This window comes from Bradyrhizobium rifense (assembly GCF_008123425.1).
Taxonomy (GTDB): domain Bacteria; phylum Pseudomonadota; class Alphaproteobacteria; order Rhizobiales; family Xanthobacteraceae; genus Bradyrhizobium; species Bradyrhizobium rifense.
The window spans coordinates 1-57,671 of record NZ_VSSS01000029.1 but is presented as its reverse complement, the minus strand read 5'-3'; the positions used below and the strand labels follow the sequence as shown (position 1 = coordinate 57,671).

Here is a 57,671-nt window from a genome sequence, read left to right as displayed (position 1 = left end):
CGAGATATATCTGACGCTGGAGGACTATCACTGGATTACCAATCCGGAAGTTCACGAGGCGCTATCGTTTTTCCTCAAACATGCCCCGTCAAATTGCCACGTCGTTCTCACGACCCGAACAGCGTCGCCGTTGTCCCTGGCCTCATTGCGTGCTCGGAACAGACTGCTGGAAATCGATGCCCCGGCCTTGCGATTTGATCTGCTGGAAATGCGACATTTTATTGAGGTCGAGAGACCCGGCACCCTCAGCCCCTCCGATGTGAGGCTTTTGCATGAGAAGACGGAAGGCTGGCCGGCTGCACTGAGGATTGTGACGTCCACGTCGATACAATTGGGCCAGGATTTCGGGCAATACGTGCACAACCTTTCCGGCGTGCAGCGGCCAATTGGCGCTTATTTCGAAGAAATGCTCGATGGCCTTCCGCGCGACATGGTTCAGTTCATGCTCCGCACCGCCGTACTGGACCGGCTTTGTGCCCCGTTGTGTGAGGTTGTCACTGGAGCGAGCTCAGGCCAGGAGTTACTTCGCTCAATCGAGCAACGTCAATTGCTGCTTATGCCCCTCGATCAGGAAGGTCAGTGGTATCGCTACCACTCGCTCCTCGCCGAGTATTTGAGCCAGAGGCTCGAATCGGAGCTTGGCAACGAGATACTTGGTCTGCATCAGCGAGCATCGCTCTGGTATGCAGCGCAGGAATTATGGACGGAAGCCGTGCAACATGCGTTCGCGGCGGGTGATGCAGTGCGAGCGCTTGGCTGGATCAAGAATTGCGCGATGCCCCTGGTAAAAAGAGGTGATCTCTTTACCTTGCTTGGCTGGCAACGTCTTTTTCCTGCCGGGCTCCTCATGCGTGGCCAGCCGGAGGTCGGGCTTGCGATCGCCTGGGGCATGGCGCTCGCGGTACGATATGACGAGTCACTCGCGCTGCTCAGCGAAGTGGAGCGGGACATCAGCGCAGATCGTTCGCACGACCCGGAAGCTTTCCGCTGCGAATACGATACGATACGTTCGGTGGCATTCGCATTGAAGGACGACAGTGAAGCAGCGCTGTCCATCGCGCAGGATTGTCTCGGTCGGTCGGCGGATCCATGGACTGCCAATGTTGCTTCGAATGTTGTCCGTTTCGGTCGCCTGAAACGCGGCGATCTAAGGGAATTCTACGCGACACCCTGGATTTCCTACTCGATCGAGGAGGACAGGAGGAACGTCTTTGCGTCAGTCTATTACCGCTGCTTGCAGGGGATGTCAGAAGTCCAACTGCTGCGTTTTGGCTCTGCCGATCGCTATTATCTCGACGCAATGCGACTTGCCGAACAGCACGTTGGCCCGAACTCAGCCGCGGCGGCGTTACCCGCCAGCTTGATCGCTCGCGTTCGATACGAACAGGGGCGGCTGGACGAAGCGGAATCCCTGCTGATCGACCGCATGCCGCTCATCAACGGCGGTGCGCTGCTGGACTGCGTATTGAGCGCCTATTCCGTCATGGCGAGGATAGCCGCACACAGGATGAATGTGGAGTGGGCCCACACCTTGCTGGAACTCGCGGAGAACCAGGGCAATGCGCGTGGTTGGGGACGTTTGAGTGCAGCGGCTGTCTTGGAGCGGGCGCGGCTGTTCTTCAATGAGGGCCGAATCGATGAAGGCGCGGGGTGCATCAAGAGACTGGAGCGCCTTGCCGCAGAATATCCGGCCCCGACCAATTGCGCCTGGTCGGATATCCATTGGTACGCAGCGTTTGGGCGCGCTTATCTCGCCTCTGCAGAGGAGCGGTTTGACGACGCTATTTCGATTTTGAGCGGGCTGCGGGACGAATTCGAAAGCGCCGGCAATCGCCACCTGGCTTTCCGGGCCCAGGCACACCTGGCGACCGTGAGGTTCCGGGCGAAGCAAGTCGCAGAGGCGCTGGACAGCTTCGGCGATATCGTCAAGGTATTCGCGCGCGCGAGCATATATCAACCCATTCTGGATGAAGGGAAGGAGGTCGGACCTTTGCTTGCGGCCTTTCAGGACAAGGCGGAGAGAACCGGCGGCTCCCGCGAACTCATGTCGTATGTGTCCAACCTGAGCGCGACCTGGAAGTCGCCTTATGAAGCCGAGCCGCGGGACGCGTCGGCGTCTGCGGCTGCCGAGTCCCTGAGCCCGCGGGAAAGCGACATACTCGGATTGATTGCTGCGGGCCTGTCCAACAAGGAAATCGCCAAGGATCTGGCCATCGCTCCCGAAACGGTGAAGTCGCATATCAAGAACATCTTCATCAAGCTGAAGGTGGAAAAGCGGGCGCAGGCCGTATCGCGTGCTCAAATACTAGGTTTGGCCGGTACTCGGACCTGACGCTGAAAAGCACCGCATGAAAATACGGAACTAGTGACGGGGAATGACGGTGCACCTGATCGAGGGCGTTGAGGGCCGCTGTCGCCGCCGCGGGCTTTTTCTTCGCCCTCCTGGCTTGGGGCGTGGGCAACCCAGAGTCGGGGTTCGGCGCGTGGATGAGAAATAACGTCAGTTTCGACGAATGGCCTTTGGCCGAACCGGCGCGAGGCCACCGGCCGCCGCTGGATCAACCGCGATCTGTCCGATTCCACCGGCGCTATGTGTCAACTCCGAGAGCGTCTTGCGCGCCTCATCAAGCAGAGTCTGGATCTGCCTCCGCTCGGCGATTGCATCCCTTGTGAACCGCCCATGGGTCCGCGCATTCTGATTTCCCCAGGGCGCACCCGATCCCGCGGCGCCGCCGTGCATGCGGCATCGCGCCTTGCCGCGCAGTGCCGGCGCGCGGCAGGTTCCACCGTTGCGCGTCTGCGCGCCGCAACGCGGGCTCGCCAGCATCGGGCCGGTGCTGCGGGCGTGGCTCATGCGGGGACGGCGTCCACAAGGCCCGGCTGCGCAGCGATCAGGCTCGCGTGTTGTGTGAAATGGCCGACGACGGCTTTGCCGCCGTCCTGCACCGACAAATTCTGCACCGTGATCGCACACGCGCCATTGCTGCGATGGCGGCTCAGGGCCTCCATCTGGGCGGCGTAGGTGCGGGCCAGCCGGGTCAGCGCGCGCGTGAGGCTTTCCTGCTGCGGCACGTCGTCGGTCAGGGCGAGACGGCAGGCGCAGCGCATCGACGCGACGTGAATGCCAACCATCTGCGCCGCCAGCATCGCCTCGAGCGAATCCTTCGGCGCGATGCTTTTGAGCATCGAGACCATGAAGGAGAGATTGCCCTGGTCGGGCTTCCGCGCAACCGCGCTGGCTTTCACCAACTGGCTCAACAGGCCATGCAGCGCATCGCGGTCGACGGCGCCGATCGCCTCGGCCAGCAGCTTTTCGCCGCTGCGCGGATCGGGATGGTCGATCAAAATGCGCCTGCGGCGGAGTTTTACTTTTGGGCTTGCGATGATCGGGGCAAGATCGTTCGCCGCGATCGGCATCGTCTCGGGTGGTGTCGGTAATGTCGTCATGGATGTGTCCTTTGCCGGCGCAGGCGCAAGGGTTCGCTGCGAGCGAAGCCGGTCGCGCGCCCGCTGAGCGGCGGTTGAGATTTTCAGATGTCGATGAGGCGTTTTCGCGCGGGCAGGTCGAGCGCGCCCAGGAGCGGGCGGGGCTTGGACACGGGCGATTGTCGCGATGATGCCATCGTGCGCCTGTTTTGCCCGACGTGTCAAACGGAATTTCGGTGATTCCGCAATCGCCCCCGCGCAAGTCGTTGGTCTGGCTGGCGTCGGCTACTGTGCATGGGGTTGTTTTCGCGTTTTTGTTGGGATAGCGGCGCTTACCTGCCGTGCGACGGAATGCCTGACGGAAACGCGATTGCGAAATCCAAGGTGGCCGCTATTCATGATCGGCGAACGCGCCGCACCAACAACAAGCACAGGCGCCGGGGTCCGGGGAGAGAACCAATGCGACGAACGGCCCGCCTGCTGGCGCTCATTGCCGGCCTTTGCGCGTCCGCGCTGTCGACGCAGGCCGTCGCGCAAAAATATCCGGTACGGCCGGTCAAGATCATGGTCGGCTTCAGCGCCGGCGGTCCGGTCGACGTGGTCGCGCGCATCATCGGCGACAGGCTCGGCGCAAAACTCGGGCAGCCCTTCGTGGTCGAGAACCGCGCCGGCGCCAACGGCATGATCGCCGCCGAAGGCGTCGCACATGCGGAGGCCGACGGCTACACCGTGCTCGCCTGCAACTCGTCCACGATCACGCTGAACAAGACGCTCTTCAAGGACATCCGCTACGATCCGGTAAGCGACTTCGCGCCGCTGACCACTGTCGTCTCGGCGCCGCTGGTGCTGGTGGTCAATCCGGAGAATCCCAAGACGGCGAATATCAACACCGTCGCCGATCTCGTCGCGGCGGCGAAGGCGGCGCCCGGCGCGCTGGCCTACGGCTCGGGCGGCAACGGCAACCTCGCCCATCTTGCGATGGAGCTGCTCAGCCAGCGCGCCGGCATCAAGATGATCCACGTGCCCTATCGCGGTGGTGCCGCGTCCGAAGTCGGCATCCTCGCGCAGGAGGTGCTGGCGGTGTTCGATCCGCTCTCCGCGGTGCCGCTGGTGAAGGCCGGCAAGCTGCGCGCGCTCGCGGTGTCCTCGGCCGAGCGGCTGCCGTCGCTGCCGGACGTGCCGACGGTCGCGGAAGCCGGCTATCCCGGTTTTGATCTCTCGTTCTGGGTCGGCTTCTTCATGCCGAAGGCAACGCCGGCGCCGATCCTCGAAACGCTGCACCGGGAGATCGTCGCAGCCGCCAAGGATCCGACGGTCGAGGAACGGCTCGGCTCGCAGGGCGTGGTGAGCGTGCTCAGCCCCGCCGACTACGCTGCCAAGATCGCGAAGGAGACGAGGGAACTCGCCGAGGTCGTCGCCGCCGCGAACATCAAGGCGGAGTAGGCGGCGCGCCCTTCCTTAACCTCTCCCGCTTGCGGGAGAGGTCGCGCCGAAGGCGCGGGTGAGGGCTCTATCCTCTAGGGGATTGTCCCATCGCGGAGACACCCTCTCCCCAACCCTCTCCCGCAAGCGGGAGAGGGAGAGGGGGCGCACCTGTTTCCATCACAGCCAGAGGATCTGCTTGCGATAGCCGAGATCGTTCAGCAGCGGCGCCGCCGGACCCTGGTGGAACACGGCGCCGCGCTCCAGCGCGAAGACGCGGTCGGCGAGCGCGAGCACGAGGTCGAGATTGTGCTCGACGATCACGATCGACATGTCGCGGCGGAGCGCATCGAACACTTTGAACAGTTCCAGCGTCACGGCCGGCGCGAGTCCCTCGAACGGCTCATCGAGCAGCAGCAGGCGCACATTGCCCGACATCGCACGCGCGACCGCGACCATCTGCTGCTCACCGCCGGAGAGATAGTCGGCCGCGACGTTCATCCGCTCCTTCAGGCGCGGGAAGTATTGCAGGATCTGTTCCTCGTCCCAGACCACGCCATCGCTGCCGTCGGTCTTGCGCGCCAGACGCCCGAGCGCGAGGTTTTCACGCACTGTCATGCCAGCGAACAGCCCGCGGCCCTGCGGCACATAGCCGATGCCGCGGCGCGCGATGTCAGGAGCGGCGAGGCTTGCGATATCATCGCCGCGATAGGCGATGCTGCCGGACGCCGCCGGCACGAGACCCGCGATGGTTTTCAGCAGCGTCGACTTGCCTGCGCCGTTGCGGCCCAGCAGCGCGACGATCTCGCCCTCGCGCACATCGAGCGCGGCATTGTCGAGGATGTGGCTCTTGCCATAGAACGTGTTGACACCGTCGAGCCGCAGCACGGTCTCGTGCGTGCCGGCGTCCGCGTCGCTGCGGCGGTGCTCGACGGGGGGGATGCCCTTGCCGGTGTAGATCTCCTGCACCCGCGGGTCGGCCCGCACGGCGGCGGGGCAGTCGGACATCAGCACCTCGCCCTGGTTCATCACGGTGACGACTTGAGAGAAGCCGAGCACGCGGTCGATGTCGTGCTCGACGATCAGCACGGGAATGTTCGCCGCGATGTTCTTGACCAGATTGGAGACGCGCTCACGCTCGGCTGCGGCAAGGCCGGCAAGCGGCTCGTCGAGCAGCAGCACCTGTGGTTTTGATCCGAGCGCGATGCCGAGATCGACCAGCCGCTGCCCGCCATAGGAGAGCTCGCCGCCCTCGATCTCCTCGATGCCTTCGAGCCCGAGGAACTTTGTGAGCGCGGCGGTCTCGGCGTGGATGTCCTCGTAGGCGTCGATGTCGTTCCAGATGTTGAAGCGCATCGGCCGCCGCGCCTGCAGCGACAGGCGCAGATTCTCGTAGATCGAGAGCCCGCGAAACAGATTGGTGATCTGGAACGAGCGCGCCAGCCCCTGATGGCAGATCGCATTCGTTGGCACGCCCGCGATGTCGCGCCCCTGCAGACGGATCGTGCCCTGGTCCGGCGCGTAGAGGCCGGAGACCAGATTGAACAGCGTGGTCTTGCCGGCGCCGTTCGGCCCGATCAGCGCGTGGATCTCGCCGGCGGCGACCATGAGGCTCGCATTCTCGACTGCGCGAATGCCGCCGAACTTTCGGGAGACGTGGCTGACTTCCAGCACCGTGCCCTTCAACGCCTCCGGCCGCAAGAAGTCCGGCAGCGGCAGGCCGTCATAGATCTTGCGCCGGCTCATCGCGGCCGTCTCTTCCGCGGGCGGACGGAAGCGACGCAGGACCAGCGAACCGATGCCGACGAGGCCGCCGGGCGAGTACATCACGAAGGCCACGAAGGTGAGGCCGAACCAGAACAGCCAGTCCGACGTCCAGATCGAGAACAGCTCGCGGAACAGGATGAAGAACACCGCGCCGAGCGCGGGGCCGAGCAGGCTGCGCATGCCGCCGATCACGACCATGGCCAGCAGCTCGCCCGCGAACGGCACCGAGACGGCTTCGGCCGAGACGAGATAATTCAGGAACGCGATCAGCGCGCCGGCTAGTCCCGTGACGACGGCCGAGATCACGAACACCGCGAGCTTGTAGCGCTCGACCGGATAGCCCTGAAAGCTCGCGCGCAGCTGGTTCTCGCGAATTGCCACCAGCACATGCCCGAACGGCGAGCGCACCAGGCGCATCAGCACATAGAGCACGACAAGCCCGATCGCCGCGACCACGATGTAAAAGTTGAGCGCGCTGTCGAAGCTGAAGGCGCCGATGCCGCCGCGCTTCAGTCCGCCGAGCCCGTCCTCGCCGCCGGTGAGGCTCGTCCAGCGGAAGGCGGTCGTGTAGACGAGGGCTGCCAGCGCCAGCGTCAGCAGCGAGAAATACACGCCGCGCCGGCGCAGGATCAGCATCCCGATCACGGCTGACGCGATCGCGACGACGACCATCGATCCCAGCAGCGGCAGCCAGATCTCACCGGGGAAGACGCGGAGCTGGATCAGCCCGGCGGCATAGGCGCCGATGCCGAACCAGGTGCTGTGGCCGAACGAGACAAGGCCGGTAGTGCCGATGCAGAGATTGAGCCCCATCGCCGCGATGGCTAGCCCAAGCATCCAGGTGCCGGTGTTGAGCGACAGGCCGAGCGACCGAAGCAGGAACGGCAACGCGATGACTGCGATTGTCGCGATCAGCAGCGGCCTCAACCGTTCCATGGTCGAGGCGTTCCTCATTCGAACTTCTCGATGCGTTCGCCGAGCAGGCCGCGCGGGCGCACCAGCAGCACCACGAACATGAGGATGTAGATCGAGGCCTCGCCGGCCGCCGGCTCGAAATGAATGGCGATGCCGCGCACCACGCCGACAAGGAGGGCGGCGATGATCACGCCCCAGAAGCTGCCGAGCCCGCCGATCACGACCACGACGAAGGCGATGGTCATGATATCGGCGCCCATCGCCGGATGCACGGTCGTGATCGGCGCGAAGAACGCGCCGCCGAGCGCAGCGAGACCGACGCCGAGCATGACGATCGCGGTCATATAGGGCTGCAGGCGAATGCCGAGTGCAGCCACCATGTCCGGCCGCTGGATGCCGGCGCGGACCACGCGTCCGAATGAGGTCTTGTGCAGCAGCAGCCAGACACCAACCATGATCGCAGCGACCACGCCGAGGATCAGCAGGCGATAGCGCGAGAACAGGAAGTCGCCGACGATGACCGAGCCGCGAAAACTTTGCGGGATCTCGGTCGAGACCGGTGCAGCGCCCCAGATCATGCGGATTGCCTGCTCCGCGACCATCGCGAGCCCGAAGGTCACGAGCAGGCTGAGGATCGGATCGGCCGTGTAGAAGCGGCGCAGGATGAAGCGCTCGAACAGGATGCCGAGCAGCGCGACCGCAAGCGGCGAGATCACGACGGAAACGCCGAAGCCGAGGCGCTTCGTCAGCTCGACGCAGATGTAGGCACCGAGCGCATAGAATGCACCGTGCGCGAGATTGACGATGCCGCCGACGGAAAAGATCAACGACAGTCCGAGCGCGATGAGCAGGTAATAGCCTCCGAGTACGAGGCCATTCACCACCTGTTCCAGCAAGAACTCGAACTGCATGTTGCGTGTGCCATCTTTGATGAAGAACGGCGCCGGTTAGGCCGGCGCCGTTAACGCCTATCGGCTCTGCCGGGTGCGGGCGTCAGGCCTTCATCTCGCAGGGGTTCTGCTCTTTGGTCGGGTAGATCGTCTCCAGCGGATCGTTCGCCGCCGGTACCGCATCGCCCAGCACCAGCATGTCCCACTGGTCCTTCATCTGGTCCTTTGGCTTGACGGTGAACGGATAGGCTTCCTGCACCAGCTGGTGATCCCAGGAGCGGAAATAGGCCTTGCGCGCCTTGCCGATGTCGAACTGCGCCTGCTTCTCGAAATAGGCGATGAGCTCGCCGCTGTCGGTCGACTTGGTCGTGTTGATCGCTTCCGCCAGGAGCTTCAGCGTGACGTAGTCGATCCAGGCGTGATTCTCCGGCGGCTTGCCGTATTTCTTGCTGAAGGCGGCGACGAAGGCCTTTGATGTCGGATTGTCCAGCGTGTGATACCAGACCGTCGGCCAGGTGCCGCTGAGATTGCCCGCGCCCGCAGCCCAGGCATCGCCGGTGTTGAGATTGAAGCCGACCAGCGGATAGGGGAAGCCGAACTCGGCATATTGCTTGACGAGATTTGTCACCTGGTTGCCGGCGAGGTTGCAGCAGACCACGTCGGGCTTTGCCTGCCGCACTTTCAGCAGATACGGGCTGAAGTCGGTGACATCTGTTGCGATCAGCTCGTCGCCGATCAGGTTCGCATCATGCGCGCCGAAGAACGTCTTGGCGGCCTTGAGCAGATCGTGACCGAAAATGTAGTCGGCCGTCAGCGTGAAGAACTTCTTGCCCTTCACCATGCCCTGCTGCGACAGCGCGGTGCCAACCGCGTTCACCATCACGGTGTTCGGGATGTCGCAGTGGAACGAGTATTTGTTGCAGCTCTTGCCGCGCAGCGCGTCCGACCGCGCGCCGGTGGAGAAGAACACCTTCTTGTTTCGTTCGGCGACCTGCATGATGGTGAGCGAGGACGCCGACGAGATCTCGCCGAGCAGCACCACCGCGCCGTCCTGCTCCAGCATGCGCTGCGCCTTGGTCGCGGCGGTCGCCGGGTTGATCGAATCTTCCGAGAGCAGGTCGATCGGCCTGCCCAAAATGCCACCGGAGGCGTTGATCTCCTCCGCGGCGAGTTTTGCACCGAGCTGCGCGTAGCTGCCGATCACGCCGAGGAAGCCGGTGAGCGGCGTCAGGTGCCCGATCCGGATCTTCTCGGCCTGGGCTCTTGCGATCGCGGGAAACCCGAGGGCGGCTGCGCCTGCAAAGGCTGCGCCCGCCCGTAACAACGTCCGTCGTGGGTAGCGGATCATCTCTGTCTCCTCCCGGGTGCATCGCGTGCCTCCCTTCAAAACCGGATATCCGGTATTGTGAGAGAGCTTTTTCTAATGCTGGAGGATAATCCCGAACGCCATTGCCGGTGTCAACCGGCAAAATCGTCGCCTGGGTTGCGGCTCAGGCTTTTTGCGTGAACGCCTTTTGCGCCCGGTCCTTGGCGCCGAACTCCACCGACAGGCGGTCGGCGGCGGCCTGCACGACCTGAGCGCCGGCGTGCAGCGCCTGGTTGGAGAGGCGCCAGATCGGACCTGAAATGCCGAGCGCGCCGATCACCTGCCCGGTGAAATCGGTGACGGGCACGGCAACGCAGCGCACTTCCGGATTGAACTCGCCGTCGTCGAAGGCAACCCCGGTACGCTGCACCTCGGCGATCTCGCGCATCAGCGCACCGACATCGCTGATGGATCTGGGCGTCGACGGTTTCAGCTCGACGCGATCGATGAAGCGCTTGAGCTGCTCGGGGCGCAGCGAAGCCAGAATGATCTTGCCGAGCGCGGTGCAATGGGCGGGCCGCACCACGCCGACGCGATCGGTGAGCTGAAACGCGCCGGGGCCGCTGGTGCGGGCGATCACGACCACCGCATCGCCCATCCGCACGGCAAAATGGCCGCTTTCACCGGTCTGGCGCGATAGTTCCTCCAGCACAGGCGTTGCGACACTGACCATCTCGATCTCGTCGAGCGCTGACGCGGCAAGCGCAAACAGCGGCCGGCCGATGCGATAGCGCTTGTTGTCCTTCTCCTGGCGGAGGTAGCCGAGCGAGACCAGCGTCTTGGCCAGATGAAATGTCGTCGAGTTGTGCAGGCCGACCAGCTTGCTCAGCTCCGCAAGTCCAATTCCTTCGCGATGGCGCGCCACCTCTTCGAGGATCGAGAAGGCGCGCCCGAGCGATTGAACGCCGCCGCCGCGTTGCTTGTCCTCGGCGTCGTCGTCGCCATCCGCCTTGGGTGCTGGGACCAGTTTGGCAATCGCGGCCTTGCGCGGGCTTGCAGGCTTCTCGCCGGTGGTCGGCTTGGTACGCGATCTCAAGGACTGGGCTCCCTCTGGTGAATCGACATGGCTCCGTTCTTGCGACAGTAGCACGCAACCGGCGCAGCCGTCGGCGCGGAGCTTCGCGTTTCCTCAAGGAGAAAGCCTACCACAATATAAATTGACGTACAGCATTATGAGAAATAGGCTCCCGCGGCCCCATGATGACCGGCCGCGTTCTCCGCATCGGTACAGAAGAAGTCGACGGGCCGAGAGGGAGACCGATTGATGTCGAAAAATATGCTCAATGGCGCCCAGGTCATTGTCGACTACCTGATCCAGGAGAAGGTGCCGCAGGTGTTCGGGCTCTGCGGCCACGGCAACATCCAGTTTATCGACGCGCTGTACGAGCGCTCCCAAGAGATCAAGACCATCTCCGTGCATCACGAGAGCGTCGCCGGCTTCATGGCTGACGTTTACTACCGCGTCTCCGGCCGGCCGACCGCGACTTTCACGTCCTGCGGGCCGGGCTCGGCGAATCTGCCGATCTCGCTGGCGAACGCCTTCCTCGATTCCGTGCCGTTCATGGCGATCACCGGCAATGTGCCGACCAGCCAGTTCAATCGCGGTGCGTTCCAGGAAATGTATCGGCACTATCAGGCTGACTTTCCCTCCACCGTGCGCACGATGTGCAAGAAGGTGTTCCAGCCGACGCGCGGCGAAATGGTGCCGCTCGCGGTGCGGCAGGCCTGGAAGACCATGGTCACGGGCCGGCCCGGTCCCGTTGTGATCGATGTGCCCTTCGATGTGTTCATGGAGGCGGCGGCCGAGGAGGCGCCGAAGGCTGCCGAGTGGAGCGCCAACATCTCCAGCCGCTGCGGTGCCGATCCGGAAGGCGTCGAGAAGGCGGTCGACATGCTGCTTGCGGCCGAGCGGCCGGTGATGCTGGTCGGGCAGGGCGTGCGCTACGGCGGCGCGGCGGAGGAGTTGCGGAAGCTTGCCGAACGGCTGCAGATTCCGGTTGCGGCATCCGCAAGCGGCCTCGGTGCGCTTGATGTCAATCATCCGCTGGCGCTCGGCCTCGTCGCGCGTGCCGGCCACTACCAGGCCAATCACGCAACGCGTCAGGCCGACATTCTGCTTGCGCTCGGCGTCCGCTTTGACGACCGCACCTCGAGCTCGTGGATTCCCGGCTATTCCTTCACGATCCCGCCGACGAGATTGATCCACGTCGACATCGATCCCGAGGAGATCGGCCGCAACTATCCCGTCGCACTCGGATTGATGGCCGATGTTCGCACCTTCCTGCGACAGGTGCATGCCGAGCTCGATCGCCGCGACAATCTGTTCAAGAAATCGGATGCGCGCAAAAAGTGGCTGGCGCAGATCGATGGTTATCGCAAGGAGTGGGACAAGTTCGTCGCGCCCGGCTTCTCCGACGACACCACACCGATCAATCCGCAGCGCGCGGCGGCCGAGATCGACAAGGCGCTGCCGGCGGACGCCATCCTCGTCTCCGACATCGGCGTGCATCACAACTGGCTGCTCGGCTTCTGCAAGCCGAAGCGGCCGGATTCGCTGATCGGCTCGATGGGGTTTGGTCCGATGGGCTTTGGCGTTGCCGGCGTGATGGGCGCGAAATTCGCCGCGCCCGATCGGCCCTGCGTGTCGGTCTGCGGCGACGGCGCCTTCTTCATGCATGCCAACGTGCTCGGCACGGCGGTCGAATACAATCTGCCTGTGGTCTGGGTGGTCTGGAACAACTACGCCTATGCCTCGATCCGCGGGCTTCAGCGCGGCTATCTCGGCGGGCGCGAGCTTGCGACCGACTTCAAGCACCCGGAGACGGGTCAGCGCTACAATCCCGACTTCGCGGCGATGGCGCGCTCCTGTGGCGTCGAAGGCGTGCGGGTCGATCGCGCCGGCGATCTTGGCGAGGCGATCCGCAAGGGCATCGCTGCCAACAGGCCTTATCTGATCGATGTCGACATCGCCGCGGACGTCAATCCCTCCGGCGCCGGCATCTGGGAATTGCCGGGTCTGGGCCAGAGCAAGGCCGGCATCGGCACGCGCTTCCAGCCGGGCTGATCGCGGTTCGCAGAAGCAATCAACAAAATATCGGGAGATGGGAATGACCCTCGCAGGGAAGAAGGTCGTCGTGATCGGCGGCTCCTCAGGCATCGGCCTCGCCACGGCGGAGCTTGCAAAATCGGAGGGTGCTGACGTCGTCATCGCCTCGCGCAGCGCCGCGAAGCTCGATCCGGTCGCCGAGCGGCTGAAGGTGACGGCGATCCCGACTGACGTCACCAGCGATCAGAGCGTCGCCGAGCTGTTCAAGCGCACCGGCGCTGTCGATCATGTCGTGCTGACAGCCGCGCAGCTTCGCACCGGGCCGTTCAAGACTGTCGCGATGGAGGATGTGCGGGCCACGATGGAAGGAAAATTCTGGGGCGCCTGGCGCGTTGCGCGCGAGGCCGAGATCCGGCCAGGCGGGTCGCTGACGCTGGTCACCGGCTTCCTCAGTGTCCGGCCGCGGCCGAACTCGGCGATCGTCAGCGCGGCCAATGGCGCGCTGGAGTCGCTGGCTCGTGCGCTGGCGCTCGAGCTTGCACCGGTGCGTGTCAATGCGGTGTCGCCGGGTGTGATCGATACGCCGATCCGGGCTGCGATGCCGGAGGCTGCGCGAAAAGAGATGCTGGCCAGGACGGCGGCAGCACTTCCGGTCGGCCGCGTCGGCATGGCCGAGGACATCGCCCAGCAGATCGCGAGCTTCATGAACAACGGCTTTGCCACGGGCTCGATCGTCTATGTCGACGGCGGCGCACTGGTGAATTAGGGAGCACGAGCATGGCCGAGGAGATTGGCGGCGCCTTCATCCGCAACATCGCGGAAGTGCCTTGGCGCGAATTCCCCAACCATTTTGGTGGTGCGCTGTCCAAGCCGCTGGTGATGCCGGAGACGGCGGGCTCGCGCCGCATCGACTACCGCATCTCGATGTACCAGCCGATGGCCTATGTGGCGCGGCATCACCACAAGGTGCAGGAGCAGGTCTATCACGTGCTCGACGGCGAAGGATTGATGGAGATCGCCGGCAAGAACCATGTCGTGCGCAAGCACGACGTGATCTTTCTGCCGCCCGGCGTCGAGCACGCGATCTCCAATTCGGGCCTGACCGATCTCGTGTTCCTGGTGGTGACCTCGCCGGTCACCGACGACGAGAAGCCGATTTGATTTAGCCCGAGGAGCGCTCGCGCGCCGCGATACGGATGGCGTGAGCCTTCGTACCCTTCGCGCGGGCCGCGATCATGCTGCGCGCTCGGCCGTGGGCTGCGCCGTTCTTGTGGAGCAGGGCAACAAGGCGCTTGCGGGCGCGGTTCGCCGAGAGCCGCGCCGCCAATTGCTCGGCCTTGCGAATGATGGTGGCCGTCGAGGGCGTGAGGTTCGCGCGCACCCAGGCGACGTCCCTGGTCTTGGACAGGCTGCCGACGCCTTCGCAAGGCGCCTCGCGCGGCAGGTCGATCCGGATCGCCAGCGCTTCCGAGCGCTCGATCCAGTCCTCAGCCCTGGTGCCGGTGATGATGCGAACATAGTCGCGCGTCTCACGCGGCAGCTCGCTCTCCTTGGCGAGCCATTTCTGGATGCGACCCGGGCCCGCGTTGTAGGCGGCTGCGGCAAGGCCGAGATTGCCGAAATCGTCGCGGAGCTTGCGCAGGAATTTTGCCGATGCCGGCAGAGCCTTCATGGCATCGAAGGGATCATCGAGCCCGACCTCGGCGGCGGTCTCCGGCATGAATTGCGCAACTCCCTGGGCGCCGGCCTGGCTGACCTCGTTGGAACGAAAGCGGCTCTCTTGCCAGAGCAGGCGGGCGAAGAACGGCACGGGAATGCCGCTCTCCTCGGCCGCTTCCTTCAGCGCACGGCAGAATTGTTCGGTCGGCGACGCCGGAGCCTGCATGATCGTTTCGACCGCGCGCGGCGGCTCGATCGTCTCCTCGTACGATGCGCGCGCATTGGCGAGTTCGATGGCCTGCACGCTTGCAAGAAACAGCTCGACGAGGGGGACCAGCGAGGGCGCGCGATCGGCCTTGGGCGTTGCGTTGTCGAAGTAGGAAGCCTGCGAGGTGGGCGGCGTGCTGACGTCGCACATCAGAATCAGGAGCGCAGCGCAAGCCGCGACGAGAAATCGCATCTCGGTAAAAGTCCTCGAACTGTGGGGGAACGCCCAGCGCGCGCCGGTGACAAGGACTTCTTAACCGTAATTGCGGCGAAGCTGCGATTCCGCGAGACGGCCGGTGTTAGTACGGTGTTCCCATCGCAGAAAACGCAACGTTGCTCCCGCGGTTCTACGGGAGCCGCAGGGAAACTCAGGACTGCAAACGGTCTTGCGGGAAGCCCCGGCGGTTACACCTTGGGGAAATCCTTGCGCATTGCGATCTCGGCGGCATCGCCGGGCGACAACACAGTTTGGTCGAAAGCCGGCTGCGGTTTCGTCATGATGTCGTACAGCGAGATGCCCTTGATCGGCTTTCCGATCAGCTCGCGGACGCAATCGGCCAGCGTGCCGTTGTAGACGAGATAGGGCGGACCTCTGTCCTTCTGCCTCTCGCCCTTCAGCGACGGCCACTTCTTCAGTTCGGCCGGCGCGTCGTAGGCGATCGGCGATTCCTCTTTGAACATGCGCGTGGCCCCGGGGCGACTTGGACTGCCAGGAATCCTAGAGCCGCCGGGTAAACGCGCGTTAAAGAATTGGTTCAAATCAGCCGGAAATGAAGGCGAGCAGGGTGCCGTTGGCCTTGGCCGGGGGCACGACGATCGCGGCTCCGCTGCGGATAGCCACTGAGCTCAGCGCCTTCTCGGTCGCTGCGAGATCGTCGCTGACGAGCACCAGCGCCGCGCCGCCGCGCTCGGAGAGGCCTGCGAGCGGCACGCCGGGATAGCGTTTGCCGAGCTGATCCAGCGTCAGATAGACGAAATCGGCGCGATCGCCGCCGGAGGTCACGGTCACAGCACCGTCGGCTTCTGCCTTCGGCTCGCGATCGATCAGCCGCGCCAGATGGGCTGCTTCCTTCGCGGGCTCGGGCGTCGCGATCAGCACCTCGCTGATCCGCTTCGCCGCATTGGCGTGTTTCATCAATTCAGGAATCCAAACGGTTTCGCGCGTCTTGTGCTGGCAAGCGAAGATGCGAACGCCGCCGGGCGCTTCCGCGGTCGGCCACATGAAGGTGCGGAATTTGGCGGCCGAGACCGTGCCGTTCGGCAGCGTGACGGGCCGCTCGAAATCGGTCGGGCCGATCGGTGTGAGGCCGCGTGCACGGATCTCCTCGGCGCCGGCGGCGGAATCGACCGCGGTGAAGGCGATGCGCTCGATGCCTTCACCGTGCCGCTCGACGAAGGCGCGCGCGGGCGCATTGTGTTCGGTCGGCACCAGCACGCCGAGCAGCTCCATATAGTCCGGATCGAACATGATGGTGTAGTTGCCGGTGCCCATATGCGCGCTGTGGGTGCCGCGCGGCGACAGCGTGAAACCAAGCTGCCTGTAGTTTTCGGCGGCCTTGTCGAGGTCCTGCACCATGACCACGGCGTGGTCGATCCCGATGATGTTCTTGAGGGCCACTGTGATTTTCCCGGCAATTGCAAACTGACTTTGGACGGCCCGCGGCCGCTGGTCCTGTCTACGCCGGATGGGCGATCAAGTCATTTTCAAATCGGCGGGGGAAGCGGAATTTCATTCCGCGAAATGCGGCATCGACGCGTTGTGCCGTCAGCGATCCTGCTCGCTGATATAGGCGGCGAGAATGGCGCGCTCCTCGCTGGTCATCTCGGTGATATTGCCCGGCGGCATCGCATTGGACCAGGCGGCCACGCGGCCGATCAGGCGGATGTTGCGGTGGATATGCTCGGGCGCGTCGAGCAAAATGCCCTTTGGCGCGGTGACGATGCCGGCCCAGACCGGTTCGGTCGCGTGGCACATGCTGCAGCGGGACATCACGATCTCCTCGACATTGGCGACCGTGGGCTGCGCCGACAGCGCGCCCGTCTTGACCTCGCGTGGGCCGGCTGCGGACAGGAAGAGGATCGCGATCGCGCCCGCGGCTGCGACGCCCCACACCCACCACGGCGATTTGCGCCCGGCGTGGCCCTCGTTGAAGAAATGACGGATCACCGGCCCCAGCGCGAGCACGATCGCAACGATGATCCAGTTGAAGCGCGTGGCGTAGAGCAGGGGATAGTGGTTGCTGATCATCAGCACGACGACCGGCAGTGTCAGATAGTTGTTGTGGACCGAGCGTTCCTTGCTTGTCTTGCCGAGCTTCGGGTCCGGCGCCTGGCCCGCGATCAGGCTGGCGACGATCTTCTTCTGGTTCGGGATGATCACCGTGAAGACGTTGGCCACCATGATGGTGCCGATGATTGCTCCGATCTGGTTGAAGGCGCCACGGCCGCTCAGCACGTGGGTGAAGGCGTAGGTCAGCGCGACCAGGAACAGATAGCCGCCGATGGCAAAGGGCAGCTCGCGCTGTGCGAGCCCGGTGCGGCAGGCGACCTCATAGAGCAGCCACGCCAGCGCTAGGCTACCAAAGCTGAACAATCCGGCCTGGATCGGCGTGAGGTCGAGGATCGACTTGTCGACCAGGAACAAATCGGCGTCGAGATAGTACACCACCACCATCAGCGCGAAGCCGGACAGCCAGGTGGTGTAGGCCTCCCATTTGAACCAGGTCAGTTCGTCCGGCATCTGGCTAGGGGCCACCAGATATTTCATGATCCGGTAGAAGCCGCCGCCATGGACCTGCCAGGCCTCGCCTTGCACGCCGTCCGGCAGGTCGCTCCTGGGCTTGAGGCTAAGGTCGAGGGCGATGAAATAGAACGAGCTGCCGATCCAGGCGATCGCCGCCACCACATGAAGCCAGCGCAGCAGCAGGCTCGCCCATTCCGATACGATCGATCCCCACATGATCACCCCATCAATCGCGACGTCGATGCCGCAGCTTTGATGACCGCAACCGGCGGTCGTGCCCTTACAATCTGTTGCACCGATCCGCGCCATTTTCCAGTACGATGGGTCATACCAAATGCACATCGTGCGGGCATGAGCTGACGTGGGATTTGGCAGAAAAAGTCCGGGAGGAAGGCGACGTGATATCTCGTGTTTCGCACATGATGGTGCCCGCCTGGATGTTGGTTGCCTGCGCCGGCGCGCAGGCCGAGTCCGTGCTGCAAGGCAAGGATGCCTATGGCAGCTGGCAAGCCGACAAGCCCGGCGTTGTCAGGCTGATCCGCCCGCAGGATCTGGCCAAGCCCGGCGCCTCGCCGTCGGTCTCCAATGCCACGCGCGTGACGGCACGCGGCAGCGCCACGCCGCTCGTGCCGGAGGGATTCAAGATCGAGCTGTTGACTGACGGCCTGTCCGATGCGCGCGTGCTGCGCGTCGCGCCGAATGGCGACATTTTCGTTGCCGAGACCGGGCCCGGGCGCATTCGCGTGCTGCGTTTTGGGGAGGGCGGCAAGGTCGTCACGAACGAGGTCTTTGCCAGCGGGCTGAGCCGCCCGTTCGGCATCGCCTTCTTCCCGAACGGCGATAATCCGCAATGGGTCTATGTCGCCAATATCGGCAATGTCGTCCGGTTTCCCTATCATGCCGGCGACCTGAAGGCGTCGGGCAAGGCTGACGTCGTGGTGGCGAACCTCGCGCAGGGCTCTGGGCATTCCACCCGCGACATCGTGTTCACGCCCGACGGCAAGCGCATGCTGGTGTCGGTCGGCTCCGCCAGCAATGTCGCCGAGGGCATGGGGAGCCCGCCCGGCGGGCTCGAGGCCTGGTCGAAGGCGCAGGCGGTCGGCGCCTCCTGGGGCTATGAGGCCGAGCGTGCGGCGGTGCTGTCCTTCGACCCCGAAGGCAAGGACCGCAAGCTCTACGCCACCGGCATCCGCAATTGCGTCGGCCTCGCGATCCAGCCGCAGACAGGCTTGCCCTGGTGCTCGACCAACGAGCGCGACGGCCTCGGCGACGATCTCGTGCCCGACTACGTCACCAGCGTAAAGGAGGGCGCCTTCTACGGTTGGCCGTGGTTCTATATCGGCAACAACGAAGATCCGCGCCACGCCGGCGCGCGGCCGGACCTCAAGGACAAGGTGACGGTGCCTGATGTGCTGGTGCAGCCGCATTCTGCCTCGCTCGGCATGACCTTTTACCAGGGCACGCAGTTTCCATCCGAATACCAGGGCGACGCCTTCGCCGCCGAGCACGGCTCCTGGAACCGGTCGAAGCGCACCGGCTACAAGGTGATCCGCATCCGGATGAAGGACGGCAAGCCGACCGGAGAGTACGAGGACTTTGCCACGGGCTTTGTCGTGAATGACACCCAGGTATGGGGGCGTCCGGTGGGGATTGCGGTGGCGAAGGATGGCGCGCTGCTGATCTCGGAAGACACGGGCGGCACGATCTGGCGGGTGACGCATTAGCCTCACGCGGGGATGAGCGAGCTGCCTTCGCCTCTCCCCGCTTGCGGGGAGAGGCCGGATCGCATCGCAAGATGCGATCCGGGTGAGGGGGACTCTCCGCGAGTCCAATTGTTACCGTGTCTGCGGAAGCGGCCCCTCACCCCAACCCTCTCCCCGTAAGAACGGGGAGAGGGAGAAGGTCTACCCCCGCCTCACACTCGCCCCGCCATCCACCGGCAGTGTCACGCCCGTGATGAAATTCGCCTCGTCCGACGCCAGGAACAGCGCGGCATTCGCCACGTCCCAGCCGGTGCCCATCTTCTTGCGCAGCGGGACCTTGCTGTCGCGTTCGGCTTCGACTTCGGCGAGGGTCTTGTGCCATTCGCGGGCGCGGGTGTCGACGGCCATCGGCGTGTTCATCAGGCCGGGCAGGATGACGTTGGCGCGGATGCCGTATTCGGCGTTCTGGTAGGCGAGCTGTTCGGTGAAGGCGATCATCGCCGACTTCGTCGCCTTGTAGGCGACGTAAGGATAGGTGGTGATCGCGGCCATCGAGGAGATGTTGATGATGGCGCCGCTTCTCTGCGCGCGCATGATCGGGATCACTTCCTTGGCCGCCAGAATGCAGCTCTTCAGATTGATGGCGACGACACGGTCAAAAGCTTCTTCGGTGATCTGAAGCAGCTCGGCATCGCCGCCGGACAGGCTGACGCCGACATTGTTGTGCAGTACGTCGATGCGGCCCCAGCGCGATTTGGCGTCGGCGACCATCGCCGTGATGTCGGCAGATTTGGTCACGTCGGCCCTGAAGGCCGCGGCGATGCCTTGCTTCGCGGCGATCAGATCGACGGTTTCCTGCGCCGATTCCAGATGATGGTCGACGCACAGCACCTTCGCGCCCTCGCGCGCGAAGGTCAGCGCGGTGGCGCGGCCGTTGCCCATGCCCTCGCCGGGGCTCTGGCCGGCGCCGACGATGATCGCAACCTTGTCCTTGAGGCGCATGTCACTTCACTCCCGGGATCGGGTACTGCTGCAGTACCTCTTTGTAAGTGGGTTCGTTGTCGATCTTCATGGTGGCGAGCACGCGCACCACGCCGCAATAGAAGGCGATGGTGAGCACGAGATCGACCATGTGCTCGTCGGAGAGATCTTTCTTGATCTCGGCGAAGGTCGCATCCGACATGGCGAGCTCGCGCACCATCTCACGGGCGCCTTTGAGGATCGCGCTGGCGAGCGGCTCGAGCTTCGACGGCTTGCCCTCTGTCTCCGCTATCAGGCCGGCGATGTCCTCGTCGGTGACGCCGAACTCCTTTCCGATCTTCACATGATGGGTGAACTCGTATTCCGACTTCTCCATCCAGCCGACCTGAAGGATGGCGAGCTCGCGCAGGCGCGGGTCGAGCTTGCTCTTGAAGCGGATGTAGCCGCCGATGCCGTTGAAGGCACGCGCCATCTCCGGCGAGTTGACCAGCAGCTTGTGCAGATTCGTGTTGCGCTTGAGCATGTCGCGATATTCGGGCGCGACCTGGTCGGCCTCGAGATAGGGCAAGCGGGCCATCTGTGCTTCCTTCCATCAGTGTTCTTGTGACTCGCGTTCGGGCGCCTGCAGCGTCACGCCGCCGTCGACCACCAGCACCTGGCCGGTGATGTAGCGCGCAAAATTGCTGAGCAGGAATTTGACGGCGTGGCCGACGTCCCAGCCGGTGCCTTCTGTCTTGAGCAGCGAGGCCCTGGCGCGGTTGGCGCGGGCCTGCTCGCCCATGCCGCGGGCATAGACCATCGGCGTATACATCGGTCCGGGACAGATGCAGTTGACGCGAATGTTGTCGCGGCCGTGGTCGACGGCCATCGCGCGCGTCAGCCCGATGATGGCAGCCTTCGAGGTGGTGTAAGTCGTGAGTCCGCGCGGCCGCAGCGCCGAGATCGAGGAGATGTTGACGATGGCGCCGCCCTTGGCGGTCTTGATCATCGCGGGGATCGCGTGCTTCGAGAGCAGGAACATGGTCTCGACATTGACCTGCATGACGCGGCGGTATTGCTCGGGCGCCTCATCGACAACGCTGCCGCGGCTGCCGATGCCGACATTGTTGTCGAGGAAATCGAGCCGGCCCCAGCGGTCGAGCGCGGCTTCGACCAGCGTCTTGCAATCGCCCTCGCTGGTGACGTCGCCGCCATGCGCCGCGGCGGTGCCGCCTTCGCCTGCGATCATCTCGACCGTGCGTTCGGCAAGCTTGAGATCGCGATCGGCCACCAGCACTTTTACGCCGGCACGGGCGAGCAGAATTGCTGCAGCGCGGCCGTTGCCGATGCCATCGCCCGCGGCCCCGCCGCCGCTGATCAGCGCCACCTTGCCGGCGAGGCCGGCATCGTCCTCAGGGCCGTGCATGTCGTTTCATCCCGATATTTTCGTGCAAACTAGCAATGGAGCGCAGAGGTGAGAAGGCCAGCTGTCCCGCGCGGATGTCATTGACATCGCATGGAATTGCATGCCGCCGCGCGGGACGGCCCGGAGTCGAGCGAGCGTGTTGCGGAACCGTCTTCACACAACTGCGTTTGCGGCGGGGGTACTTTTCGCGTTACGCTCCGTGTTTGCGGCGGGGGTACTTTTCGCGTTACGCTCCGTCTCGGGGACTCCCAACCGCCAGTGGCTTGCCGATGAATCTGCTTGATCCACAAGGGCCCGTGGCTGCGGCCAACAGCACGATTTTGGTCGATTCCGTCTTCATCATGCTCGCGATCGTGGTGCCAACCATTTTCGCGATTTTGGCTTTTGCGTTCTGGTTTCGCGCGTCCAACACCAAAGCGCGCTACCAGCCTGACTTCGTCTATTCCGGACGCGTCGAGATGGTGGTGTGGGCAATCCCCGCGCTGACCGTGATCCTGCTCGGCGGCGTTGCATGGATCGGCTCGCATAAGCTCGATCCCGCAGTGCCCGTGCCGGGCACCGGCAGCCCGGTGCGCATCCAGGCTGTCTCGCTCGACTGGAAGTGGCTCTTCATCTATCCGGACCAGCGCATCGCCACCGTCAACACGCTGACGGTGCCGGCAGGCGCGGAGCTGAATTTTCAGCTGACGTCGTCGAGCGTGATGAACGTGTTCTTCATCCCGCAGCTCGGCAGCATGATCTACTCCATGAACGGCATGGTGACGCGGTTGAACCTGCGTGCCGACAATGAAGGCAAGCTCCAGGGCCTGGCGGCGCATTTCTCCGGCGACGGTTTTCCGGACATGATGTTCGACGTCAACGTGATCTCGCCGCTCGCCTTTCCGGACTGGGTGGCGAACACCGCCAAGTCCGGTGCCGTGCTGAACGAGGAGAGCTACAAGAAGCTGATGCAGCAGGGCATCGAGCGGGGCAGGCCGACCTATCGCCTGGATGATCCCCGGCTGTTCGATCTGATCGCGACCCAGCACATTCCGCCGGGGCCCGGACCGGAGCTGATCTCCGATGCCGGCCGGCCGCACAGTGGAGGGCACGATGCTCGGTAAGCTCGACTGGTCGGCGATTCCGTTCGAACAGCCCATTCCGCTTATCGCAGGCGGTGTGGTGCTGGTCGGCATCCTCGCCGTGCTGATCTGGGTCGTGGTGAAAGGGCATCTGCCCTATCTCTGGCACGAATGGATCACCAGCGTCGATCACAAGCGGATCGGCGTCATGTATATCCTGCTCGCCTCGGTGATGCTGCTGCGCGGCGGCAGCGACGCTATCATGATGCGAATCCAGCAGGCGATCGCCTATCAGTCACAGGGCTATCTCCCGCCGGAGCACTACAACCAGATATTCTCGGCCCACGGCACCATCATGATCTTCTTCGTGGCGATGCCGTTCGTGATCGGGCTGATGAACCTGATCGTGCCGCTCCAGTTGGGCGTGCGCGACGTCGCGTTCCCGACGCTCAATTCGGTTGGCTTCTGGCTGACCGCAACAGGCGCGCTGCTGGTCAACCTGTCGCTCGTGATCGGCGAGTTCGCGCGCACAGGCTGGCTCGCCTTTCCGCCGCTCTCGGAGCTGTCCTATTCACCCGGCGTCGGCGTCGACTATTACGCCTGGTCGCTCCAGATATCCGGTGTCGGCACGCTGGTGGCAGGCGTCAACCTCGTCACGACCGTGCTGAAGCTGCGGACCAAAGGCATGAACTATCTGCGCATGCCAATGTTTTGCTGGACCACGCTGGCCTCGAACCTGCTGATCGTCGCGGCGTTCCCGATCCTCACCGCGACGCTCGCGATGCTGCTGCTCGACCGTTACCTCGGCTTCCATTTCTTCACTAACGAAGCCGGCGGCAACGTCATGATGTTCATGAATTTGATCTGGGCCTGGGGCCATCCGGAAGTCTATATCCTCGTGCTGCCCGCCTTCGGCATCTTCTCCGAGGTGGTCTCGACCTTCTCCGGCAAGGCACTGTTCGGTTATCGCTCCATGGTGCTCGCCACCATGGCGATCTGCGTCATCGCCTTCATGGTCTGGCTGCACCATTTCTTCACGATGGGGGCGGGGCCCGACGTCAACGCCATCTTCGGCATCGCCAGCATGATCATCGCAGTGCCGACGGGCGTGAAGATCTACAACTGGCTATTCACAATGTATGGCGGGCGCATTCGCTTTACGACGCCGATGCTGTGGGCGGTCGGCTTCATGGTCACCTTCATCATCGGCGGCTTGACCGGCGTGCTGGTCGCGGTGCCGCCCGCGGATTTCATGCTTCACAACAGCATGTTCCTGGTGGCGCACTTCCACAACGTCATCATCGGCGGCGTGCTGTTCGGTGCCTTCGCCGGCTTCGAATACTGGTTCCCGAAGGCGTTCGGCTTCCGCCTCGACGAGCGCTGGGGCAAGCTCGCGTTCTGGTTCACGTTCACAGGCTTCTACGTCACCTTCGTTCCGCTCTATGTCGCCGGCATGCTGGGCATGACCCGGCGCCTGCAGCACTATGATGTCGCTGAGTGGCGGCCGTGGATGATCGTAGCGGCGATCGGGATGGCGGTGCTGTCGATCGGCGTCATCTGCCAGATCATGCAGCTCGTGGTCAGCATCCGCAATCGCGAGGCGTTGCGTGACCGCACCGGCGATCCCTGGGACGGCCGCTCGCTGGAATGGGCGACCTCATCGCCGCCGCCGGTGTTCAATTTCGCCTTCCATCCGGACGTGCGCGGCGAGGACGCCTATTGGGACATGAAGCTCAGCGCCCAGCAGCAATCGCTCGATCACGAAGAGCCGGAGTATCACGACATCGAGATGCCCAGGAATTCGCCGACCGGCTTCGTCTGCGCGTTCTTCGCCACCATCATGGGCTTTGCGCTGATCTGGCACATCTGGTGGATGGTGATTTTGGGCGGCATCGGCGCGTTCGCGACCTTCGTCGTCTTTGCGTGGCGCGACCACGACGAATACGTCATCCCGGCCGCGGAGGTCGCCGCGATCGATCGCGTCAATCTCGAGGAACGGCGCAATCTCGTCAGCATGGCGGGAGCGATCTGATGGCGATGACCGCAACTATCGGCCGCGCACATGCCGATCCCCATCACATCGGCCTCGTCGTTGAGCATCCCGGGCCGGCGCCTAAGCGCACCGTCACCGCCTATGGCTTCTGGGTGTTCCTGCTTTCCGACATCGTGATGTTCTCCTGCTTCTTTGCGGCCTACGCGGTGCTGGTCAGCCAGACCGCCGATGGCCCCAAGGGCTCGGAGATCTTCGAGCAGCGGAACGTCGCGATCGAGACGGTCTGCCTGCTGCTGTCGAGTTTTACCTGCGGCATGGCCAGCATCGCGGCCGACGTCCGCAACCGGTTCTGGTTCTATCTCGGCATGGCCGTCACCTGCCTGCTCGGGGTCATCTTCCTCGTGATCGAGTTCCGTGAATTCGCCGATCTCGTCTCCCGCGGCTATGGCCCGTCACGCAGCGCCTTCCTGACCGCGTTCTTCTCGTTGGTCGGGTGTCACGGCCTGCACGTTTCCGCCGGCGTGCTCTGGCTGCTCACCATGATGGCCCAGGTCTTTGCCAAGGGCTTTCGCGCCGACGTGCTGCGCCGGATGATGTGCTTTGCGCTGTTCTGGCACGCGCTCGACATCATCTGGGTCGGCGTGTTTTCCGTCGTGTACCTGCTTGGGAGTGGCGTATGAGCGATCAGACGCACATGAATGGCGAGCATGACATCGCACCTGGCGATGAAGAGCAACACAGCGTCGGCGAGCGCATCGTCGGCTATGTCGTCGGCCTCGGTCTCGCGCTGCTGCTCACCGCGACCTCGTTCTTTATCGCCGGTACCGATCTGGTCTGGCAGCCTTCGATCCCGGTTGCGCTGATCGTGCTGGCGATCGCGCAGATGGGCGTGCACCTGGTGTTCTTCCTGCACATCACCACGGGCCCGGACAATACCAACAACGTGCTGGCGCTGGCCTTCGGGCTTCTGGTCGTGTTCCTGGTGGTGGGCGGAACCGTCTGGATCATGGGGCATCTCAACCAGAACATGCCGCCGATGGATCAGTTCATTCGGATGCACAGCTAGCGCTGCGCAAAAAAGAAGAGCCGCTTGTTTGTGACAAGCGGCCCAAGTCTAGGGAGGAAACGCCCGAGCAAAGACAATCCGATGAGGATCGTCCGCCAAGGAAACGCTCGCGCAAAGCGCTTGCGTACACATATAGGTGCAGCAACTCCCGTTGGAGTTCAATTCCGGATCAATACTGTCTCGGTCTACCACTCACGGGTGCGTGAACCGTCTTGTTCACTTTGGCCGGCGGCAATTGTAGGCCTTGCGGAAGCCCGAAGCCTGGGCGTCGTCCTCCGAGCAGAACCAGCGGTCCGGCCTGGTGGTCGCGGCGTAGCTCGGGCAGCCCCGCAGATGATAGATGCCGATATTGCCGGTGACGCGGGCGCGCACCGCAAGCTTGCCCTTGATGGCGCAGCTCGGCGGCGCCGTCAGCTCGTCCGGAAACAGCACCGCACGGATCTCCTTGTCGCGGTCGGAGCGGCAGGCGGCGCCGAGCAGCGTGCCGTCCTTCTTGCCGGTGCGGAATTCTTGCGGTGCAACAAAGCAGCCTTTCCAGATGCCGGCCGACGCCGTCTTGGCCTCGGTGGCCGCCGGCTTGACGTTGGCCTTGATGGGCTCGCGCGCGATGGCAAAGCCCAGCTTGAGCAGCTGCTCGTTCAACGAGACCTTGTCGCCCTCGACGGTGCAGATCGCACGGTGGCGCTTGCCAAAATTCTTCTCGGGTCCGACATCGTCGCAGCGAACCGGCTTTCCGCCGATCAGCTTGGTGAGCTGGTCGCGGGCGTCGATGCCGCAGGTCCAGGGATCGGCGTGGTCGTCGATGCAGACCTGGTCGAGCTCGGGCGCGTCGACGCCGTCGAGCCGGTAGGTGACGTCGCCGAGCTGGATCGAATTGGCGTCCCGGACCGTGGCGGCCGCGGTCAGCGCGGTGGCGGGGCTGGAGGTCCCCAGAAATCCGGACAGAGCGAGAAACAAGACAAGCGCGAAGGCGCGGGTGGCGGCCAATGAATTCTCGGCGGACATAATTTCTCGCTATCGATTGCTATTGCCCCTCGTTCCTAGCATCCGGATCGGACGATACCAATGGTCTGCGCTGTGCGAAGTGCGACATTCGCCAGCCAGCCTTTACTCGCCCGCCGGTCTGCCCCTATCGTTTGCCGGCCTTGTGAGCCGTGATGGCCGAATCGCCCGGGAAGCGGCGAGGGCTGGAGGAAGAAGTTTTGACGAAAGATCCCGTGGACGTCCTGATCATCGGCGCCGGCGCTTCGGGTGCCGCAGTGGCGTGGTCGCTGGCCGAGACCAAGATGCACATCCTCTGCCTGGAGCAGGGCAGCTGGATGAACCCGGCGGAATATCCCAGCACGGGCCGCGACTGGGAGGCCAAATTCTACGGCGAGTGGTCGTCGAGCCCGAACGTCCGCGGCCGGCCCGAGGACTATCCGATCAACGACGACAGTTCGCCGATCAAGGTCGTCAACTACAACGCGGTCGGTGGCTCGACGGTGATGTACACCGCGCATTGGCCGCGGCTGCATCCCTCCGATTTCAAGGTGAAGACGCTGGACGGCGTCGCCGACGACTGGCCGATCGACTACGACGCGCTGACGCCGTTCTTCGAGGAGAACGACCGCATCATGGGCACGTCCGGTCTGTCGGGCGATCCACTCTCGCCGCTGACGCATCCGCCGATGCCGCAGCAGCCGATGGGATTGTCCGGCGCGATCATCGGCAAGGCCATGAACAAGCTCGGCTGGCACTGGTGGCCGTCGGACACGACGGTCGCGACCACAGACTATGAAGGCCGCGCCCGCTGCATCAATCTCGGCCATTGCACGCCGGCCTGCGCGCAAGGCGCAAAATCCTCGACCGACATCACCTATTGGCCGCAGGCGGTCCGCGCCGGCGTCGAGCTGCGCACCCATTGCCGGGTACGGGAGATCACCACCGACGAGACCGGCATGGCCACGGGCGTGGTCTATTACGACAAGGACGGCGTCGAGCAGTTCCAGCCGGCGCATGTCGTCATCGTCGCCTGCAACGGCGTCGGCACGCCCCGCCTGTTGCTCAACTCAAAATCTGACCGCTTCCCGAATGGTCTTGCCAATTCGTCGGGCCTCGTCGGCAAGAATTTGATGTTCCATCCCTATGCGCAGATCTACGGTTACGTGAAGGAGCCGACCGACAGCAACCGCGCGCCGCCGACCTGCCTGTGGAGCAAGGAGTGGTACGACACGGATTTGTCGCGCGGCTTCGTGCGCGGCTATGGCGTCCAGTTCGTGCGCGGGGCGGGGCCGGTGTTCGAGGCTGTCGTCAGCGAGCAGAAGGGCATTCTGCCCTGGGGCGCGGATCATCACCGCGTGTTCCGCAAGCTCAACGGCCATCGGCTCGGGTTCTCCGCGATCTGCGAGGATCTGCCGGAGGAGCACAATCAGGTCACGCTCGATCCCGTGCTGGAGGACAGCCACGGCATACCCGCGCCGAAGATCAACTACACGATCTCCGAGAACAGCCGGAAGATGATGGACCATGCGCTCGCCCGCGGCCGCGAGATCCTCGAGACGGCGGGGGCGACCGACATCTGCGTCAACTCGCCGATCCCGTGGGGCGGCTGGCATCTGCTCGGCACCGCGCGCATGGGCACTGATCCCAAGCGCTCCGTCGTCAACGAATGGGGCCGCACGCACGATGTGAAGAATCTCTTTATCGTCGACGGCAGCATCTTCGTCACCTCGGGTGGCGTGAACCCGACCTCCACCATCCAGGCCCTCGCGCTCTATATCGCCGACCAGATGAAGAGCCGTCTTGCAAACTTGTTCGACTGAGGCCGTCATGTCCGAAGACAATCAACTCACGCGTGCCCAGCGCGACGACCTCCGCACCGTCGCCGGCATGATCGTGCCCGCCAGCGACGAGTACAAGGTGCCCGGCGCCGACGATCCCGCGATCCAGGCCGACATCGTGGCGACGCTCGGCCGCGACACCAAATTGGTGACGGCGGCGCTGGACCATCTGGCGCGGCTCGCAGGAGGGCCGCTCGCGGAGCTCGCCGCCGCCAGGCGCGATGCAGTGGCGCAGGCGTTTCGCAAAGACGGTGGCGGGGCTGCGGCAACGCTGGTTCGCGTCGTGCTGCAATGCTACTACCGCGACGACCGCGTGCTGCGTTCGCTCGGGCTCGAGTTGCGCCCGCCGTTCCCCAAGGGCTATGTGCTCCCGGATGGCGACTGGTCGCTGCTCGATCCAGTCAAGGCGAGGGCTGGTACGTTGCGGCGAGCGCCCTAGCCACTCGGGTAGTCACGCACTGGGCAGTCCAGCCTTGCGCCCCAGGCAGGCCACTTGCACCGGCGGGAACAGGCCACCATCTGTGTGAGCCTCAAGGACTTTTGCCATGCTGGATATCACTTCAGATATCGTCGATGACGCCGCGTCATCGCGAACGGCTCCATCTGCCCCGGTCGACGACCGGGCCTTGCTGGATGCCTATTCCAATGCCGTGATCGATGTGACCGACCGTGTCGGTCCTGCCGTCGTGCGTGTCGAGACCGGGCCAAAAGTGCCGAACGGCCGCGAGCGCGGCGGGCTCGGCTCGGGCATCGTGATCTCGCCGGACGGGCTCGTCCTCACCAACAGCCATGTGGTCGGTTCCTCCAAGGAGATCCGGCTGCGGGACGTCGAGGGCAACGTGGGTGACGCAAGGGTGCTCGGCGTCGACCCCGACACCGATCTGGCGCTGTTGCGCGCCAATGGTGTGCGCGATCTGCCCTATGCCGCGCTTGGCAATTCGAAGACGCTGCGGCGTGGCCAGCTCGTGATCGCGATCGGCAACCCGCTCGGCTTCGAGTCGACTGTCACGGCCGGCGTGGTCTCGGCACTCGGGCGCTCGATCCGCTCCGTCAGCGGCCGTACCATCGAGGACGTGATCCAGACCGATGCCGCGCTCAATCCGGGCAATTCCGGCGGACCGCTGGTGTCGTCGAATGCGGAGGTGATCGGCATCAACACCGCCATCATCAATGGTGCGCAAGGCATCTGCTTTGCGGTCGCCAGCAACACCGCGCAGTTCGTGCTGTCGGAGATCATCCGCCACGGCTATGTCCGCCGCGCCTTTATCGGCGTCGCCGGACAGACCGCGCCGGTGCCGCGGCGGCATGCTGTGCTGGCCGGCGTCGAGAACAAGATGGGTGCGCTGCTCGCGCAGATCGAACCGGACGGCCCGGCGGCGAAGGCGAGCCTGTTGCCCGGCGACGTCGTGATCAGGCTCGACGGCATCGAGATCAACGGCGTCGACGATCTGATCCGGGTGCTCGACCGCGACCGGATCGGACGGCGGCTCGCCATGGACGTGCTGCGGCTCGGCCGCCTGCGGGCGATCGACATCGATCCGATCGAGCGGAAGCCCCAGCGCTAGCTGTGAGGCCACGGGCGGAGTATGACGGTGTCATGCCTCGCCTCCGGACCTTTGCCGCATGATGCCGGCGCATGAGACCTACGACGTCATTGTCATCGGCGCCGGTGCCGGCGGCATGACGGCTGCGGCGGTTGCCGCCGCCGAAGGTCTGCGGGTGCTGGTGATCGAGAAGACCGCCTTCGTCGGCGGCACGACCGCATGGTCGGGCGGCATGGTCTGGATCCCCGCCAATGCCAAGATGAAGGAGGCGGGGCTCTCCGACAGCATCACGGATGCCGTCCAATATCTGTCGAACACGGTGCCGGAGCCCGCCAATGCGGGCTTGCGCGCGGCCTTCCTGGCGCGTGGGCCGGAGGCGGTCGCCTGGCTCGAAGCCAACACGGAAGTTCGCCTGCAGCCGGTGAAAGCCTATCCCGACTACTATCCGGAACGGCTCGGTGCGACGGCGGGCGGGCGCGTGCTGGAGCCGGTTGCGTTCGACGGCATCCGGCTCGGCGCGCATTTCGCACGGCTGCGCGCGCCGCTGCCGGAATTCACGCTGTTCGGCGGGATGATGGTCAATCGCCTCGACATCCCGCATCTGCGCCGGATCGGAAAATCGCTGCGCTCCACCTTGCGCGCGGCGCGGCTGGTCTCGGAATACGCGCTGCAGCGGCTGCGCTGGCCCCGCGGCACGACGTTGCATCTCGGCAATGCGCTTGCGGCGCGGCTCTATGCGTCGCTGCTGTCGCGGCAGGTCGAGATCCTCTTCAGCGCGGACGTCGAGGATTTGTCGATGCAGGGCGATCGCGTCAGTGGCGTGGTCATTCGCCATGGCTCACGCGACCGTTCGATTGCCGCGCGCCGCGGCGTGGTGCTCGCGACCGGCGGGTTCTCGCACGATGCGACTTTGCGCAAACGCTTCTTCCCGGCGGCGGCCGGCTTGGTCTCGGCCGCCAACACAGCAGGCACGGGCGATGGACTTCGCCTTGCGACCGCACGCGGCGCCGCGCTCAATACGGAGGCGACGAGCCCGGCCTATTGGGTGCCGGCCTCGCTATTCCGGCGTGACGATGGAAGTCGCGGTGTTTTCCCGCACACAGTGACCGACCGTGCCAAGCCCGGCGTGATCGCGGTGAATGCGGCGGGGCGGCGTTTCGTCAATGAGGCGCTGTCGTACCACGAATTCGTGCTCGCCATGCTGCGCGACGGCAATGGTGAACCGGACCGGCCGTTCTATTTGATCTGCGACCGTCAGTTCCTGTGGAGCTATGGCCTCGGTCGCATCAAGCCGTTCACACGTAGTGTGCGACGTTCTGTGGCAAGCGGGGAGTTGTTCGAGGCTCCGGATATCGCGCAGCTCGCGGCGAAGATCGGCATCAAGCCGTCTGTGCTTAATGCGACGATCGGGAGCTACAACTCCGATGCGAAGGAGGGCCGCGATCCCGAATTCGGCCGTGGCAGCACCATCTACCAGCGGCACCTCGGCGATATCAGCCACAAGCCCAACCCTTGTGTCGCGCCGATCTACCGTGCGCCGTTCTTCGCGATGCGCATCTACCCGGCCGATCTCGGCACGGCCATCGGCATGAGGGTGGACGCCCAGGCGCGCGTGCTGCGCGAGGACGGCACGCCGATAGCGGGCCTCTATGCCTGCGGCAACGACATGGGTTCGATCATGAACGGGAACTATCCGGGGCCCGGCATCACGCTGGGGCCGGCGCTGACGTTCGGGTATGTCGCGGGACGGCATCTGGCGGAGGGAGCTACGATGGCGCCGACCACCGCGAAGGCGGCTGTTTGATTGTCGCACCCGCTATTTCCGCGTCATTGCGAGCGCAGCGAAGCAATCCAGACTGTCTCCTCGGAGGGACTCTGGATTGCTTCGTCGCAAGGGCTCCTCGCAATGACGAGGAGAGGGCTCGCGCTTAACGGCTACTCTGCAGCCGCGGCAAAGCGGCTGTTCTCCAGCTCCGCTTCCAGCCGCGCCTTCTCGGCCGCCGCCAGCTTGACGTTGGCTTCCTTGACGTGCCCGAACCCGCGGATGCTCTCCGGCACGCGGGCGAGCCTTGTCAGCAGCGGAATTTGCTCCGCCTTCAGCCCGGCCGTCCGGTGGTCGATCATCGCCAGATAGTCCGCGACCAGCTTCCGCTCGGTCCGGCGCTCCTTGCTGCGGCCGAACGGGTCGAGCGCGCCGCCGCGCAGGAATTTCAGCTTGGCGAGCACGCGGAAGGCGTGGATCATCCAACCGCCGAACTCCTTCTTCTGGAGATGGCCCGTTGTCTTGTCGCGCTGCGCGAAGATCGGCGGCGCCAGGTGGAATTTCAGCGTGAAGTCACCGTCGAATTTCTCCGACACCTTCCTGGCAAAGCTGCCGTCGGTATAGAGCCGCGCGACCTCGTACTCGTCCTTGTAGGACATCAGCTTGAACAGGTTTTTCGCGACCGCCTCGGTCAGCTCCGTGGACGCTGGTGATGCGGCGTTCTCTGCCTTGCGCACCTTGGCGACGGCCGCGAGATAGCGGTCCGCGTGGGCCTTGTCCTGGTAGCCGGTCAGGAATTCGGCACGGGTCGCGATGATGTCGTCGAGCGACTTGGTCGGTGCGGACGCGCGGCTCTTGAACTGGAGCACGCTGCGCACGCGCGACATGTCGTGAGCGGCGAGGCGGCCCCAGGTGAAGGCGAGCTTGTTCATCTCGATGGCGGCGCCGTTGATCTCGATGGCGCGCAGCAGGGCCTCCAGCGACAGCGGGATCGCGCCCTTCTGGAAGGCGAAGCCGAGCATGAAGGGATTGGTTGCGATGCTGTCGCCCATCAGCGCCGCAGCGATGCCGGTGGCGTCGATGATGTCGAGGTTCTTGTCGCCGACAGCGTCGCGCAGCACGGTCTGCATCGTGCCCATCTCGAAATCGATATCGGGGTTTTGCACGAAGCTGGCGGTCGGCTGCAGATCGGCGTTGATATAGGCCTTGGTCACGCCGCGCTCGGCGCGGCTCAGTGCAGTCGGGCCAGCCGAGACGATCATGTCGCAGCCGAGGATGACGTCGGCGCCGCCGGTGGTGATGCGGACCGCGGAAATATCTTCCAGCTTCGGCGCAATACGGACATGGCTCATCACCGCGCCGTTTTTCTGCGACAGGCCGGTGAAGTCCAGCGCCGAACAGCCCCGGCCGTCGACATGGGCGGCCATGCCGAGCAGGGCGCCGATGGTGATGACGCCGGTGCCGCCGATGCCGGTGACGAGGATGTTGTAGGGCGCATCGAGCTCACGCGCGGGCGGTAGCGGCAAATCGGCGAACAGCTGGCCTGAATCCACCGACGAAGTCTTCATGCGCTTCAGTGAGCCGCCATGCACGGTGACAAAGCTCGGGCAAAAACCCTCGACGCAGGAAAAGTCCTTGTTGCAGTTCGACTGGTCGATCTGGCGCTTGCGGCCGAACTCGGTCTCCAGCGGCTGCACCGAGACGCAGTTGGAGGCCTGCGAGCAATCGCCGCAGCCTTCGCAGACGAGCTCGTTGATGAAAGCGCGTTTGGCGGGATCCGGATAGAGCCCGCGCTTGCGGCGGCGGCGCTTTTCCGCGGCGCAGGTCTGGTCGTAGATCACGACCGTGAGACCCCCGATGTCACGCAGCTCGCGCTGCACGGCATCGAGCTCGCGGCGGTGGTGGATGGTTGCGCCTTGCGGGAAGTAATTACCTTCAGGATATTTCGTCGGATCGTCCGAGACGATCGCAAGGCGCTTCACGCCCTCGGCCCAGACCTGGTGCGCGATCTGCGCGACGTTGAAGGCGCCCTCGGCCGGCTGGCCGCCGGTCATGGCGACAGCGTCATTGTAGAGGATCTTGTAGGTGATGTTGATGCCGGCGGCCGATGCCGCGCGAAGGGCGAGGAGCCCCGAATGCGTGTAGGTGCCGTCGCCGAGATTCTGGAAAATATGCTTCTCGGTGGTGAAGGGCGACTGGCCGATCCAGTTCACGCCCTCGGCGCCCATATGCGAGATCAGGTCGGTGCGGCGGGTCGGCATGCTCAGGGCCATGCCATGGCAGCCGATGCCGGCCATGGCGCGGCTGCCCTCCGGCACGCGCGTCGACGTGTTGTGCGGGCAGCCCGAGCAGAAGAACGGCGTGCGCGCGAGCTTGATCTGCGTGGTGGCGGTGACGGGATTGTCGAAGGCCTCGAGCCGGGCGAGGCGCTGCTCCAGCACCGGATTGTGATGACCGAGCTTGCGCAAGCGCGCCACCACCGCGCCGGCAACGATGGTCGGTGTCAACTCACCCTCGCTCGGCAGCAGCGGCGCGCCGCTCTCGTCGCGTTTCCCCGTGACGGTCGGGCGCCTGGACGCATCGATATTGTAGAGGATGCGCATCAGCTGGTCTTCGATGAAGCCGCGCTTCTCCTCGACCACGAGCACGTCCTGAAGGCCTTCGGCGAAACGCTTGGCGCCGCTTTCCTCCAGCGGCCAGGTCAGTGCGACCTTGTAGATGCGCAAGCCCAGGTCCTGTGCGTCCTTGTCGGTGATCCCCAAGTCGGCGAGCGCCTGGCGCAGATCGAGATAGGCCTTGCCGGTCGCGACAATGCCGAGCCGCGCGGGCTTTGAATCGAGCACGATGCGGTCGAGCTGGTTGGCGCGGGCAAAGGCCTGCACCGCGGCCATCTTCGGGCCGAACAGCCGACGCTCGGCGTCCAGCGGCGGATCGGGCCAGCGGATGTTGAGGCCGCCGGGCGGCATCTCGAAATCATCGGGAAGCCTGATCTGGATACGTGCGGGATCGCTGTAGATGGAGGCCGAGCTTTCCACCGTCTCGCTGATCGCCTTGAAGCCGACCCAGCAGCCGGAGAAGCGCGACAGTGCGAAACCGTAGAGGCCGAGATCGAGATAATCCTGCAGCGTGGCCGGATTGATCACGGGGATCAGCGCTGCCGCGAAGACCTGCTCGCTCTGATGCGCCAGCGTCGAGGACTGGCAGCCGTGGTCGTCGCCGGCGAGCGCGAGCACGCCGCCATTGAGCGAGGTGCCGGCCGCGTTGGCGTGCTTGAGCGCGTCGACCGATCGGTCGACGCCTGGGCCCTTGCCGTACCAGATGCCGAACACGCCATCGACCTTGGCGCCGGGAAACAGGCCGACCTGCTGGCTGCCCCAGACTGCGGTCGCAGCTAAGTCCTCGTTCAGGCCGGGGACGAAGGCGATGTCGTGCTGCTGAAGGTGCGACTTCGCGCGCCACAGCGCGTGATCGTACATGCCGAGCGGGGAACCGCGATAGCCGGAGATGAAGCCGCCGGTGTTGAGCCCCTGGAGCCGGTCGCGTTCGCGCTGCAACATGGGCAGGCGGACCAGGGCCTGGGTGCCGGACAGGAAGATCCGCTTCGATTCGAGCCGGTATTTGTCATCCAGCTCGACCTGCATCAGCGTCATTTCAGAAGTCCTCGTCTTTCACTCGGCGGGGTTTGCGCAGCGGGAGGGATTTGCGGCTGCGCGACGCGAATTGTGACAGTCAAGGGCATGGGCCGGCGAAGTCAATACGGCTAGCCGCATCCGTGGCGCTCCTGCTAGTCATGGCTTCGACCGGAGGACACCATGGCTGCAAACGCATTCGACACCGAGATCACAGAGACCGCCGAAGCCCTGATCGGGCCGTGGCGCCAGCCGCGTCAAATGCTCCACGCGCAAACTTACGACGCGCACGCCTCCATCCATGACGACGCCACCGCCCAAAAGCTCGGCTTCAAGGGCGGGACCATCGAGGGTCCAACGCATTTCAGCCAGTTCGCGCCGCTCGGTGCGCGGTTGTGGGGACAGGCGTGGTTCGAGAGCGGTTGTCTCTCCGCGCATTATCGCAATGCCTGCTTCGAAGGTGAGGAGGTGCAGGCGATCCTGTCCAAACCTTTGTCTGGAACGAGCCAGTGCCAGATCCAGATGGTCAAGCGCGACGGCACCGAGGTGCTGCGTGGCACAGCCTCGGTCGGCGATGCGCAGGTCGCGACTGCGCTCGAGACGCGCCTGACCGAGCTCAAGCCGCTTGCCGATCCCGTGATCCTGCGCGCCGTGAAGGTCGCGCAGACGAGCAAGCGGCAAGCGGTGCGGATGGCGTTCGACCAGAACATGGGCGCCCTCTATCCGTTCTCGCTGCGCCAGAAGCTCGCGGTCATCACCGAGAACTCACCGTACTTTTCGAGCGCCGACAATCCGTGGCAGAAGCCGATCATCCCGATGGAGATGCTGAGCGTGCTGTTTCAGTACCGCTCCAAGGACGATCCGCTGCCGGCCAAGGGACCGGCCGTCGGCCTGTTCGCGGACCAGGAAATTCGGCTGGTGAAGGGTCCACTGTTCGTTGACGAGGAGTACGACGTCGAGCGCGAGGTCGTCGCGCTGTCCGGCAGCCGCCGCACCGAGAGTGCCTGGATCAGGACGCGTGTGTTCGACAAGGCGGGCACGATGATCGCCACCATGCTGCTCAACATGGCGACGCTCAAGGACTCTTACGCGCCCTATGAGGAAGAGTATCGGCGGCTGTATGGAGATACTGCCCGCTAAAAAAGCGGGCTTCGCCGCCGCTCATCCTTTGAGCAAATGCACGTCGCAAAGTCGTCGCACAGCGAATAAGCAGACGCGATCCCTTCCGATAACATTCTGATAGCGCAGCGAATTTCTCTGCGCTGCGCGTTCAATCGCTATTGTACACAATGGCACGGCGCTTGCAGAACTCCTGACAAAGAGAGTTCTCGCGGGGGCCTGCGTCATGTTGAACTCAGCCAAGCCGACACTGGGCGTCATCAGCGCCGAGCCCGAGCCGATCCAGCTCGACTGGGCGAGCACCGCGCTCGTGATCATCGACATGCAGCGCGACTTTATGGAGCCCGGTGGCTTCGGCGAAACGCTCGGCAATGACGTCAGCCAGCTTGCGCGCGCGGTGAAGCCGATCGGTGCGCTGCTGAAGGCGGCGCGCGACACCGGCATGCTCGTCGTCCACACCCGAGAGGGCCATCTGCCCGATCTCTCCGATGCGCCGCCGGCGAAAGTCGAGCGCGGCGCGCCGTCGTTGCGCATCGGCGATCCCGGCCCGATGGGCCGCATTCTCATCCGCGGCGAAGCCGGTCACGACATCATCCCGGAGCTTTATCCGCTCGACAGCGAGGTCGTGATCGACAAGCCCGGCAAGGGTGCGTTCTACGCCACCGAGCTGACCGATGTGCTGGAGAAATACGGCATCGAGAATCTTCTGGTGTGCGGCGTCACCACGGAGGTGTGCGTCAACACCACCGTGCGCGAGGCCAATGACCGCGGCTATCGCTGCGTCGTCATCTCGGACGGCTGCGCGTCCTACTTTCCCGAATTTCACGAGATGGGCCTGAAGATGATCAAGGCCCAGGGCGGCATCTTCGGCTGGGTCGCGGACTCAGCCGCAGTACTGGAGGCGATGAAGGTTTCGACCACATAGGGGAATATCATGAGCACATTGACGGGGACGGCCGGCAAGTCCGAGTTCAAGCCGGCAATATGGACACCGGGCGACTGGAACGCATTTTTCGGCTTCGGCACCAACATCCTCGTCAACATGTTGGTGCTCACGGGCCTCTTGCGCTTCGTGCTGAAGATGCCGGACAGTCTCGTGTTCGGCCGCATCCTGCCCGCGCTGGGGTTGATGATGTGCCTCTCCACCTTCTACTATGCGTTCCTCGCCTATCGTCTGGCGCAGAAGACCGGCCGCACGGATGTCTGTGCGCTGCCGTCGGGCGTCAGCGTACCGCACATGTTCATCGTCACCTTCGTGATCATGCTGCCGGTGACGCTCAAGACCGGCGATCCGCTGAAGGGCTGGTCGGCCGGCCTTGTCTGGGTGTTCTTCCAGAGTTTTATCCTCATGATCGGCGGTTTCATCGCGCCCTTCATTCGGAAGATCACCCCGCGCGCTGCGCTGCTCGGCACGCTCGCAGGTGTCTCGCTGACTTTCATCGCGATGCGTCCGGCGCTCGAGATGTACATGACGCCGCAAATCGGTCTGGTCTGCTTCGCCGTCATTCTGGTGAGCTGGTTCGGTGGCGTGAAATATCCGAAGGGCATTCCCGCCGGTCTCGTCGCGATCGTGGTTGGCATGATCATCGCCTGGGGCTCGAACCTGTTCGGTCTCGGCCTCGGCGGACTGAGCCTCAAGGGTGTCGGTGATGCCTTCGCCAATTTCGGCTTCTCGGTGCCGATCCCGGCGGTGAACTATGTCTTCTCTGGCTTCGAATATCTCGGCGTGATCCTGGTCACCGCCATTCCGTTCGGCATCTATGACCTCGTCGAGGCAATGGACAATGTCGAGAGCGCGGAAGCCGCCAGCGACGAATATCCGACCACGCGGGTGCTGACCGCCGACGGCGTCGTCAGCCTGATCGGTTGCCTGATGGGCAATCCCTTCATCAACGCGGTCTATATCGGTCATCCCGGCTGGAAGGCGATGGGGGGCCGCATCGGCTATTCGGCTGCGACCGGCATCATGGTGGTGGTGCTGTCCTGGTTCGGCGTCATTTCGGTGCTGCTGGCGCTGGTGCCTGTCGTCGCGATCTCGCCGATCCTGCTCTATATCGGCATGCTGATGACCGCACAGGCCTTCCAGACCACGCCGTCGAAGCACGCGCCCGCCGTGGCGCTGGCCTTCACGCCGCATCTCGCCGCCTGGGCCAAGCTCCAGATCGACACGATGCTGGGCTCGACCATGAATGCTGCGGCGACTGTCGGCGGCATGGCGGCCGACAAGGCCGATGCGGTCAAGGCCGCGGCGATCGCAGCACTGCCGCAGCAGGGCGTGTTCTATCACGGGCTGGAAGTGATGGGCGGCGGCTCCATCCTCGGCGGCCTGATCCTGGGTGCGATCGGCGTCTTCATCATCGAACGTGACTTCGAAAAGGCATCGGCCTTCGCGCTCGTCGGGGCAGTGCTGACCTTTTTTGGCTTCATGCATGGCGAGGCCGTCGGCATCGGCGTGACGCCCGCGGTGGCGTTTGCTTATGCCGTGATGGCGGCCGGCCTGTTCGCAGCCAGCAAGTTCGGCAGCACCGAACATTATGCCGCCCATCCGGAGATGCACGCTGCACCTGCGGAGTAGGACAGGCAGGAAATGAAGCGCGGCCGGGGGACGCCATGTCGCCCGGCCGTTCTTTCAGGCCACGCCCAGATCGGACAAGATATCGGCCCCGGCACGAACCTCGTGACTGGATCCCTTGAAATCCTCGCCAACGGGCTCGCAGGCGCCGCCCAGATGCCGTGCAAAGAAGGCTTCGGCAATCGCGAGATGGGAGAGCTGGTTCGGCGGCCTCTGGAATCCGTGTCCCTCATCGGGATAGACGATGTAGGTCACGGGAATGTTTTTCGCCTGCATGGCCGCCGCGATGCTGTCGCTCTCCGCGATCTTGCAGCGAACGTCGTTGGCGCCATGAAAGATCAGCATGGGCTTCTTGATATTGTCGACCTTGTTGATCGGTGAACGTTCGGCCAGCAGCTTGCGGCCTTCCTCGGTGCGGGGATCGCCGTAGCTGCGGTACATGAATTCCGCGAAACCCGCCCAATAGGGCGGCATCGATTCCAGCAGCGTTTGCAGGTTGGAGATGCCGACGACCGGTACGGAACAGCAGAAGACGCCCGGCGTGAAGGTAGCGCCGACGAACGAGGCCAGTCCGCCATAGGACAGGCCGAAAATCGCGACCTTGTCCTTTTGCGCGATGCCTTCGGCGATTGCCCAATCGACCATGTCGATGAGATCGTCGTGCATCTTTCGGGCGTGCTCTTTCTCGCTCGCCGCGACGAACGCCTTGCCGAAGCCTGTCGATCCCCGATAGTTGACCGAAAGCACGGCATAGCCGCGATCGGCCAGCCATTGGTGATCCCTGCGATAGCCGTAGATGTCACGGCCCCACGGGCCGCCATGGACGATGAGGACCATCGGCAGCGGCCGGGGCGGGCGGTCACCATCGATGTCGGCGGGCAGCGTGAGGTATGAGACGAGGGTCAGTCCGTCGCGCGACTTGCCCTGCACTTCCTGCATCGGCGCCAGCCGGTATGGCTTGAGCTCCGGTCGGGCCGTGAACAGCTCGGTCAGGGTCTGCTTGTCTCGGTCAAGGAGATGATACGTGACCGGTTGATCCGGCGCGTGGCCTGCCACGATCCATCGGCGGCCATCGTCGCTTTGGCTCTCAACATGAAACGCGTCGTCCGGTAGTCGCGCCTTGATCAGATCAAGCTCGCCCGCAACCGCGGGCGCCAAAGCCGTCCACTCCTGCCTACCGGGATCGATGCAGACCGCTTCGGGTTCGAGCGTCCTGGTGTTGAATATGGCTCCCGTCACATCGGCGCGGTCGCTTGCGAACAGGACACGTTCGTCACCCGTCGACCAGTTGATGCTGAGCAGCGCCGACTTGTCGTGCGTCACGCTCGAAGTCATATGGAGGGAGTTGCCCTCCGCGTCGAAATTCCAGGGCTGGGTGCTGATGTAGGCCTCGTATGAGGTATCGCGCCAGTGCGTGACCTTGCCGTCGTCAATGCGCCAGAGCCGCGTACCTCCATCAGGCGCATTGCTGTGCGCGTAGCGCGGCGTCAACTGCCAGTCGAGCCCGACGTAATGGAACTCCTGGCGATTTTCCCAACCAGGCTGCGTTCGCCGGTTGTGAGGTCGAGCGCGTAGACGTCGTGCCAGCGCGCGTCGCGATCGTTGAGGCTGACCGCAATCTTGTCGGGAACGATGTGCGACCAGTGCGTCGGCATCGCTCGGACGTTCGCAAAGGGCGTGAGATCCCGGAGCTCCATCGTGCGGGGATCGACGGCGAACAGGTGCAGATTCTCATCCCCGTTCTCGTCGTTGAGAAACATGATGTAGCGACCATCCGGGCTCCAGGTCTGCCAGTTGATCGGCCGGCCCCTGGTGCGCGTCACGGGCTGTCCGGCCGCAATGTTGTCGACCGGAGACACCCAGACATTCAGGACGCCGTCGACAGGGGCGGCCCAACACAGCCATTGCCCATCCGGCGACAGCTTGGCGCCGACATAGGTCGGATTGCCAAACAGTTTTCGGCGCGGGATCAGGGGGCGAGCTGACATGTGGCGTCTCGCTGCTTAATGCTACGGCGTGTAGCATATGGGCGCGAAAAGATTACGTCAACTCCAAGTAGAGCGCGGGCGTGCTCGTGGCGCGGGAAGCGCGAACGAGCGCGCTCCCTGGAGGATTGAGATTGGCGTGACTACCCGCCCTTGACCGCACCCGCGGTGAGCCCGGCCACGATCTGCCGCTGGGCGAACACCGTCAGCAGCAGCACCGGGAGCGTGACGATCAGCGCGGCGGCGGCCAGCGGGCCCCAGCTCAGCTGGTCGAACGAGATCATGTTGTAGACGGCAACGGGCAGGGTGCGGGTCTCGCGTCCCGCCAGCACGATGCCGAACACAAAATTGTTCCAGGAGAAGATCACCGCGAGAATGAAGGCGACCGCGATGCCGGGTTTTGCAATCGGCAGCGCGACGTGGCGGAACACCTGCCAGCGCGTGGCGCCGTCGATCAGCGCGGCTTCCTCCAGCTCCATCGGCGTGGTCTCGAAATAGCCGATCATGATCCAGATCACGATCGGTACCGTCACCACGAGGTGAATGATGATCTGCGGCACCAGCGTGCCGAGCAAGCCGAGCCACTGGAACATCAGGAACAGCGGAATCAAATAGGACAGGCCGGGCGTGATGCGGGCGATCAGGATCACGATTGCGGATTTGTGCGCAGCCATGCGCGCGATGCCGTAGCCGGCGGGGACGCCGATCACGAGCGCGAGTACAGTCGCGCTGCCGGTCACGATCAGGCTGTTGACGAAATAGGTCAGGAAGCGGTTGGAGGCGAGCACGTCGGTATAGTTCTTCCAGGCGACATGCTCGGGGATGAACACCGGCGGGTAGGAGGCATTATCGATCTCGAATTTGAGCGAGAGCGACAGCATCCAGAGGAAGAACAGGATCGCCGGCGACACGATGACGAGCACCGCGAACCACAGGCCGATCCTGCCGATGATTTGCTTCGGGCTCATGCGTCGCTCGCGATCTCGGTCCACAGCATGCGCTGGCGGGCGTAGAGCATCACCGCCGCAAGCAGGACAATCAGCAGGAAGAATACGACCGCGATCGCCGAGCCGTAGCCGAGGTCATAGTAGATGAACGCGACGCTGTAGAGATAGAGGTTGATCGTCTCCGACGCTGAGCCTGGTCCGCCCTGCGTGATTGCGAAGATGATGTCAAAACTCTTCACCGCGTCGATCATGCGGATCATGCCGGCGATGAACAGGAACGGCATGATCAGCGGCAGGGTGATGAAGCGGAACACCTGCCACAGGCTGGCGCCGTCGATCTGCGCGCTCTCGTAAGGTTCGGTCGGGATCGCGGCGAGGCCGCCGAGCACGATCAGCATGACGAGCGGCGTCCATTGCCAGGTCTCGACCAGCACCAGCGAGGGAATGACGGTTGCCGGATGAAACACCCAGAGCTGCGGAGGGATCCCGACCAGCGACAGCAGATAGTTGAGCACGCCGAGCTGCGGGTGGAACATCATGGTCCAGACCAGCGCGATCGCCACGGGCGTGGCCATCATCGGCATGATGAAGACGCCGCGCAGGAAGCCGCGGCCGGCGAATTTCTGGTGAAACACCACGGCCGCGAACGTGCCGAACACGAGCGGCAGCAGCACCGACAGCACGGTGTAGACCAGCGTATGTCCGATCGCCTCGATGAAGCGGGGATCGCTGGTCAGCCGCAGATAGTTGGAGAACCCGACGAAGGTGGTCGCCGAACCGACCTTCCATTCGTTCAGGCTCATCCAGATCGTGAACACCCACGGGAAGATGATGATCGCGAGCACGACAACCAGCGCCGGCACCACAAACGGCCAGTAGGACGGTGGTCGCAATTCCTTCTCCGGCGCGGCATCAGACTGTGCCGCGGCCGGAGTCGATTGTATCAACGTACTCACGCCTTTTCGCTACGCTCCAGGATCGGCCGGAACTGGTCGTTGGCCTTTTTCAGTTCAGTTGCGGGATCGGCGCCGGACAGCGTGGCGGTGATCGCCGCGCCGACGATGTCGCGGAATTCGGCGACCGGGATCACGACGGGCAGGCCAAGCTTGCTGATCTTGCCGGAATCGATCACCGACTGCAGCCACTCCTTGGTCTTCACGCCCTTCTGGACTTCGGCGTCATTCAGGATCGAGCTGCGGAACGGCACGCCGCCGCCGGCCTGCAACAGCCGCGCGCCCTGCTGCTTCGAGACGATCCACTGGCAGAGCAGATAGGCCGCTTCCTTGTTCTTGCTCGCCGCTGGAATACCGATGCCGTCGCCATAGGTGGCCGAATACTGCCCCTTCGGTCCGGCAGGCACCACGGTGTAGCCGACTTTGCCGACCACGCGCGAGGCGGCCGGATCTTCCAGCGGCGGCGCCCAGCCGACACCGTCGATCCACATCGCTGAACGTCCTTGCGTGAACGAGGCCATCGACTCCATCCAGTTGAAGCCGGCAACACCGGGCGGAGCCACCTTCGTCAGCAGTGCCTGGTAGAGCTTGGTGGCCTCGATGGCTTCAGGACCGTCGGTCAGGATGTTGCCCTTGGCGTCGAGGAATTCACCGCCATAGTTGAGGAAGAAATTGGTCCACAACGTCATGTTGGCGTTGCGCAAGCCGCGCCCGACGAAGCCGAAGGTGCCTTCCTTGGCGTCGGTGAGCTTCTCCGCGGCCGCGAGCATCTCGTCGAGGGTCTTGGGGACGGCGACACCCTTCTTCTGGAAGAGCTCCTTGTTGTAGTAGAGGATGAAATAGTCGACTGACCAGGGCAGCGACAGCATCTGGCCCTTGTCGTTCTTGGCGTATTGCAGGCCGGCGGCCGAGAAATCGCTCTCGACGAGATCGGGCGCGGTCAGCGTCGGATCCTTCATGAAGGGCGTCATATCGGCGAGCCAACCGGCTTTCTCGAACTGCCGCTTCTGCACGTGATAGCTGATATGGACGACGTCAAAGCTCGGCCGGCCCGAGGTGAGCTCGATGACGCATTTCTGGCGCTGCTGCTGCTCGGGAATCTGCTCGGATTCGACCTGGATGCCGGTGAGCTCGGTGAATTCCTTGACGTATTTTTGCAGATTATCGCCGCGCGGGCCTTTGGCGAGGATCACCTCCAGCTTGGTGCCTGCGTATTTCTTCCAATTTACCTCGGCGCGCGCCGGGAGCCCGGTCAGGCTGAGCGCGCCAGCCGCAGCGGTGCCCGTCAACAGCGTGCGGCGCGAGATTTTATGGTCAGCCACTTTAGTCCCTCCCTTTGATTCAATTCTTTGGGGGGATACTAGCGACCGTTCCACGCCTGCCTAGCCCTAATTTGGGCGTTACGGTCGCACCGCTGGCGTTTCCATCGGCATACCGCGTGCGCGCGCCATCAGATAGAGCTCGAGCGCGACCAGCTCGGGTGCGCCGTAATCATAGGCCTGGGCGCGGACGCCGGTCATGCAGCTGCGCAACCGCCGCTCCAGCGATCCCAGCGTCTGCCATTCCAGCCGATAGAGCGGATAGCCTGTCGGCTGCGCTTGCGTGATCGGCGAGCCCGCGAGGCGCTTCTCAAAGTTGTCGTCGTGGCAATTGGTGCAGGCCAGGTTGAGTTGACCCTCACGCTGCATGAAGAGATTGCGGCCTTGCTCGATGAAGGGTTTGAGTTGTGGATCGTCGCCGGCGGTGATTGCGACGCCGCGCGATTGGTGGGCAACGAAGGCGGAGAGCGCCAGGATGTCGCGGCTCTCGTAGGGCAGCGGTGCCGCCTGCTGATGATTGGCGCGGCAGAGGTTGATGCGCTGGTCGAGCGTGACGGGGCGCGCCAGCGCCTTGTCGAAGGCGGGGTAGCGGGCCGCGACGCCCTTCATGCTGCTTCGCGCATCGCCATGGCAGTCCGCGCACGCCTTGTCCGCGCTGCCCGCCTTCTTCGTCCACAGCGTCTCGCCGTCGAGCACGAACAGCATGCCCGGACTGGAGGTGTCGTCATCCTGCATGGCGCGCGTATCGGGGCCCATGAAGGAATAGCCGGAGCGGCGCGCATCGGGCGGGATTTCACCGGCGAGCGGGGCAGGGGCCGTGGCGACAAGCGCCGCCAGCACTATCGCGCGCCAAAAATTCATTCGACCGTGATCGATGCCGATGCGGTGGACGAATAGCCGTTGTCGCCGATCCATTCGAATTCGAACTTGCCGCTCTCTTTGGCGACCGTGAAGAAGGACAGATACGGATTGGCGGCGATGGCCGGAAACAGATCGGCGCGGAAGATCTCGGCGCCGTTGTAGCGGCAGGTGAAGCTCGTGATGATGTCGCGCGGCACCAGTGCACCGTCCATGGTGTGGCGAAAGCCGGTTTCCATGATGTGCGAGGTCAGCGTGCGGATCTCGATGATATCGCCGCGTTTGGCCTTTGCGGGAACGTTGATGAGCGCGGCCATCAGTTCACCTCCTCGGTGCAGGCGGCCAGTGTCACGACAATATCCGCTGCGACCTGCCAGAAGCTATCGTCGGACAGGCGCGCGATCGCGACCACCTTCTGGGTGTCAGCGAGCCGGATCCGCGTCGAGATCTGGGCACGGCCGGACGATGGGTTCAGATAGAAATTACCGATGTTCGGCTGCGGGTTCTTCTCGTTGAAGACGTGGATGCTCTTGACGTAATCGTCCGCCGTCATCGGGCTCGCGACGCTCACCGTCATCGGCACCGTGTTGCCGTTCTCGACCAGCGGCGGAATGTCGAGCTTGACCTTGCCGGTGTGAATTGGCGCTTCGCCGACGATGTTTCGGACGGCCGTGTTGAGCATCGCAGGCGTTGCTTCGAGCGGCCGTAGTGTAACGATCGGGATGACGGTGACACTGCCAGCCAGGCTTAGAAATTGTCGTCGCGTGGTTCGCATGAACAGTCCTAGTCCCGAAGTGTTGCAAGATAGGCCACGATGTCCTCGATCTCCGCGGCCGACAATATCGGCTTGCCGGCGAAATTGCGTCCGACGCGGACGAGGCCGTCCGCTCGATAGTAGGACGGCATGATGGTGTCCGGGTTGAAGCGCGCGGCGTCAACCATCCGAAGCCGCAACTGGCTCACCGTCCAGCGGTTCCCCGCGCCGGTGAGATCAGGCGCGAGGTCGCCCTGGAACCGCGTTTCAGGGAAGGGGCCGGAATGGCAGAGGATACAGGTCGTCGTGCGCGCCAGCACCAGCGCGCGCCCGCGCGCGGCATCGCCGGGGGCGCCTGTGAGCGATTCCGCGATGCCGTCGCCAATGATCTCATAGGGCGCGAGCCCCTCTGCGCGTGCGTTGGCCACGAACGCGAGACTGGCGATCAACGCAGCGGTGTGGACTATCGACCTAGCCAAAGGTGTCCGCCGTGATGGTTTGAAACCAGCGCTCCGCCTCGGACGCCTCGCGGGCGCGCAGTTCGCGCGGTGCATCGACCGGGCTCGTCGCGCCGCCCTCGACTTCGGCAAAGATGTCGCCTCTCGGCTGGTAATTGCCGGCGAGCGAGAAGCCGTAGCCGGGCGCGACGGTGTTGTAGCAGACGCCGGTCAGCCGTGGCGCCTCCGGCGCGCGGCCGGCGAGCAGGTTGACGATGGCCGCAGCACAAGCCTTGCCTTGCGCGCTCGCGGCCGACGCTGATTTCGGGATGCCGCCGCCGAGGCAGGCGTCGCCGATGACGTGGACGTTTTTGACGAGCTTCGACTCGAAGGTGACAGGATCGATCGGACACCAGCCGGTGGCGTCAGTTACGCCGGCGATCTCGGCAATGCGCCCCGCGCGCTGCGGCGGGATGACGTTGGCGACATCGGGCGTGTAGTTGCCGAACTCGGTGACGATGGTTTTGGTCGCGGGATCGACCGAGGTGACGCGGCCGCCTTGCGACAGGCCGATGCGCTCGATCATGTCGCCGTAGAGCTCCTTCCAGGCCTTCTCGAACAGCCGCTGCTGCGAGAAATTGTCCTTGGCATCGAGGATCAGCACTTTCGAGCGCGGCTTCCTGGTCTTCAAATAATGCGCGATCAGGCTGGCGCGCTCGTAAGGAGCCGGCGGACAGCGCGAGGGATTGGCAGGAACCGCGATGGCGACGGTGCCGCCGTCGTCCATCGCCTCCAGCTGCCTGCGCAGCAGCAGCGTCTGCGCGCCGGCCTTCCAGGCGTGCGGCATCTTTTCAGACGCGGCCTCGTCATAGCCGGGTAGGGCCTCGAAGTGGAAATCGATCCCGGGCGAGAGCACGAGACGGTCATAGGGCAGGGCGACGCCATCGGCCGTCAGGACGCTACGCAGCTGCGACTCGATGGTGGTCACGGCCTGGCCGATCACGGTGACGCCCTCGGCTGCCAGCTTGTCGTAGTCAAACTGCTGCACTTCGATGTCGCGCAGGCCCGCGATCACCTCGTTGCTCAGGGGGCAGGAGGTGAAGACCGCATTGGGCTCGATCAGGATGACCTGCAAGTCTGCTTGCGCGCGCTTGAGCGCGCGGGCGCAGGCCGCGCCGCCGAAGCCGCCACCGACCACGACGACGCGGCCTGTCGATTGCGCACGCAAGACCGATGGCCGCGCCAATGTCGCGGTCGCGGCGGTGATGCCGAGCACGGCAGTTCGCCGTGTCATCGGTCGCGTGGTCATGCGGATCATCCAGGCAAGTGCCGCGGCGGCCATAATGGCCGCCGCGGCTTTTCTTACGCGAAGCTGATGTTCTGGTCGCGCAGCGGAACCGAGCGGATGCGCTTGCCCGTCGCTGCGAAATAGGCGTTCAGCACCGCAGGCGCCGCAACACCGATGGTCGGCTCGCCGACACCGCCCCAGAACCCGCCGCTCGGCACCATCACCGACTCAACTTTCGGCATCTCGTTGATGCGCATCGAGTTGAAGGTGTCGAAGTTGGTTTGCTCGATGCGGCCGTCCTTGACGGTGCAGCCGCCGTAGAACAGCGCCGAGAGGCCATAGACGAAGGAGCCCGCGATCTGCCGCTCCACCTGCGCCGGATTGACGACGTAGCCGGGGTCGGTGGAGGCGACGATGCGAAGCACCTTGATCTTGCTGCCGTCGGTCACCGAGATTTCGGCGGCGCCGGCGACGTAGCTGCCATAGCCCATCACCTGCGCAATGCCGCGATAGACGCCTTGTGGCGCCGGCGTGGTCCAGCCGATCTTCTCGGCCACCGCATTGAGCACCGCCAGATGCTTGGGGTTCTTGCCCATCAGCTTGCGGCGGAATTCGAGCGGGTCCTGGCCTGCGGCATGGGCGAGCTCGTCCATGAAGCATTCCATGTAGATCGCGTTGTGATTGACGTTCACGCCGCGCCAGAAGCCGGGCGGAACGTGCGGGTTGCGCATCGAATGCTCGACCAGGAGGTTGGGCACCGAGTAGCCGAGCGCGGCTTCGCCGGATTGGGCGACGCCCTGGAATGCCGCCGGATCCATGCCGTTCTGCAGCGCGTCGGGGCGCACCGAGAACAGGATGGATTGCCCGGACAGGCGGTAGTGCAGCGCGATCAGATTGTTGTCGGCATCGAACGCGCCGGTCATCTTGCACTGGGTGATCGGGTGATACCTGCCGTGCGTCATGTCCTCTTCGCGCGACCACAACAGCTTGATCGGCGTGCCCGGCATCTGCTTGGCGATCGCAACCGCCTGGCGGACATAGTCCGTCATGCCGCGCCGGCCGAAGCCGCCGCCCAGCATCACCTTGTGCACGTCGCACTTTTCCGCCGGCAGGCCGGAGGCCTCAAGCACCGCCGCGAAGGCCGCTTCGCCATTCTGCGTGCCGCACCAGACCTCGCATTTGTCCGCGGTGTAGAGCGCGGTGGCGTTCATCGGCTCCATCGTGGCGTGGTTCTGGTAGGGATAGTTGTAGACGGCCTCGACCTTCTTGGCGGCGCCGGCAATGGCCGCCTTCACATCACCGTTCTTATTGCCGACATAGGCCGGCTGCGTGTCGTCGAGGCCTTCCGCCAGCCACTTCGCAATCGTCTCGCTCGAGACCTTTGCGTTGTCGCCTTCGTCCCAGACGATCGGCAGAGCTTCCAGTGCGGTCTTGGCGTGCCACCAGGTGTCGGCAACGACCGCGACCGCGCTGTCGCCGACCTTGACGATCTTCTTGACACCTTTCATTCCGGTGATCTTGGCTTCGTCAAAGCTCTTCACCTTGCCGCCGAACACAGGGCAGTCCTTGATCGCGGCGTTCAGCATGCCCGGCAGCTTGATGTCGATGCCGTAGACCATCGTGCCGGTGGTCTTGTCGGCGGTGTCGAGCCGCAGCAAGCCCTTGCCGGCGATGGTCCAGTCCTTCGGGTCCTTGAGCTTGACCTCCGCCGGCGGCGTCAGCTTTGCAGCGGCCTCGGCGACCTTGCCGTAGGTCGTGGTCTTGCCCGATGCCGTATGGGTAATGACACCCTTGGCGACGGTGCATTCGGAAGCCGGCACCCTCCACTCGTCGGCAGCGGCCTGGATCAGCATCACGCGCGCGGTGGCGCCGCCCTTGCGGACATAGTCCTGCGAGGAGCGGATGCCGCGGCTGCCACCGGTCGAGAAATCGCCCCAGACGCGCTTGCGGGCGACGCTCTGGCCGGGTGTCGGATATTCGGTCGTGACCTTCGACCAGTCGCATTCGAGCTCCTCGGCGACGAGCTGGGCGAGGCCGGTGAGCGAGCCCTGGCCCATCTCGGAGCGGGCGATGCGGATCACCACGGTGTCGTCAGGCCTGATCACGACCCAGGCATTGACCTCGGGCGAGGCGGCGGCCGCGCGGACCACGGCGGGGCCGCCGAACGGAAGATCGAGGCCGATGGCGAGGCCGGTGCCGACAGCGGCGGTGCCGATAACGAAGGCGCGGCGGTTCATCTTGGGAGAAACATGCTTGTTCATGTGCCGGCTCCTTTAGGCGCTTGCGATCGTGTGGATCGCTTCGCGCACCTGCTTGAAGGTGCCGCAGCGGCAGATATTGGTGATGGCCTCGTCGATGTCGGCATCGGTCGGCTTCGGCTTCTCGCTCAGCAGCGCCGCCACGGCCATGATCATGCCGCTCTGGCAATAACCGCATTGCGGAACGTCCTTGGCGATCCAGGCCTGCTGCACCTTGTGCAGCGTGCTGCCGGAGGCGAGGCCCTCGATCGTGGTGATCTTCTTGCCTTCGGCCTCGGCGACCGAGACGCCGCAGGAGCGGGTGGCGACACCGTCCATATGGACGGTGCAGGCGCCACATTGTGCAATGCCGCAGCCATATTTGGTGCCGGTCAGGCCGGCATTTTCGCGGATCGCCCAGAGCAACGGCGTGTCCGGCTCGACGTCGAGCGTGAAGGTTTTTCCGTTGATTGTTAGGTTTGCCATCGCAAGTCCCCTGATTGGCCCATCCACCGATGGACTCAGGGGCGCAATGTGTCCGGCAAATTGGAACTGTTCAAATCAAGAGTCTGAGGGGTAGCCATGAAGATTTCGGCGGTCGCGGGAAGATTATGGAGCGGGCGGTGTTGCCTCCCTGCGCCAGCGGACACGGTTTGGGGCGACGTCTGAGCTTGAGGACGAGCGACAGTTTGTCCCTTTTGTCGGGGTGCAAGACGTCAACGCTCTGGTACACTCGTGCGAAGCAAAAGGGGTTCCATGACCGTATCGCGCCCTTGCAACGTGCTCATGCTCTATCCGCTGTTCACGGCGGAGTCCTTCTGGAGTTTTGGCGAGTCCTGCAAACTGATGGGCGTCCGGCGTCCGGCTGCTCCGCTCGGCCTGATCACCGTGGCCGCAATGTTGCCGGAGAGCTGGACGGTGCGGCTGATCGACTGCAACACGCAAGCCTTCGGGGACGACGATCTCGCCTGGGCCGACGTCGTCTTCACCGGGGGCATGCTGCCGCAGCAGGCCGATACGCTGCTTCTGATCGACAGGTGCCGCGTCGCGGGCAAGCCGGTGGTGGTCGGTGGACCCGACCCGACGTCGAGCCCGCACGTTTACGCCAGCGCAGACTTTCAGGTGCTCGGCGAGGCCGAGAGCGTCATCGACGAGTTCGTCGCTGCCTGGGATAGCGGCGTACGGTCCGGCGTTTTCACGGCGCCTAAATTCCAGGCCGACGTCACCAGGACGCCGGTGCCGCGCTTCGACCTGCTCAAATTCGAGGACTATCTCTATCTCGGCGTGCAGTATTCGCGCGGCTGTCCGTTCACCTGCGAGTTCTGCGACATCATCGAGCTCTATGGCCGCGTGCCGCGGACCAAGACGAATGAGCAGATGCTGGTCGAACTCGATCGGCTCTACCAGATGGGCTATCGCGGCCATCTCGACTTCGTCGATGACAATTTCATCGGCAACAAGAAGTCGCTCAGGCTGTTCCTGCCGCAGCTCGCGGAATGGCAGCGCGCGCATGGCTATCCCTTCGAATTGTCGACCGAGGCCTCGGTCAATCTGGCCGACGATCCGGAACTGCTGGAGCTGATGGGGGAGGCGAACTTCTTCTGCATCTTCGTCGGCATCGAGAGTCCGGATCCCGCGACGCTGGTCGCGATGCGGAAGAAGCAGAACACGCGGCGCAACATCGCCGAGAGCATCCACAAGATCTATGCCGCCGGCATGCTCGTCACCGCCGGCTTCATCGTTGGCTTCGACACAGAGAAGGTCTCGATGGCGGAGGCCATGATTGATTTCATCGAGGAGGCCGCGATTCCCGTCGCCATGGTCGGTCTGCTCTACGCGTTGCCGAACACGCAGCTCACGCGCCGGCTTGCGAAGGAGGGCCGGTTGCACGCGGACCATGATCTGGCATCCACGACAGGCGGCGACCAGTGCACCGGCGGCATCAATTTCGACCCGGTGCGCCCGTTGCGCGATATCCTGATGGACTACAAGACGGTGCTGGAGCGCGTCTACAGTCCGGCAGCCTATGCGGGTCGTGTCGACAAGTTGATGACGCTGCTCGACCGGTCGAGACAGCGCCACGAACTCGCCGAGGGCGACATCCGCGCGCGGGTCGGGGCGATGGAGACCGTGCACCGCGTGGTCACGGCGATCCCCGAGGCCCGCGGACCGCTGTGGCAGACCTTCATGAATTGCGCCAAGCGCGACACCTCCTCGGCGCGGATCGCGGTGCAGATGATCGCGGCCTATGCGCATCTCGGACCGTTCTCGCGCAAGGTCATCGACGCCATCGACGCGCGCCTCGCCGCGCTGAATGAGCAAATGCCGGTTCCGGCCGTTGCCGAGGGCGCGAGCGTGGCGCGAAATCTGGCCTGACATCCCGCCGAAATTCTCGGCCGCGATTGTGAGCCCCTCGCTTGACACCGCGACAACCTGGAGGCGATCGTCGTCCGGTTAACACCGGGACGCCATCGATTGCGGCGACCCTCGCCAATTTCCGAGCCTATCGGTCATCAAGACCGGGATTGCGACAAAAATAGCTTTAGCGGAGTGCGGCATGTCCAGGAAGCTGATCGGCTGGTCGATCGCGGCGATTGCCGCGATCTTTCTGATCCTGAATTATCTGCCCTCGTTCGTCGCCGACTCCCTCTACAAGAATGTCGACGACATCACCGACGGAGAGATGCCCGCCACCGTCACCTCGTTCGAATCCGGACCGGACGTCATCAGCACGATCGGCGGCAGTGGGGAGGGACTGAACTGTAGTCTTCCCGCGCTGACCAACATCGTCTTCGACGGAAGCAGGGACGACAAGGGCAGGCGCCATCTCGTCCTGCAGCACTTCCGGCAGGCCTGCGTCTTCCACGACCTCTGCTACCGCCACGGCCTCGCCACCTACGGCTATAACCAGAACGATTGCGATCGCATCCTGCAGAATGCGGCGTTCCGGCTCTGCACCTATATCCGCAACGGCAGCGGGACCGGCAGCGCGACGCGTTGCCAGACCGATTCGAAGATGGTCCTCGCAGGCGTCAGCATGGGCGGATACAACGCCTTTCGCGGCTGGGATCGATCGACCTATTTCGAGTTCGAATCCGATCCGTTCCGCTCTGACGGCTTCCAGGCCAGCCGCGTGGTGGACCATCCGTTCAAGGCCGTCGATCCCGCCAAATATCGCAACGACCCGGATCAGGTCATCCTGTCCTTCGAGAACGTGCGATCGGACATCGCCGTCACCTGCATGACGTGCGGAAAGCTGCCTGTGTTCGAGTACACCCAGGATCCGAACGAGATCGACGCCGAACTGCAATCGGTGGGCGTGACCAAGCTGCCGGAGGCGCTGCTCAAGCGCGAACCGATGCTGTCGGAAACCGTTCCGATATGGCTGCCGCCGCGCCGCCATCATGCGGCGCCGCATTTGCTGGTCGACAGCAAAGGCAAGGATCATCTGATCTGGATGAGCCGGAACAATCCGCAGGACACCATGTCCTGTATCGTTGGTGCCGACGCCGCGCAGCTTCTCACCAATACGCTGCCGCGGCGGGATCTCTGCTCGAAGGATGCCGGCTCTTTGCTGAGCATGGTGGAGGTCGATATGTTCGCGACGTCGCCGCTGCCGATGGAAATTCCAGGCGCGCCTGAGCCCATCTACGCGACGGCCATCAGCCCGCAGAAGACGGTCGACAACGATCTCAGCTTCTGCACGCGCTCGGCATCCCGGGCGGTCGACCAGTCCGGCAATGACGACCGGTCCAGATGCATCAACTTCACTGGAGAGGCCGTCACCAAGGGCGCAGCGCTTGGCGCGTTCCAGGATTTTCCGGTCATTCGTCCCGGACAGCAGATCGTCTTCGCGCGGGACGTCGATCAGCGGACAAATTCGGCGCTGACGGCGATCTGGCAGCGCGCCTTCGGCGATACCTATTCACCGGGTGGTGCGCTGCTCGTGATCGACGTCGCGCCGCCGGCCACGCCCAAGGGACCCGCCGCGGCCAGCCTGAAGAAGATTGTCCGGTTCAATATCGACGATCGCTTTGACCCGATGATGCCGATCACGCGCAAGGTCGACGATCTGCGCTTCCTCAGCCTGGAGGCATCGAAAGAGACCGTGCGCCTGCGCATGGTCGATTTCGCCAAGGACAACCCCGCCATCGGCAGCGTGCGATTGACGATGGGCGGCGGCGATGTGGAGCTGGATCGCTCCTGGGCCGCAAGACCCTTGATGGTGCTGGAGACCAGGGACGCTCAACCCAAGACGAAGCTGGTGTTCTCGCGCGGCGAAATCGCGACCGATCCCGACAAGCCCGCCTCGCCGGGGGCGACGACGGAAGCACTGACATTGCAGACGCTGGTGTTCGAGCGCGACGCGGCTGCGCCTTCGGATGCGCCGTTCTTGAAATCGGCCGGCGCGGCTTGCAGGATCACCTATGAGTTCGCAGCCGGTCATACCGACTGGCCATGCTATCGCGCCTTCGATCCAGATCGTTCGATGCGGGCCTCGCCGGCGGCGCGGATGCAAGCGTCGCAGATGCTGGTCGGGCATTTCTCGAAAGGCGCCGGACACGGCATCGCGTTTCCCGATGCCTGTCTGAAGTCGGAGCCGATCATCCTGGCGCCGCAGGGCGCTACGTTCACCCCCGTGAAAGACGCCGCTGGTTGGGACGGTCCACCAAAGCTGAGACGGACGATCAAATGCGAGCCGCTCGATACGGCAGCGATCGTGAGCCGGCCGATCACGCAGAAGGCGCAATAGAGCCGGCCTACTTCACCGCTAGCCGCAAAAAGCTCATCACGCTGCCGAGTGCGGCAAAGCCTGCACCTAACGCCAGCGCGACGGTCGCGCCGTTGTGACCGGCGAGCGCAAAGCACGCCGCGGCCAGCGCCGCGCCGGTCGTCTGTCCGGTCAGGCGCGCGGTGGCGACGATGCCTGAGGCGCTGCCACCCCGGTGTGGCGGCGCGCTCGACATGATCGCCTTCATGTTCGGCGCCTGGAAGAAGCCGAACCCCATGCCGCAGATCATGATCCGCCAGACGATGTCAGGAATGCCTGGGTTCGCCGGAAGTAGCGCGAGCAGCGCCATGCCGAGGCCGAGCAGGATAAGGCCGATGCCGCCCAGCAGGCCGACGGGATGACGATCGGAGAGGCGACCGGCGATCGGCGCCATGATGCCGACCACCAGTGGCCACGGCGTCATGAAGAAACCGGTCTCGACCTGCGAGCGGCCGAGCACGTCCTCGAAATAGAACGGCAGCGAGACGAAGGCGAGGCCCTGCACCGCGAAGGAGCAGACCGCGGTCGCCGCCGACAGCGCGAACATCGGCCGGCTGAACAAATCGATCGGCAGCATCGGTGCAGGATGGTCGGCATGACGGCGCGTCAGGATGAAGCCGAGCGCGAGCGCCGTGACCAGCTCGACGGCGACGACGACCGGCGACAAATTATGCGCGGCGCTGCCGATGCCCGTGATGAACAGGCCGAGGCAGGCGGCCGCGAGAAGCGCGCCAGGGAAATCAAAGCCGTGATCGGCGCGCGGCGTCTTCGGCAGCATCGCAAAGCCGATGCCGGTTGCGACGAGGCCGAACGGGATGTTGACGGCGAACAGCCACGGCCACGGACCGACCGCGAGGATCGCAGACGCAATCGAGGGCCCGAAGGTGAAGGCGGTGGCGACCACCAGCGCGTTGTGGCCGAAGCCGCGGCCCAGCATCCGGCCGGGATAGACGAAACGCACCAGCGCGGTGTTGACGCTCATGATACCGCTGGCACCCAGGCCTTGCAGCGTGCGCGCGACCAGCAGACTGTCCAGCGACCAGGCGACCGCGCAGAACAGCGAGGCGATGGTGAACAGCACGAGGCCGCCGAGATAGATGCGCTGGTGCCCGACGATCTCACCGAGCGCGCCGAGCGGCAGCAGCGTCGCCACCAGCGCGATCTGGTAGACGTTGACCACCCAGACCGACTGCTCCGGGCTGACATGCAGATCCGCGGCAATGGCGGGCAGCGCGATGTTGGCGATCGCGGTGTCGAGCGAGGCCATCGCCAGCGCGGTGAAGATCGCGGCGATCGCCCAGCGGCGCTGCTCGGCCGGCAGGCCATCGGCAACGGGATGATCGGGCTCGCGCGCAGCGGCAGGTAACGTGATTGTCATTGCCTTGCGCGTTCTCCGACAGCGGGGCTCGAATGGTCTTTCGGCATGTACTACGCCCCACGGCGCTTCCACAGGCATATGCTTGCATGCATTGTATGCGCGAAGGTCAGGCGATGAGCCTGCGCGCTGGCGTATGATCGCGCCAGCTGCCGCTCTCGGAGGGGGATCACCATGCAAATCGTCGTTCTGCCGGGGGACGGCATCGGACCCGAGATCACGGCCGCGACAACGGGCGTGCTGCGCGCGGCGTCCGAGCGCTTCCAGCTCAATCTGCGGCTGGAGGAGCATGCGGTTGGCCACGCGAGCCTGAAGCAGTTCGGCACGACGGTGCGCCCCGAGCTGCTCGACATCGTCCGCGCCGCCGACGGCCTGATCCTGGGGCCGACCGCGACCTTCGACTTCAAGGACGAGGCGCATGGCGAGATCAATCCGTCGCGCCACTTCCGCAAGAACCTCGACCTCTACGCCAACATCAGGCCCGCCCGCACCTATGCAGGCCGGCCTGGCCGGCTCGGCGATTTCGACCTCGTCGTGGTCCGCGAGAACACCGAAGGGTTTTACGCCGACCGCAACATGGAGCAGGGCAATGGCGAGCTGCTGGTCACGCCAGACGTCGTGATCTCGCTGCGGCGGATCACGCGGCTGTGCTGCGAGCGTATCGCGCACGCCGCCTGTCGTCTGGCGATGAAACGACGAAAACATCTCACCATCGTGCACAAGGCCAATGTGCTCAAGATCGGCGACGGCATGTTTCTCGACATCTGCCGCGAGGCGGCTAAGAACTATCCCGGCCTCGCCGTCGACGACATCCTCGTCGACGCCATGATGGCGCATGTGGTGCGCAACCCCGACCGCTTCGACGTCATCGTCGCCACCAACATGTTCGGCGATATTCTCTCTGATCTCACGGCTGAGCTCTCCGGCAGCCTCGGCCTCGGCGGCTCGCTCAATGTCGGCGATCGCTATGCCATGGCGCAGGCCGCGCACGGCTCGGCGCCTGACATCGCAGGCCAGGACGTCGCCAACCCGGTCTCGCTGATCCTCTCGACCGCGCTGCTGCTCGGCTGGCATGGCGAGACAAGCGGCGCGGTCCGCTACGAGGAAGCCGCACGTGCGATCGAGACTGCCGTGGCAAAGGCGATCGGCGAGGGCAGGGCGACGCGCGATGTCGGCGGCAAGCTCGGCACCATCGCGGCGGGCGCGGCGATCGCGGAGATCCTGCAGGCGGAGTGAGCTGCGCCTGATTTTTCTTCGCAAGCTCGAAACAAAAGTCGAAAACAACCCCATGCACAGTAGAAGGCCCCTTGATGGACAAGGGGTTTTTCGGTCGGCCCCGGAGCGACCTCCAGCGCTCCGGCGACGTTGACGCGTCGGGCAAAACACTGGCAGGATGCCATCATCGCGAGGATCCGGCCGAAGCCCGGAAGCGGTGCTCATGTGTGGGCGACGTTCGCTTCCAGGGAAAGGTAGACTTGGGCTGGCAGCGCCGGTATTTCACCGTTTGATCCTGGCTGTGTGAAAACGCCGCTGCTTTGCTATGATTCCCTCGTGATTCTGCGGGGGAAGCTGATGAGGCGCTTCGTTGA

The 57,671-nt window shown here is 64.2% G+C and carries 48 protein-coding genes (1 of these 48 running past the window's edge); 20 read left to right on the top strand and 28 right to left on the bottom strand.

Features of this window, described 5'->3' with window-relative positions:
• Window positions 1-2,332 carry the 3' portion of a winged helix-turn-helix domain-containing protein gene (locus tag FXB40_RS18645; protein ID WP_210352169.1) on the top strand. It extends 449 nt beyond the left edge of the window, so only the last 2,332 of its 2,781 coding nucleotides appear in the window; the start codon falls outside the window, past its left edge; the stop codon is at window positions 2,330-2,332.
• A 168-nt stretch (window positions 2,333-2,500) separates the two neighbouring features.
• On the opposite strand, the gene FXB40_RS49895 is transcribed toward FXB40_RS18645, so the two are convergent.
• Entirely contained in the window at window positions 2,501-2,827 is a 327-nt protein-coding gene (locus FXB40_RS49895) for an HGGxSTG domain-containing protein (protein WP_283812922.1), read from the bottom strand.
• Window positions 2,828-2,850: 23 nt separating this feature from the next.
• Window positions 2,851-3,447 carry a hypothetical protein gene (locus tag FXB40_RS18635; RefSeq protein ID WP_148773653.1) on the bottom strand — a complete coding sequence of 199 codons (597 nt, stop codon included), beginning with the start codon at window positions 3,445-3,447 and terminating at the stop codon, window positions 2,851-2,853.
• A 438-nt stretch (window positions 3,448-3,885) separates the two neighbouring features.
• On the opposite strand from FXB40_RS18635, the gene FXB40_RS18630 reads away from it, so the two are divergent.
• The gene (locus FXB40_RS18630; protein WP_148773652.1) at window positions 3,886-4,869 is read left to right on the top strand and encodes a Bug family tripartite tricarboxylate transporter substrate binding protein; all 984 of its coding nucleotides are present in this window, start codon (window positions 3,886-3,888) and stop codon (window positions 4,867-4,869) included.
• Window positions 4,870-5,028: 159 nt separating this feature from the next.
• Here the strand turns inward: FXB40_RS18630 and FXB40_RS18625 are convergent, their stop codons facing one another.
• The 4 genes from FXB40_RS18625 to FXB40_RS18610 form a co-directional block, all read right to left on the bottom strand.
• Window positions 5,029-7,569 carry a branched-chain amino acid ABC transporter ATP-binding protein/permease gene (locus FXB40_RS18625; protein WP_148773651.1) on the bottom strand — a complete coding sequence of 847 codons (2,541 nt, stop codon included), beginning with the start codon at window positions 7,567-7,569 and terminating at the stop codon, window positions 5,029-5,031.
• A complete protein-coding gene (locus tag FXB40_RS18620) occupies window positions 7,566-8,441 on the bottom strand; it encodes a branched-chain amino acid ABC transporter permease (RefSeq protein WP_148773650.1) in 876 nt (291 codons plus the stop codon). Before FXB40_RS18620 ends, FXB40_RS18625 begins: the two co-directional genes overlap by 4 nt.
• 82 nt (window positions 8,442-8,523) lie before the next feature.
• Window positions 8,524-9,768 carry an ABC transporter substrate-binding protein gene (locus FXB40_RS18615; RefSeq protein WP_148773649.1) on the bottom strand — a complete coding sequence of 415 codons (1,245 nt, stop codon included), beginning with the start codon at window positions 9,766-9,768 and terminating at the stop codon, window positions 8,524-8,526.
• Window positions 9,769-9,910: 142 nt separating this feature from the next.
• The gene (locus FXB40_RS18610; protein WP_148773648.1) at window positions 9,911-10,822 is read right to left on the bottom strand and encodes an IclR family transcriptional regulator; all 912 of its coding nucleotides are present in this window, start codon (window positions 10,820-10,822) and stop codon (window positions 9,911-9,913) included.
• A 228-nt stretch (window positions 10,823-11,050) separates the two neighbouring features.
• On the opposite strand from FXB40_RS18610, the gene FXB40_RS18605 reads away from it, so the two are divergent.
• The 3 genes from FXB40_RS18605 to FXB40_RS18595 are packed head-to-tail and all read left to right on the top strand — an operon-like array spanning window position 11,051 to window position 13,993.
• On the top strand, window positions 11,051-12,850 hold the full coding sequence (locus tag FXB40_RS18605; RefSeq protein ID WP_148773647.1) for a thiamine pyrophosphate-binding protein: 1,800 nt from the start codon (window positions 11,051-11,053) through the stop codon (window positions 12,848-12,850).
• Window positions 12,851-12,893: 43 nt separating this feature from the next.
• Window positions 12,894-13,598, top strand: a complete 705-nt coding sequence (locus FXB40_RS18600) for an SDR family oxidoreductase (RefSeq protein ID WP_148773646.1) — start codon at window positions 12,894-12,896, stop codon at window positions 13,596-13,598.
• 11 nt (window positions 13,599-13,609) lie between these two features.
• Window positions 13,610-13,993 (top strand): cupin domain-containing protein, encoded by a 384-nt coding sequence (locus tag FXB40_RS18595; RefSeq protein ID WP_148773645.1) that lies wholly within the window; start codon window positions 13,610-13,612, stop codon window positions 13,991-13,993.
• A gap of 1 nt (window position 13,994) precedes the next feature.
• On the opposite strand, the gene FXB40_RS18590 is transcribed toward FXB40_RS18595, so the two are convergent.
• The 4 genes from FXB40_RS18590 to FXB40_RS18575 all read right to left on the bottom strand — a co-directional run bounded on the left by FXB40_RS18590 (window position 13,995) and on the right by FXB40_RS18575 (window position 17,717).
• A complete protein-coding gene (locus tag FXB40_RS18590) occupies window positions 13,995-14,951 on the bottom strand; it encodes a lytic transglycosylase domain-containing protein (protein ID WP_148773644.1) in 957 nt (318 codons plus the stop codon).
• A 212-nt stretch (window positions 14,952-15,163) separates the two neighbouring features.
• Window positions 15,164-15,439, bottom strand: coding sequence for a hypothetical protein (locus FXB40_RS18585; RefSeq protein ID WP_148773643.1), 276 nt, complete (start codon window positions 15,437-15,439; stop codon window positions 15,164-15,166).
• A gap of 79 nt (window positions 15,440-15,518) precedes the next feature.
• Entirely contained in the window at window positions 15,519-16,376 is an 858-nt protein-coding gene (locus FXB40_RS18580) for a VOC family protein (RefSeq protein ID WP_148773642.1), read from the bottom strand.
• A 147-nt stretch (window positions 16,377-16,523) separates the two neighbouring features.
• Window positions 16,524-17,717 carry a urate hydroxylase PuuD gene (locus FXB40_RS18575; protein ID WP_187436967.1) on the bottom strand — a complete coding sequence of 398 codons (1,194 nt, stop codon included), beginning with the start codon at window positions 17,715-17,717 and terminating at the stop codon, window positions 16,524-16,526.
• A 206-nt stretch (window positions 17,718-17,923) separates the two neighbouring features.
• Here FXB40_RS18575 and FXB40_RS18570 point away from each other — a divergent pair, with 206 nt between their 5' ends.
• Complete coding sequence (locus FXB40_RS18570) at window positions 17,924-19,225, top strand: PQQ-dependent sugar dehydrogenase (protein WP_187436970.1); 1,302 nt, start codon at window positions 17,924-17,926, stop codon at window positions 19,223-19,225.
• 180 nt (window positions 19,226-19,405) lie between these two features.
• On the opposite strand, the gene FXB40_RS18565 is transcribed toward FXB40_RS18570, so the two are convergent.
• Genes FXB40_RS18565 through FXB40_RS18555 form a run of 3 tightly spaced genes read right to left on the bottom strand, consistent with a single transcriptional unit; the run spans window position 19,406 to window position 21,590 of the window.
• Window positions 19,406-20,206 (bottom strand): SDR family NAD(P)-dependent oxidoreductase, encoded by an 801-nt coding sequence (locus FXB40_RS18565; RefSeq protein ID WP_148773640.1) that lies wholly within the window; start codon window positions 20,204-20,206, stop codon window positions 19,406-19,408.
• A 1-nt stretch (window position 20,207) separates the two neighbouring features.
• Window positions 20,208-20,762, bottom strand: a complete 555-nt coding sequence (locus FXB40_RS18560) for a carboxymuconolactone decarboxylase family protein (RefSeq protein ID WP_148773639.1) — start codon at window positions 20,760-20,762, stop codon at window positions 20,208-20,210.
• A gap of 15 nt (window positions 20,763-20,777) precedes the next feature.
• Window positions 20,778-21,590 carry an SDR family NAD(P)-dependent oxidoreductase gene (locus FXB40_RS18555; RefSeq protein ID WP_148773638.1) on the bottom strand — a complete coding sequence of 271 codons (813 nt, stop codon included), beginning with the start codon at window positions 21,588-21,590 and terminating at the stop codon, window positions 20,778-20,780.
• Window positions 21,591-21,859: 269 nt separating this feature from the next.
• On the opposite strand from FXB40_RS18555, the gene FXB40_RS18545 reads away from it, so the two are divergent.
• The 4 genes from FXB40_RS18545 to cyoD are packed head-to-tail and all read left to right on the top strand — an operon-like array spanning window position 21,860 to window position 25,710.
• Entirely contained in the window at window positions 21,860-22,693 is an 834-nt protein-coding gene (locus FXB40_RS18545; RefSeq protein WP_148773636.1) for a cytochrome ubiquinol oxidase subunit II family protein, read from the top strand.
• Window positions 22,683-24,683 (top strand): cytochrome o ubiquinol oxidase subunit I, encoded by a 2,001-nt coding sequence (gene cyoB / locus FXB40_RS18540; RefSeq protein ID WP_148773635.1) that lies wholly within the window; start codon window positions 22,683-22,685, stop codon window positions 24,681-24,683. The genes FXB40_RS18545 and cyoB overlap by 11 nt, the downstream gene beginning before the upstream one ends.
• Window positions 24,683-25,324 carry a cytochrome (ubi)quinol oxidase subunit III gene (locus FXB40_RS18535; RefSeq protein ID WP_148773634.1) on the top strand — a complete coding sequence of 214 codons (642 nt, stop codon included), beginning with the start codon at window positions 24,683-24,685 and terminating at the stop codon, window positions 25,322-25,324. Before cyoB ends, FXB40_RS18535 begins: the two co-directional genes overlap by 1 nt.
• On the top strand, window positions 25,321-25,710 hold the full coding sequence (gene cyoD / locus FXB40_RS18530; protein ID WP_148773633.1) for a cytochrome o ubiquinol oxidase subunit IV: 390 nt from the start codon (window positions 25,321-25,323) through the stop codon (window positions 25,708-25,710). The genes FXB40_RS18535 and cyoD overlap by 4 nt, the downstream gene beginning before the upstream one ends.
• Before the next feature lie 216 nt (window positions 25,711-25,926).
• Here the strand turns inward: cyoD and FXB40_RS18525 are convergent, their stop codons facing one another.
• Window positions 25,927-26,715, bottom strand: a complete 789-nt coding sequence (locus tag FXB40_RS18525; protein ID WP_148773632.1) for a thermonuclease family protein — start codon at window positions 26,713-26,715, stop codon at window positions 25,927-25,929.
• Window positions 26,716-26,912: 197 nt separating this feature from the next.
• On the opposite strand from FXB40_RS18525, the gene FXB40_RS18520 reads away from it, so the two are divergent.
• From FXB40_RS18520 to FXB40_RS18505, 4 genes are all read left to right on the top strand, one after another.
• Window positions 26,913-28,514, top strand: coding sequence for a GMC family oxidoreductase (locus FXB40_RS18520; RefSeq protein ID WP_246207706.1), 1,602 nt, complete (start codon window positions 26,913-26,915; stop codon window positions 28,512-28,514).
• Window positions 28,515-28,521: 7 nt separating this feature from the next.
• Window positions 28,522-28,971: a hypothetical protein gene (locus FXB40_RS18515; RefSeq protein ID WP_148773630.1), complete on the top strand. Its 450-nt coding sequence runs from the start codon at window positions 28,522-28,524 to the stop codon at window positions 28,969-28,971.
• Between the two features lie 106 nt (window positions 28,972-29,077).
• Complete coding sequence (locus tag FXB40_RS18510; protein WP_148773629.1) at window positions 29,078-30,097, top strand: S1C family serine protease; 1,020 nt, start codon at window positions 29,078-29,080, stop codon at window positions 30,095-30,097.
• A 58-nt stretch (window positions 30,098-30,155) separates the two neighbouring features.
• Window positions 30,156-31,880, top strand: coding sequence for an FAD-dependent oxidoreductase (locus tag FXB40_RS18505; protein ID WP_148773628.1), 1,725 nt, complete (start codon window positions 30,156-30,158; stop codon window positions 31,878-31,880).
• Between the two features lie 131 nt (window positions 31,881-32,011).
• On the opposite strand, the gene FXB40_RS18500 is transcribed toward FXB40_RS18505, so the two are convergent.
• On the bottom strand, window positions 32,012-35,488 hold the full coding sequence (locus FXB40_RS18500) for an indolepyruvate ferredoxin oxidoreductase family protein (RefSeq protein WP_148773627.1): 3,477 nt from the start codon (window positions 35,486-35,488) through the stop codon (window positions 32,012-32,014).
• A gap of 162 nt (window positions 35,489-35,650) precedes the next feature.
• On the opposite strand from FXB40_RS18500, the gene FXB40_RS18495 reads away from it, so the two are divergent.
• From FXB40_RS18495 to FXB40_RS18485, 3 genes are all read left to right on the top strand, one after another.
• Window positions 35,651-36,607 (top strand): hypothetical protein, encoded by a 957-nt coding sequence (locus FXB40_RS18495; protein ID WP_148773626.1) that lies wholly within the window; start codon window positions 35,651-35,653, stop codon window positions 36,605-36,607.
• A 205-nt stretch (window positions 36,608-36,812) separates the two neighbouring features.
• Window positions 36,813-37,511 carry a cysteine hydrolase family protein gene (locus tag FXB40_RS18490; RefSeq protein ID WP_148773625.1) on the top strand — a complete coding sequence of 233 codons (699 nt, stop codon included), beginning with the start codon at window positions 36,813-36,815 and terminating at the stop codon, window positions 37,509-37,511.
• Window positions 37,512-37,520: 9 nt separating this feature from the next.
• Complete coding sequence (locus FXB40_RS18485; RefSeq protein ID WP_148773624.1) at window positions 37,521-39,161, top strand: regulator; 1,641 nt, start codon at window positions 37,521-37,523, stop codon at window positions 39,159-39,161.
• 54 nt (window positions 39,162-39,215) lie between these two features.
• Here FXB40_RS18485 and FXB40_RS18480 read toward each other — a convergent pair whose 3' ends face one another.
• From FXB40_RS18480 to FXB40_RS18430, 12 genes are all read right to left on the bottom strand, one after another.
• Complete coding sequence (locus FXB40_RS18480; protein ID WP_246207704.1) at window positions 39,216-40,649, bottom strand: alpha/beta hydrolase family protein; 1,434 nt, start codon at window positions 40,647-40,649, stop codon at window positions 39,216-39,218.
• Entirely contained in the window at window positions 40,646-41,146 is a 501-nt protein-coding gene (locus FXB40_RS49200) for a TolB family protein (protein WP_246207702.1), read from the bottom strand. The genes FXB40_RS18480 and FXB40_RS49200 overlap by 4 nt, the downstream gene beginning before the upstream one ends.
• A 140-nt stretch (window positions 41,147-41,286) precedes the next feature.
• Window positions 41,287-42,111 carry a carbohydrate ABC transporter permease gene (locus tag FXB40_RS18475; protein WP_187436966.1) on the bottom strand — a complete coding sequence of 275 codons (825 nt, stop codon included), beginning with the start codon at window positions 42,109-42,111 and terminating at the stop codon, window positions 41,287-41,289.
• The gene (locus tag FXB40_RS18470; protein ID WP_148773622.1) at window positions 42,108-43,046 is read right to left on the bottom strand and encodes a carbohydrate ABC transporter permease; all 939 of its coding nucleotides are present in this window, start codon (window positions 43,044-43,046) and stop codon (window positions 42,108-42,110) included. The genes FXB40_RS18475 and FXB40_RS18470 overlap by 4 nt, the downstream gene beginning before the upstream one ends.
• Window positions 43,043-44,365 carry an ABC transporter substrate-binding protein gene (locus tag FXB40_RS18465; protein WP_187436965.1) on the bottom strand — a complete coding sequence of 441 codons (1,323 nt, stop codon included), beginning with the start codon at window positions 44,363-44,365 and terminating at the stop codon, window positions 43,043-43,045. Before FXB40_RS18465 ends, FXB40_RS18470 begins: the two co-directional genes overlap by 4 nt.
• A 78-nt stretch (window positions 44,366-44,443) precedes the next feature.
• The gene (gene soxA, locus FXB40_RS18460) at window positions 44,444-45,223 is read right to left on the bottom strand and encodes a sulfur oxidation c-type cytochrome SoxA (protein WP_187436964.1); all 780 of its coding nucleotides are present in this window, start codon (window positions 45,221-45,223) and stop codon (window positions 44,444-44,446) included.
• Entirely contained in the window at window positions 45,220-45,537 is a 318-nt protein-coding gene (gene soxZ / locus FXB40_RS18455) for a thiosulfate oxidation carrier complex protein SoxZ (RefSeq protein ID WP_148773619.1), read from the bottom strand. Before soxZ ends, soxA begins: the two co-directional genes overlap by 4 nt.
• Window positions 45,537-45,995 carry a SoxY-related AACIE arm protein gene (locus tag FXB40_RS18450; RefSeq protein ID WP_148773618.1) on the bottom strand — a complete coding sequence of 153 codons (459 nt, stop codon included), beginning with the start codon at window positions 45,993-45,995 and terminating at the stop codon, window positions 45,537-45,539. Before FXB40_RS18450 ends, soxZ begins: the two co-directional genes overlap by 1 nt.
• A gap of 8 nt (window positions 45,996-46,003) precedes the next feature.
• Entirely contained in the window at window positions 46,004-46,453 is a 450-nt protein-coding gene (soxX, locus tag FXB40_RS18445; protein WP_148773617.1) for a sulfur oxidation c-type cytochrome SoxX, read from the bottom strand.
• Window positions 46,446-47,729, bottom strand: coding sequence for an NAD(P)/FAD-dependent oxidoreductase (locus FXB40_RS18440; RefSeq protein ID WP_187436969.1), 1,284 nt, complete (start codon window positions 47,727-47,729; stop codon window positions 46,446-46,448). The genes soxX and FXB40_RS18440 overlap by 8 nt, the downstream gene beginning before the upstream one ends.
• A 44-nt stretch (window positions 47,730-47,773) precedes the next feature.
• Complete coding sequence (locus tag FXB40_RS18435) at window positions 47,774-49,960, bottom strand: xanthine dehydrogenase family protein molybdopterin-binding subunit (protein ID WP_148773615.1); 2,187 nt, start codon at window positions 49,958-49,960, stop codon at window positions 47,774-47,776.
• A gap of 12 nt (window positions 49,961-49,972) precedes the next feature.
• Complete coding sequence (locus FXB40_RS18430) at window positions 49,973-50,422, bottom strand: (2Fe-2S)-binding protein (RefSeq protein WP_187436963.1); 450 nt, start codon at window positions 50,420-50,422, stop codon at window positions 49,973-49,975.
• 270 nt (window positions 50,423-50,692) lie between these two features.
• On the opposite strand from FXB40_RS18430, the gene FXB40_RS18425 reads away from it, so the two are divergent.
• Both FXB40_RS18425 and FXB40_RS18420 read left to right on the top strand, forming a co-directional pair.
• Window positions 50,693-52,312 (top strand): B12-binding domain-containing radical SAM protein, encoded by a 1,620-nt coding sequence (locus FXB40_RS18425; protein ID WP_148773613.1) that lies wholly within the window; start codon window positions 50,693-50,695, stop codon window positions 52,310-52,312.
• Window positions 52,313-52,493: 181 nt separating this feature from the next.
• Window positions 52,494-54,689 (top strand): hypothetical protein, encoded by a 2,196-nt coding sequence (locus tag FXB40_RS18420; RefSeq protein ID WP_148773612.1) that lies wholly within the window; start codon window positions 52,494-52,496, stop codon window positions 54,687-54,689.
• A gap of 7 nt (window positions 54,690-54,696) precedes the next feature.
• Here FXB40_RS18420 and FXB40_RS18415 read toward each other — a convergent pair whose 3' ends face one another.
• On the bottom strand, window positions 54,697-56,085 hold the full coding sequence (locus FXB40_RS18415; RefSeq protein ID WP_148773611.1) for an MFS transporter: 1,389 nt from the start codon (window positions 56,083-56,085) through the stop codon (window positions 54,697-54,699).
• Between the two features lie 171 nt (window positions 56,086-56,256).
• Here FXB40_RS18415 and FXB40_RS18410 point away from each other — a divergent pair, with 171 nt between their 5' ends.
• On the top strand, window positions 56,257-57,318 hold the full coding sequence (locus FXB40_RS18410) for an isocitrate/isopropylmalate dehydrogenase family protein (RefSeq protein WP_148773610.1): 1,062 nt from the start codon (window positions 56,257-56,259) through the stop codon (window positions 57,316-57,318).
• Window positions 57,319-57,671 lie beyond the last annotated feature (353 nt).

Coding starts and splice junctions, on each gene's coding strand:
- FXB40_RS49895 (WP_283812922.1), bottom strand. CDS start 2,827: ATGCTGGCGAGCCCGCGTTGCGGCGCGCAGACGCGCAACGGTGGAACC.
- FXB40_RS18635 (WP_148773653.1), bottom strand. CDS start 3,447: ATGACGACATTACCGACACCACCCGAGACGATGCCGATCGCGGCGAAC.
- FXB40_RS18630 (WP_148773652.1), top strand. CDS start 3,886: ATGCGACGAACGGCCCGCCTGCTGGCGCTCATTGCCGGCCTTTGCGCG.
- FXB40_RS18625 (WP_148773651.1), bottom strand. CDS start 7,569: ATGAGGAACGCCTCGACCATGGAACGGTTGAGGCCGCTGCTGATCGCG.
- FXB40_RS18620 (WP_148773650.1), bottom strand. CDS start 8,441: ATGCAGTTCGAGTTCTTGCTGGAACAGGTGGTGAATGGCCTCGTACTC.
- FXB40_RS18615 (WP_148773649.1), bottom strand. CDS start 9,768: ATGATCCGCTACCCACGACGGACGTTGTTACGGGCGGGCGCAGCCTTT.
- FXB40_RS18605 (WP_148773647.1), top strand. CDS start 11,051: ATGTCGAAAAATATGCTCAATGGCGCCCAGGTCATTGTCGACTACCTG.
- FXB40_RS18600 (WP_148773646.1), top strand. CDS start 12,894: ATGACCCTCGCAGGGAAGAAGGTCGTCGTGATCGGCGGCTCCTCAGGC.
- FXB40_RS18595 (WP_148773645.1), top strand. CDS start 13,610: ATGGCCGAGGAGATTGGCGGCGCCTTCATCCGCAACATCGCGGAAGTG.
- FXB40_RS18590 (WP_148773644.1), bottom strand. CDS start 14,951: ATGCGATTTCTCGTCGCGGCTTGCGCTGCGCTCCTGATTCTGATGTGC.
- FXB40_RS18585 (WP_148773643.1), bottom strand. CDS start 15,439: ATGTTCAAAGAGGAATCGCCGATCGCCTACGACGCGCCGGCCGAACTG.
- FXB40_RS18575 (WP_187436967.1), bottom strand. CDS start 17,717: ATGTGGGGATCGATCGTATCGGAATGGGCGAGCCTGCTGCTGCGCTGG.
- FXB40_RS18570 (WP_187436970.1), top strand. CDS start 17,924: ATGGTGCCCGCCTGGATGTTGGTTGCCTGCGCCGGCGCGCAGGCCGAG.
- FXB40_RS18565 (WP_148773640.1), bottom strand. CDS start 20,206: ATGCGCCTCAAGGACAAGGTTGCGATCATCGTCGGCGCCGGCCAGAGC.
- FXB40_RS18560 (WP_148773639.1), bottom strand. CDS start 20,762: ATGGCCCGCTTGCCCTATCTCGAGGCCGACCAGGTCGCGCCCGAATAT.
- FXB40_RS18555 (WP_148773638.1), bottom strand. CDS start 21,590: ATGCACGGCCCTGAGGACGATGCCGGCCTCGCCGGCAAGGTGGCGCTG.
- FXB40_RS18545 (WP_148773636.1), top strand. CDS start 21,860: ATGAATCTGCTTGATCCACAAGGGCCCGTGGCTGCGGCCAACAGCACG.
- cyoB (WP_148773635.1), top strand. CDS start 22,683: ATGCTCGGTAAGCTCGACTGGTCGGCGATTCCGTTCGAACAGCCCATT.
- FXB40_RS18535 (WP_148773634.1), top strand. CDS start 24,683: ATGGCGATGACCGCAACTATCGGCCGCGCACATGCCGATCCCCATCAC.
- cyoD (WP_148773633.1), top strand. CDS start 25,321: ATGAGCGATCAGACGCACATGAATGGCGAGCATGACATCGCACCTGGC.
- FXB40_RS18525 (WP_148773632.1), bottom strand. CDS start 26,715: ATGTCCGCCGAGAATTCATTGGCCGCCACCCGCGCCTTCGCGCTTGTC.
- FXB40_RS18515 (WP_148773630.1), top strand. CDS start 28,522: ATGTCCGAAGACAATCAACTCACGCGTGCCCAGCGCGACGACCTCCGC.
- FXB40_RS18510 (WP_148773629.1), top strand. CDS start 29,078: ATGCTGGATATCACTTCAGATATCGTCGATGACGCCGCGTCATCGCGA.
- FXB40_RS18505 (WP_148773628.1), top strand. CDS start 30,156: ATGATGCCGGCGCATGAGACCTACGACGTCATTGTCATCGGCGCCGGT.
- FXB40_RS18500 (WP_148773627.1), bottom strand. CDS start 35,488: ATGACGCTGATGCAGGTCGAGCTGGATGACAAATACCGGCTCGAATCG.
- FXB40_RS18495 (WP_148773626.1), top strand. CDS start 35,651: ATGGCTGCAAACGCATTCGACACCGAGATCACAGAGACCGCCGAAGCC.
- FXB40_RS18490 (WP_148773625.1), top strand. CDS start 36,813: ATGTTGAACTCAGCCAAGCCGACACTGGGCGTCATCAGCGCCGAGCCC.
- FXB40_RS18485 (WP_148773624.1), top strand. CDS start 37,521: ATGAGCACATTGACGGGGACGGCCGGCAAGTCCGAGTTCAAGCCGGCA.
- FXB40_RS49200 (WP_246207702.1), bottom strand. CDS start 41,146: ATGTCAGCTCGCCCCCTGATCCCGCGCCGAAAACTGTTTGGCAATCCG.
- FXB40_RS18475 (WP_187436966.1), bottom strand. CDS start 42,111: ATGAGCCCGAAGCAAATCATCGGCAGGATCGGCCTGTGGTTCGCGGTG.
- soxA (WP_187436964.1), bottom strand. CDS start 45,223: ATGAATTTTTGGCGCGCGATAGTGCTGGCGGCGCTTGTCGCCACGGCC.
- soxZ (WP_148773619.1), bottom strand. CDS start 45,537: ATGGCCGCGCTCATCAACGTTCCCGCAAAGGCCAAACGCGGCGATATC.
- FXB40_RS18450 (WP_148773618.1), bottom strand. CDS start 45,995: ATGCGAACCACGCGACGACAATTTCTAAGCCTGGCTGGCAGTGTCACC.
- FXB40_RS18440 (WP_187436969.1), bottom strand. CDS start 47,729: ATGATCCGCATGACCACGCGACCGATGACACGGCGAACTGCCGTGCTC.
- FXB40_RS18435 (WP_148773615.1), bottom strand. CDS start 49,960: ATGAACAAGCATGTTTCTCCCAAGATGAACCGCCGCGCCTTCGTTATC.
- FXB40_RS18430 (WP_187436963.1), bottom strand. CDS start 50,422: ATGGCAAACCTAACAATCAACGGAAAAACCTTCACGCTCGACGTCGAG.
- FXB40_RS18425 (WP_148773613.1), top strand. CDS start 50,693: ATGACCGTATCGCGCCCTTGCAACGTGCTCATGCTCTATCCGCTGTTC.
- FXB40_RS18420 (WP_148773612.1), top strand. CDS start 52,494: ATGTCCAGGAAGCTGATCGGCTGGTCGATCGCGGCGATTGCCGCGATC.
- FXB40_RS18415 (WP_148773611.1), bottom strand. CDS start 56,085: ATGACAATCACGTTACCTGCCGCTGCGCGCGAGCCCGATCATCCCGTT.
- FXB40_RS18410 (WP_148773610.1), top strand. CDS start 56,257: ATGCAAATCGTCGTTCTGCCGGGGGACGGCATCGGACCCGAGATCACG.